The organism is Bacillus sp. FSL R5-0820, from assembly GCF_038593385.1.
In the GTDB taxonomy this organism is placed as follows: domain Bacteria; phylum Bacillota; class Bacilli; order Bacillales; family Bacillaceae; genus Bacillus; species Bacillus altitudinis.
In genome coordinates this window covers 130344-186735 of the sequence record NZ_CP151991.1, presented here as the reverse complement: position 1 = coordinate 186735, position 56392 = coordinate 130344, and the positions used below count along the sequence as shown (strand labels likewise).

The 56392-nt window shown below is 43.2% G+C and carries 67 protein-coding genes, 7 tRNA genes, 3 rRNA genes and 1 pseudogene (2 of these 78 only partly in view); 9 read left to right on the top strand and 69 right to left on the bottom strand.

Features of this window, described 5'->3' with window-relative positions; genetic code table 11:
* From NST15_RS01080 to NST15_RS01035, 10 genes are all read right to left on the bottom strand, one after another.
* Positions 1–113, bottom strand: the start of a protein-coding gene (locus NST15_RS01080) for a YbbR-like domain-containing protein (protein ID WP_250026966.1). It extends 1294 nt beyond the left edge of the window; 113 of the gene's 1407 nt are visible here — the first part of the coding sequence; the start codon lies at positions 111–113; its stop codon lies beyond the left edge, outside the window.
* Positions 106–927 (bottom strand): diadenylate cyclase CdaA, encoded by an 822-nt coding sequence (gene cdaA, locus NST15_RS01075; protein ID WP_008344027.1) that lies wholly within the window; start codon positions 925–927, stop codon positions 106–108. Before cdaA ends, NST15_RS01080 begins: the two co-directional genes overlap by 8 nt.
* A gap of 204 nt (positions 928–1131) precedes the next feature.
* Positions 1132–1758 (bottom strand): anti-sigma-W factor RsiW, encoded by a 627-nt coding sequence (gene rsiW / locus NST15_RS01070; RefSeq protein WP_008344028.1) that lies wholly within the window; start codon positions 1756–1758, stop codon positions 1132–1134.
* A 14-nt stretch (positions 1759–1772) separates the two neighbouring features.
* The gene (gene sigW, locus NST15_RS01065; protein WP_007498553.1) at positions 1773–2336 is read right to left on the bottom strand and encodes an RNA polymerase sigma factor SigW; all 564 of its coding nucleotides are present in this window, start codon (positions 2334–2336) and stop codon (positions 1773–1775) included.
* Positions 2337–2521: 185 nt separating this feature from the next.
* A complete protein-coding gene (gene rocF, locus NST15_RS01060) occupies positions 2522–3433 on the bottom strand; it encodes an arginase (RefSeq protein ID WP_342498760.1) in 912 nt (303 codons plus the stop codon).
* Between the two features lie 137 nt (positions 3434–3570).
* A tRNA-Gln gene (locus NST15_RS01055) sits at positions 3571–3642 on the bottom strand.
* Positions 3643–3646: 4 nt separating this feature from the next.
* Positions 3647–3731, bottom strand: a tRNA-Tyr gene (locus NST15_RS01050).
* Positions 3732–3759: 28 nt separating this feature from the next.
* A tRNA-Thr gene (locus tag NST15_RS01045) sits at positions 3760–3832 on the bottom strand.
* A 3-nt stretch (positions 3833–3835) separates the two neighbouring features.
* Positions 3836–3911 (bottom strand) — tRNA-Val (locus NST15_RS01040).
* A gap of 6 nt (positions 3912–3917) precedes the next feature.
* Positions 3918–3992 (bottom strand) — tRNA-Glu (locus tag NST15_RS01035).
* 220 nt (positions 3993–4212) lie between these two features.
* On the opposite strand from NST15_RS01035, the gene murQ reads away from it, so the two are divergent.
* From murQ to NST15_RS01005, 6 genes are read left to right on the top strand one after another with little or no spacing between them, the layout of a single operon-like run.
* Complete coding sequence (gene murQ, locus NST15_RS01030; RefSeq protein ID WP_007498556.1) at positions 4213–5124, top strand: N-acetylmuramic acid 6-phosphate etherase; 912 nt, start codon at positions 4213–4215, stop codon at positions 5122–5124.
* 12 nt (positions 5125–5136) lie between these two features.
* On the top strand, positions 5137–6006 hold the full coding sequence (locus tag NST15_RS01025; protein ID WP_272511932.1) for a MurR/RpiR family transcriptional regulator: 870 nt from the start codon (positions 5137–5139) through the stop codon (positions 6004–6006).
* Entirely contained in the window at positions 6003–7382 is a 1380-nt protein-coding gene (locus tag NST15_RS01020) for a PTS transporter subunit EIIC (protein WP_008344031.1), read from the top strand. The genes NST15_RS01025 and NST15_RS01020 overlap by 4 nt, the downstream gene beginning before the upstream one ends.
* A gap of 12 nt (positions 7383–7394) precedes the next feature.
* On the top strand, positions 7395–8750 hold the full coding sequence (gene pbp4b / locus NST15_RS01015; RefSeq protein ID WP_019744082.1) for a penicillin binding protein PBP4B: 1356 nt from the start codon (positions 7395–7397) through the stop codon (positions 8748–8750).
* 13 nt (positions 8751–8763) lie between these two features.
* Complete coding sequence (locus NST15_RS01010) at positions 8764–10683, top strand: glycoside hydrolase family 3 protein (RefSeq protein WP_342498759.1); 1920 nt, start codon at positions 8764–8766, stop codon at positions 10681–10683.
* Positions 10684–10694: 11 nt separating this feature from the next.
* Positions 10695–11942 carry a DUF1343 domain-containing protein gene (locus NST15_RS01005; protein ID WP_342498758.1) on the top strand — a complete coding sequence of 416 codons (1248 nt, stop codon included), beginning with the start codon at positions 10695–10697 and terminating at the stop codon, positions 11940–11942.
* Between the two features lie 39 nt (positions 11943–11981).
* Here the strand turns inward: NST15_RS01005 and NST15_RS01000 are convergent, their stop codons facing one another.
* The 7 genes from NST15_RS01000 to NST15_RS00970 form a co-directional block, all read right to left on the bottom strand.
* Entirely contained in the window at positions 11982–12947 is a 966-nt protein-coding gene (locus NST15_RS01000) for a bile acid:sodium symporter family protein (protein ID WP_317328468.1), read from the bottom strand.
* A gap of 60 nt (positions 12948–13007) precedes the next feature.
* Positions 13008–14447 (bottom strand): SulP family inorganic anion transporter, encoded by a 1440-nt coding sequence (locus tag NST15_RS00995; protein ID WP_342498757.1) that lies wholly within the window; start codon positions 14445–14447, stop codon positions 13008–13010.
* A 365-nt stretch (positions 14448–14812) separates the two neighbouring features.
* Positions 14813–14885, bottom strand: a tRNA-Thr gene (locus NST15_RS00990).
* 1 nt (position 14886) lies between these two features.
* A tRNA-Asn gene (locus NST15_RS00985) sits at positions 14887–14961 on the bottom strand.
* A gap of 43 nt (positions 14962–15004) precedes the next feature.
* Positions 15005–15120: ribosomal RNA gene (gene rrf, locus NST15_RS00980) — 5S ribosomal RNA — on the bottom strand.
* Positions 15121–15181: 61 nt separating this feature from the next.
* Positions 15182–18112, bottom strand: a 23S ribosomal RNA gene (locus NST15_RS00975).
* Between the two features lie 181 nt (positions 18113–18293).
* A 16S ribosomal RNA gene (locus tag NST15_RS00970) occupies positions 18294–19842 on the bottom strand.
* The 16S, 23S and 5S rRNA genes sit together here with 2 tRNA genes alongside, the layout of an rRNA operon.
* A 375-nt stretch (positions 19843–20217) precedes the next feature.
* Between NST15_RS00970 and pdaB the strand changes: the two genes are divergently transcribed.
* Positions 20218–20982 carry a polysaccharide deacetylase family sporulation protein PdaB gene (gene pdaB, locus NST15_RS00965; RefSeq protein WP_017366469.1) on the top strand — a complete coding sequence of 255 codons (765 nt, stop codon included), beginning with the start codon at positions 20218–20220 and terminating at the stop codon, positions 20980–20982.
* Here pdaB and NST15_RS00960 read toward each other — a convergent pair.
* Positions 20975–21577 (bottom strand): KinB-signaling pathway activation protein, encoded by a 603-nt coding sequence (locus tag NST15_RS00960; RefSeq protein ID WP_008345196.1) that lies wholly within the window; start codon positions 21575–21577, stop codon positions 20975–20977. The two genes, pdaB and NST15_RS00960, sit on opposite strands and share 8 nt — an antisense overlap.
* A gap of 90 nt (positions 21578–21667) precedes the next feature.
* Between NST15_RS00960 and gerD the strand changes: the two genes are divergently transcribed.
* The gene (gerD, locus tag NST15_RS00955) at positions 21668–22246 is read left to right on the top strand and encodes a spore germination lipoprotein GerD (RefSeq protein ID WP_017359176.1); all 579 of its coding nucleotides are present in this window, start codon (positions 21668–21670) and stop codon (positions 22244–22246) included.
* A 38-nt stretch (positions 22247–22284) separates the two neighbouring features.
* Here the strand turns inward: gerD and NST15_RS00950 are convergent, their stop codons facing one another.
* The 3 genes from NST15_RS00950 to NST15_RS00940 all read right to left on the bottom strand — a co-directional run bounded on the left by NST15_RS00950 (position 22285) and on the right by NST15_RS00940 (position 24662).
* Positions 22285–23343: an Mrp/NBP35 family ATP-binding protein gene (locus NST15_RS00950; protein ID WP_017366467.1), complete on the bottom strand. Its 1059-nt coding sequence runs from the start codon at positions 23341–23343 to the stop codon at positions 22285–22287.
* A gap of 103 nt (positions 23344–23446) precedes the next feature.
* Complete coding sequence (gene cwlD / locus NST15_RS00945; protein ID WP_017359175.1) at positions 23447–24160, bottom strand: N-acetylmuramoyl-L-alanine amidase CwlD; 714 nt, start codon at positions 24158–24160, stop codon at positions 23447–23449.
* Between the two features lie 58 nt (positions 24161–24218).
* Complete coding sequence (locus NST15_RS00940; RefSeq protein ID WP_058214432.1) at positions 24219–24662, bottom strand: YbaK family protein; 444 nt, start codon at positions 24660–24662, stop codon at positions 24219–24221.
* A 145-nt stretch (positions 24663–24807) separates the two neighbouring features.
* On the opposite strand from NST15_RS00940, the gene NST15_RS00935 reads away from it, so the two are divergent.
* Positions 24808–25377, top strand: a complete 570-nt coding sequence (locus NST15_RS00935; protein ID WP_058214433.1) for a DUF4825 domain-containing protein — start codon at positions 24808–24810, stop codon at positions 25375–25377.
* A 36-nt stretch (positions 25378–25413) separates the two neighbouring features.
* Here the strand turns inward: NST15_RS00935 and NST15_RS00930 are convergent, their stop codons facing one another.
* The 48 genes and pseudogenes from NST15_RS00930 to rpoC form a co-directional block, all read right to left on the bottom strand.
* A complete protein-coding gene (locus tag NST15_RS00930) occupies positions 25414–26328 on the bottom strand; it encodes a serine hydrolase (protein WP_227820701.1) in 915 nt (304 codons plus the stop codon).
* 194 nt (positions 26329–26522) lie between these two features.
* On the bottom strand, positions 26523–26996 hold the full coding sequence (locus tag NST15_RS00925; RefSeq protein ID WP_083495532.1) for a GNAT family N-acetyltransferase: 474 nt from the start codon (positions 26994–26996) through the stop codon (positions 26523–26525).
* 36 nt (positions 26997–27032) lie between these two features.
* On the bottom strand, positions 27033–27779 hold the full coding sequence (locus tag NST15_RS00920; RefSeq protein ID WP_058214434.1) for an amidohydrolase family protein: 747 nt from the start codon (positions 27777–27779) through the stop codon (positions 27033–27035).
* Between the two features lie 97 nt (positions 27780–27876).
* Complete coding sequence (locus NST15_RS00915; RefSeq protein WP_058214435.1) at positions 27877–28401, bottom strand: GNAT family protein; 525 nt, start codon at positions 28399–28401, stop codon at positions 27877–27879.
* Between the two features lie 176 nt (positions 28402–28577).
* A complete protein-coding gene (gene rpsI / locus NST15_RS00910; protein ID WP_007496354.1) occupies positions 28578–28970 on the bottom strand; it encodes a 30S ribosomal protein S9 in 393 nt (130 codons plus the stop codon).
* Positions 28971–28990: 20 nt separating this feature from the next.
* Complete coding sequence (gene rplM / locus NST15_RS00905) at positions 28991–29428, bottom strand: 50S ribosomal protein L13 (protein ID WP_003217042.1); 438 nt, start codon at positions 29426–29428, stop codon at positions 28991–28993.
* 164 nt (positions 29429–29592) lie between these two features.
* A complete protein-coding gene (truA, locus tag NST15_RS00900; RefSeq protein ID WP_035389137.1) occupies positions 29593–30336 on the bottom strand; it encodes a tRNA pseudouridine(38-40) synthase TruA in 744 nt (247 codons plus the stop codon).
* Between the two features lie 11 nt (positions 30337–30347).
* Complete coding sequence (locus tag NST15_RS00895; protein ID WP_007496348.1) at positions 30348–31145, bottom strand: energy-coupling factor transporter transmembrane protein EcfT; 798 nt, start codon at positions 31143–31145, stop codon at positions 30348–30350.
* On the bottom strand, positions 31142–32011 hold the full coding sequence (locus NST15_RS00890) for an energy-coupling factor ABC transporter ATP-binding protein (protein ID WP_342498756.1): 870 nt from the start codon (positions 32009–32011) through the stop codon (positions 31142–31144). Before NST15_RS00890 ends, NST15_RS00895 begins: the two co-directional genes overlap by 4 nt.
* Positions 31987–32829 (bottom strand): energy-coupling factor ABC transporter ATP-binding protein, encoded by an 843-nt coding sequence (locus tag NST15_RS00885; RefSeq protein ID WP_008345218.1) that lies wholly within the window; start codon positions 32827–32829, stop codon positions 31987–31989. Before NST15_RS00885 ends, NST15_RS00890 begins: the two co-directional genes overlap by 25 nt.
* Before the next feature lie 124 nt (positions 32830–32953).
* Complete coding sequence (gene rplQ / locus NST15_RS00880) at positions 32954–33316, bottom strand: 50S ribosomal protein L17 (protein WP_003216944.1); 363 nt, start codon at positions 33314–33316, stop codon at positions 32954–32956.
* Between the two features lie 75 nt (positions 33317–33391).
* Positions 33392–34336, bottom strand: coding sequence for a DNA-directed RNA polymerase subunit alpha (locus tag NST15_RS00875; protein ID WP_003217009.1), 945 nt, complete (start codon positions 34334–34336; stop codon positions 33392–33394).
* A gap of 175 nt (positions 34337–34511) precedes the next feature.
* The gene (rpsK, locus tag NST15_RS00870) at positions 34512–34907 is read right to left on the bottom strand and encodes a 30S ribosomal protein S11 (RefSeq protein ID WP_003217231.1); all 396 of its coding nucleotides are present in this window, start codon (positions 34905–34907) and stop codon (positions 34512–34514) included.
* Between the two features lie 20 nt (positions 34908–34927).
* Complete coding sequence (rpsM, locus tag NST15_RS00865) at positions 34928–35293, bottom strand: 30S ribosomal protein S13 (RefSeq protein ID WP_003217023.1); 366 nt, start codon at positions 35291–35293, stop codon at positions 34928–34930.
* A 21-nt stretch (positions 35294–35314) separates the two neighbouring features.
* The gene (gene rpmJ, locus NST15_RS00860) at positions 35315–35428 is read right to left on the bottom strand and encodes a 50S ribosomal protein L36 (RefSeq protein WP_003156543.1); all 114 of its coding nucleotides are present in this window, start codon (positions 35426–35428) and stop codon (positions 35315–35317) included.
* 31 nt (positions 35429–35459) lie between these two features.
* On the bottom strand, positions 35460–35678 hold the full coding sequence (gene infA, locus NST15_RS00855) for a translation initiation factor IF-1 (RefSeq protein ID WP_003217190.1): 219 nt from the start codon (positions 35676–35678) through the stop codon (positions 35460–35462).
* Positions 35656–35961: pseudogene (locus tag NST15_RS00850) on the bottom strand (RNA-binding protein). Before NST15_RS00850 ends, infA begins: the two are co-directional and overlap by 23 nt.
* Positions 35962–35988: 27 nt before the next feature.
* Positions 35989–36735, bottom strand: a complete 747-nt coding sequence (map, locus tag NST15_RS00845) for a type I methionyl aminopeptidase (RefSeq protein WP_007496338.1) — start codon at positions 36733–36735, stop codon at positions 35989–35991.
* On the bottom strand, positions 36732–37385 hold the full coding sequence (locus NST15_RS00840; protein ID WP_007496336.1) for an adenylate kinase: 654 nt from the start codon (positions 37383–37385) through the stop codon (positions 36732–36734). Before NST15_RS00840 ends, map begins: the two co-directional genes overlap by 4 nt.
* 55 nt (positions 37386–37440) lie before the next feature.
* Positions 37441–38733 (bottom strand): preprotein translocase subunit SecY, encoded by a 1293-nt coding sequence (gene secY, locus NST15_RS00835; protein WP_007496334.1) that lies wholly within the window; start codon positions 38731–38733, stop codon positions 37441–37443.
* Between the two features lies 1 nt (position 38734).
* Entirely contained in the window at positions 38735–39175 is a 441-nt protein-coding gene (gene rplO / locus NST15_RS00830; RefSeq protein ID WP_003216888.1) for a 50S ribosomal protein L15, read from the bottom strand.
* 30 nt (positions 39176–39205) lie between these two features.
* On the bottom strand, positions 39206–39388 hold the full coding sequence (rpmD, locus tag NST15_RS00825; RefSeq protein WP_003217067.1) for a 50S ribosomal protein L30: 183 nt from the start codon (positions 39386–39388) through the stop codon (positions 39206–39208).
* 13 nt (positions 39389–39401) lie between these two features.
* Positions 39402–39902, bottom strand: coding sequence for a 30S ribosomal protein S5 (gene rpsE / locus NST15_RS00820; RefSeq protein WP_007496332.1), 501 nt, complete (start codon positions 39900–39902; stop codon positions 39402–39404).
* A 24-nt stretch (positions 39903–39926) separates the two neighbouring features.
* Complete coding sequence (gene rplR / locus NST15_RS00815) at positions 39927–40289, bottom strand: 50S ribosomal protein L18 (RefSeq protein WP_003216951.1); 363 nt, start codon at positions 40287–40289, stop codon at positions 39927–39929.
* A gap of 32 nt (positions 40290–40321) precedes the next feature.
* Positions 40322–40858, bottom strand: coding sequence for a 50S ribosomal protein L6 (gene rplF / locus NST15_RS00810; RefSeq protein ID WP_008345395.1), 537 nt, complete (start codon positions 40856–40858; stop codon positions 40322–40324).
* Between the two features lie 31 nt (positions 40859–40889).
* The gene (gene rpsH / locus NST15_RS00805; RefSeq protein ID WP_007496327.1) at positions 40890–41288 is read right to left on the bottom strand and encodes a 30S ribosomal protein S8; all 399 of its coding nucleotides are present in this window, start codon (positions 41286–41288) and stop codon (positions 40890–40892) included.
* Positions 41289–41319: 31 nt separating this feature from the next.
* Positions 41320–41505 (bottom strand): 30S ribosomal protein S14, encoded by a 186-nt coding sequence (gene rpsN, locus NST15_RS00800; protein ID WP_008356542.1) that lies wholly within the window; start codon positions 41503–41505, stop codon positions 41320–41322.
* 22 nt (positions 41506–41527) lie between these two features.
* Positions 41528–42067: a 50S ribosomal protein L5 gene (rplE, locus tag NST15_RS00795; protein ID WP_003217159.1), complete on the bottom strand. Its 540-nt coding sequence runs from the start codon at positions 42065–42067 to the stop codon at positions 41528–41530.
* 25 nt (positions 42068–42092) lie between these two features.
* Positions 42093–42404 (bottom strand): 50S ribosomal protein L24, encoded by a 312-nt coding sequence (rplX, locus tag NST15_RS00790; RefSeq protein WP_007496325.1) that lies wholly within the window; start codon positions 42402–42404, stop codon positions 42093–42095.
* Positions 42405–42439: 35 nt separating this feature from the next.
* Positions 42440–42808, bottom strand: a complete 369-nt coding sequence (gene rplN, locus NST15_RS00785) for a 50S ribosomal protein L14 (protein ID WP_003216882.1) — start codon at positions 42806–42808, stop codon at positions 42440–42442.
* 39 nt (positions 42809–42847) lie between these two features.
* On the bottom strand, positions 42848–43111 hold the full coding sequence (gene rpsQ / locus NST15_RS00780; RefSeq protein WP_003216906.1) for a 30S ribosomal protein S17: 264 nt from the start codon (positions 43109–43111) through the stop codon (positions 42848–42850).
* 25 nt (positions 43112–43136) lie between these two features.
* Positions 43137–43337, bottom strand: a complete 201-nt coding sequence (gene rpmC / locus NST15_RS00775) for a 50S ribosomal protein L29 (protein ID WP_003217155.1) — start codon at positions 43335–43337, stop codon at positions 43137–43139.
* Entirely contained in the window at positions 43327–43761 is a 435-nt protein-coding gene (gene rplP, locus NST15_RS00770; protein ID WP_003225801.1) for a 50S ribosomal protein L16, read from the bottom strand. Before rplP ends, rpmC begins: the two co-directional genes overlap by 11 nt.
* A gap of 1 nt (position 43762) precedes the next feature.
* Complete coding sequence (gene rpsC, locus NST15_RS00765; protein ID WP_003217241.1) at positions 43763–44419, bottom strand: 30S ribosomal protein S3; 657 nt, start codon at positions 44417–44419, stop codon at positions 43763–43765.
* A 3-nt stretch (positions 44420–44422) separates the two neighbouring features.
* On the bottom strand, positions 44423–44764 hold the full coding sequence (rplV, locus tag NST15_RS00760) for a 50S ribosomal protein L22 (RefSeq protein ID WP_007496316.1): 342 nt from the start codon (positions 44762–44764) through the stop codon (positions 44423–44425).
* A 17-nt stretch (positions 44765–44781) separates the two neighbouring features.
* The gene (gene rpsS / locus NST15_RS00755; protein WP_003216920.1) at positions 44782–45060 is read right to left on the bottom strand and encodes a 30S ribosomal protein S19; all 279 of its coding nucleotides are present in this window, start codon (positions 45058–45060) and stop codon (positions 44782–44784) included.
* A 57-nt stretch (positions 45061–45117) separates the two neighbouring features.
* Positions 45118–45951: a 50S ribosomal protein L2 gene (gene rplB / locus NST15_RS00750; RefSeq protein WP_007496314.1), complete on the bottom strand. Its 834-nt coding sequence runs from the start codon at positions 45949–45951 to the stop codon at positions 45118–45120.
* A 28-nt stretch (positions 45952–45979) separates the two neighbouring features.
* Positions 45980–46267 (bottom strand): 50S ribosomal protein L23, encoded by a 288-nt coding sequence (rplW, locus tag NST15_RS00745; RefSeq protein WP_003217016.1) that lies wholly within the window; start codon positions 46265–46267, stop codon positions 45980–45982.
* Positions 46267–46890, bottom strand: a complete 624-nt coding sequence (gene rplD, locus NST15_RS00740) for a 50S ribosomal protein L4 (protein WP_007496312.1) — start codon at positions 46888–46890, stop codon at positions 46267–46269. Before rplD ends, rplW begins: the two co-directional genes overlap by 1 nt.
* 27 nt (positions 46891–46917) lie before the next feature.
* The gene (rplC, locus tag NST15_RS00735) at positions 46918–47547 is read right to left on the bottom strand and encodes a 50S ribosomal protein L3 (RefSeq protein WP_007496311.1); all 630 of its coding nucleotides are present in this window, start codon (positions 47545–47547) and stop codon (positions 46918–46920) included.
* Between the two features lie 37 nt (positions 47548–47584).
* Positions 47585–47893 (bottom strand): 30S ribosomal protein S10, encoded by a 309-nt coding sequence (rpsJ, locus tag NST15_RS00730; protein ID WP_003156464.1) that lies wholly within the window; start codon positions 47891–47893, stop codon positions 47585–47587.
* A 218-nt stretch (positions 47894–48111) separates the two neighbouring features.
* Positions 48112–49071 (bottom strand): alpha/beta hydrolase, encoded by a 960-nt coding sequence (locus NST15_RS00725; RefSeq protein WP_017359165.1) that lies wholly within the window; start codon positions 49069–49071, stop codon positions 48112–48114.
* A 108-nt stretch (positions 49072–49179) separates the two neighbouring features.
* Positions 49180–50370, bottom strand: coding sequence for an elongation factor Tu (gene tuf / locus NST15_RS00720; protein ID WP_007496302.1), 1191 nt, complete (start codon positions 50368–50370; stop codon positions 49180–49182).
* A 117-nt stretch (positions 50371–50487) separates the two neighbouring features.
* The gene (gene fusA, locus NST15_RS00715; protein ID WP_007496301.1) at positions 50488–52566 is read right to left on the bottom strand and encodes an elongation factor G; all 2079 of its coding nucleotides are present in this window, start codon (positions 52564–52566) and stop codon (positions 50488–50490) included.
* Positions 52567–52620: 54 nt separating this feature from the next.
* Positions 52621–53091 carry a 30S ribosomal protein S7 gene (rpsG, locus tag NST15_RS00710; RefSeq protein WP_003216884.1) on the bottom strand — a complete coding sequence of 157 codons (471 nt, stop codon included), beginning with the start codon at positions 53089–53091 and terminating at the stop codon, positions 52621–52623.
* A 121-nt stretch (positions 53092–53212) separates the two neighbouring features.
* Complete coding sequence (gene rpsL, locus NST15_RS00705; protein WP_003216962.1) at positions 53213–53632, bottom strand: 30S ribosomal protein S12; 420 nt, start codon at positions 53630–53632, stop codon at positions 53213–53215.
* 113 nt (positions 53633–53745) lie between these two features.
* The gene (locus NST15_RS00700; RefSeq protein WP_008345416.1) at positions 53746–53994 is read right to left on the bottom strand and encodes a 50S ribosomal protein L7ae-like protein; all 249 of its coding nucleotides are present in this window, start codon (positions 53992–53994) and stop codon (positions 53746–53748) included.
* A gap of 146 nt (positions 53995–54140) precedes the next feature.
* Positions 54141–56392: the 3' portion of a DNA-directed RNA polymerase subunit beta' gene (rpoC, locus tag NST15_RS00695; RefSeq protein WP_035703898.1), read on the bottom strand. Its footprint extends 1348 nt past the window's final position; only the last 2252 of its 3600 coding nucleotides appear in the window; its start codon lies off the right edge, out of view — the gene reads right to left on this strand; the stop codon is at positions 54141–54143.

The following is a 56392-nucleotide window of genomic DNA, read 5'->3' as shown; positions in this document are numbered from 1 at the left end:
CCGATTTTTTTCGGCGTGGGCGCTTGCGCTGAATTGACTGCACCATACAGCAATAAAGCGAAGACCAATGCAAGAAACTTAACGGCCCAGCGATTATTCAAAATCTTATCCATTTTTCTTGCCCCTCCAATACCATTTGGTCGAGGAAGCATCTTTGCTGTTCTTACTAAACTCAGCAATCAGCATTTCTTCAAGCGCTTCTTCTGTCAATTCTCGATGGAGATCACCATTTCTTGCGACACTAATGCCGCCTGTCTCCTCGGAGACGATGACGGTTAAACTGTCCGTTACTTCACTAATACCAACTGCCGCGCGGTGACGTGTACCGAGCTCCTTAGAGATAAAAGGACTTTCAGACAGCGGTAAATAACACGCTGCAGCTGCAATCTCATCACGCTTCATAATCACAGCGCCGTCATGAAGCGGTGTATTCGGAATGAAGATATTAATCAGCAGCTCAGAACTGACCTTTGCATTTAAAGGAATTCCGGTCTCTATGTAATCATTCATCCCAGTATCGCGCTCAATCGTTAACAGCGCGCCTATTCTTCGTTTTGCCATATAGTTAATTGCTTTTGTAATTGCCTCGATCGTTTTCTGCTGCTGTTCCTCTACAGGTGTTCCGCTTCTAGAGAAGAAACGGCCGCGCCCAAGCTGCTCAAGCGCTCTCCTTAGCTCTGGCTGAAAAATAATAATGATCGCAAGGAACCCCCACGTAATCGCTTGATCCATCAGCCATTGAAGTGTGTTAAGACCGAGATACGCACTTCCCATCCTGACGAGAACAATGACGACAATTCCCTTTAAAAGCTGAACCGCTTTTGTTCCGCGGATGACCATCATTAATTTATATATCACATACCAAACAACGAGAATATCAACAGCATTACCGAGGTACTGCAAAAAAGGAATATCCCCTAAAGCCATTTCCTCGTCCTCCAGAATTTTCAGTTATTCTTCGTTCGATTCATTTTTTATAAAAAAAAGAGCCTATGTGTAAGTACATAGCGTGGCTATTATACCACATTTTGTTTCAGCAAGGAAAATAGTTGCCATATCTGGCTGGCATTCAAGTCTGTCCATCAATAGAAAAAGAGCAGTCCCTTAGAGACTGCTCTCAAACTGTTTGATTTACTTTTGCTCCTCTGGTCCAATGACCCGCATCACGTCTTGTGCTGTAGACTTCATTTTGTACCAAACCCAATCAAACACTTCATTAATTTCATTGATTTGACCAGTGACTTGTCCGGCAGAAGCAGTCAGCTGTTCTCCATTGACGACTGTTACGTTTCCATCAACCTTGCCTTCTACAATCAGCTTGCCATTTTTCACAGTGACATCACCTTTGACGGTTTCCCCTTTAGGTACCGTCACTGTATCATTTTCAACCACGAGATTCGGCTGCTTTGACACACTGAAATTATGATCCGTATTCCAGCTAGTAAACAGACTGCCTCCCATCAATATGACAAAGAGGGCAGCGGCGACCATTAGCGGATGAGCTTTGATCCATCTTTGAATCGACACACGCTTTTTCTCCTTTGGAAGACCTGCCATCACCTTTGCAGTGAAATCAGATGGTGCTTCTATATGAGATGTACTCTGCACGAGCGCGATGGATTTCTCAATTTGTTGAAAATGAGTACGGCATTCCTCACACGATTGCAGATGGCTCTTTAATTCTTTTTCATCTTCGGGCTCAATGTCCCCGTCTAAATACTGATGCATAAGCAGGACGATTTTTTCCTGACAGCTCATCAAAATCACCTCACTCAAAGGTCTCTCAACTGTTTCCGGAGAGCCTCTCTACCCCTGTGTATTCTCGTTTTCACCGTACCAACTGGTATATTCAGAATCTCACTAATTTCTTTTAACGAGAGTTCATCAATATACTTTAATACGATGACCGAGCGATATTTATCGGGTAATCTTAAAATTTTTTGCTGAATGGTGCTCGATAATTCAAGCGACACCACCTCGTCCTCTGGCAAAATGCCGTCAGCCGCAATTTGAGAATACATATTCAGTCCTTCTGTCCCTGCCACCTCTGCATCTAAATAATAATCCGGCTTTTTTTTACGAATACGGTCGATGGTCAGGTTGGTTGCAATGCGGTACAGCCACGTGGAAAACTTACGATTCACATCAAAGCTCTCAATATTCACATAGGCACGAATAAACGCCTCCTGCGCAATATCTTCTGCTTCATGTGCATTCCCAAGCATACGGTAGCACAGCTGATAAATTTTGTCTTTATACAGGTCTACGATGTCTGCAAATGCGTTCTGGTCGCCTTTTTTCACTTGCTTAATTCTCTTTTTAATCATTGTTTCCATAGTATATTCAACCTCTGCCTTCACCGGTCTTTATGTATACGAACCTCGTTCCAAAAGGTTTCATTCTCCTCTAAAAAATAGTGTAACAAATTTTTGACAGCATGTTACGCTTATCAGCCGGTAAAAACCTTAACATATCCTTAAATTTCCCCAAAATTAAAAAAAGAACGGGAACAAGTCCCGCTCTATAATAGCTTTTCACCCATTAAAGAACCAATTAATGCAACTGCCGTTTCTGCTGTTTTATTTTTCTCATCTAATACCGGATTCACCTCAACAAACTCAGCAGATGTCAAAATACCTGCTTCCTCTAAAAGCTCCATTGCAAGATGACTCTCCCTATAACTGATGCCGCCTGCAACCGGCGTTCCCACGCCAGGGCACTCCGCTGGATCTAGGCCATCTAAATCAAGCGACAAATGAACACCATCTGTTCTTTCTTTTAAATACGCAATGGCTTCCTCCATTACTCTCGTCATTCCTAAACGATCTATTTCATGCATCGTATACACTTTAATGCCTTTTTCTCTAATTAATGCCCGCTCTCCTTCATCTAAAGAACGAGCACCAATCAAGATCACATTCTCCGGCTTTACTTTAGGCGCATAACCGCCAATATTCGTTAGATCAGCATGCCCAAGGCCGAGACTGACAGCAAGTGGCATCCCATGAATATTTCCAGAAGGAGAAGTTTCCTCTGTATTTAAATCACCGTGCGCATCATACCAAATGACACCCAAATTTTTATAATGCTTGGCTACACCGGCTAGTGTACCAATTGCAATGCTATGATCCCCGCCTAAAATCAGCGGAAACGAACCTGACTGCACAATACTGCTAACCTTTTCAGCAAGAAGCTGGTTTGCGCCAGCATTCTCCGTTAAGTTTTTCAGTTTTTCACTTGTATAGAGACCTTTCTCATCATCTCTTTGCTCAACGGGAATATCCCCTAGATCCTCGACATCAAATGAAAGCGATTCCAATTTTTCTTTTACACCAGCACAGCGAATGGCACTCGGCCCCATATCGACGCCCCTTCTCATTTGACCGAGATCCATCGGCACCCCAACAATCGTGACCTTCTTTTGATCTCCCATATGTACATCCCCTTTCCGTTCATGCTTATATTTTACTTTCTCGGTGCCTTCTGACTCAACTCAACAATATTTTGAATAGTTATACATTCCAATCGTCAAAATAAAAAAAAGACACCTTTTTAAAAAAGGTGTCTTAACTGGGCTAGCTGGATTCGAACCAACGCATGACGGAGTCAAAGTCCGTTGCCTTACCGCTTGGCTATAGCCCAAAAATGGTGGAGGGGGGCGGATTCGAACCGCCGAACCCGGAGGGAGCGGATTTACAGTCCGCCGCGTTTAGCCACTTCGCTACCCCTCCACATATGGAATTGATAAAAGAAAAACAGTGCCGGCAAGAGGACTTGAACCCCCAACCTACTGATTACAAGTCAGTTGCTCTACCAGTTGAGCTACACCGGCATATGGTGGAGGATGACGGGCTCGAACCGCCGACCCTCTGCTTGTAAGGCAGATGCTCTCCCAGCTGAGCTAATCCTCCACATGATGGTGACCCGTACGGGATTCGAACCCGTGTTACCGCCGTGAAAGGGCGGTGTCTTAACCGCTTGACCAACGGGCCAGTTTGTCAAGTTTACTGTTTCCGTGAAGCTGACAAAAGTTATTATATACAGGTTGTCCCCCTTTTGTAAAGGGGATTTTTATTTTTTTTATTTTCTAACTATTCAACCCTCCTCAGCACAACATTTCGACTGAAATATAATTTCAGTATTTAAATATAATATTGAAATTTCATATCATACTCAATATACTGAAAATGAAGAAATAAGGAGGTATGTCACATGCAGCCATCTCAACTGCGTTCTTTGACAACAGAATCAAGAAACCCTAACACCATGGGAATTTCACAAGCAAGCCCGCTAGAAATGCTCCAAATGATAAATGAGGAAGATATGAAGGTCGCTCAAGCCGTCAACCGTGTCCTTCCAGACGTAAAGACAGCAAGTGACTTTGCCTTTGAATCCATCTCGAATGGAGGCAGACTCATTTATCTAGGCGCTGGAACAAGCGGCAGAATTGGGGTAATGGATGCGGTCGAATGTCCACCTACCTATAGCATTTCACCTGATGTCATCGTAGGCATCATGGCCGGTGGCGACTCTGCCTTTTCACATGCAGCAGAAGATGTGGAAGACAGTGAAGAAGCTGGTCAAAAAGATTTAGAACACATCCACCTGACATCAAAAGATACGGTTGTCGGCATTGCGGCGAGCGGCAGAACACCCTATATCATTGGCGCTTTAAACTATGCTAGAACCATTGGAGCAAAAACAGTAGCCCTCAGCTGCAATGAACAAGCAGAGATTAGCGAACTAGCAGACTGCGCCATTGAAGTCGTCGTAGGACCAGAAGCCATCACTGGGTCAACACGAATGAAAGCCGCATCCGCTCATAAAATGATTTTAAATATGCTTTCCACCTCTGTCATGATCAGACAAGGCAAAGTATATGAAAACCTGATGGTAGATGTAAAAGTAAGCAATCATAAACTAAAAGAACGCGCCATCACCATCATTCAGCATGTGACCAATGCTTCCTACGAACAAGCCGTAAAAGCACTTGAAGCAGCCGATTTAGAAGTTAAAACAGCCATCGTCATGCTCCAAACCAAAACAGATAAAAAGACAGCCAAAGACCTGCTCAACAAAGCAGATGGTCACATCGACAAAGCCATCTTACGTCATCAATCTTAAAGGAGGAAACTCATGTCAGCAGGCGGACTCACCCTACTACACACAATGAAATCAAAGCTTCCCCAATCTGAAAAAATCATTGCAGACTATATCCTTGCCCATCCTGACAAAGTCATTAAAAGCACAGTGCATGAAATCAGTCAGGCTGCCGGTGCAAGCAGCTCTGCCGTCATCCGCCTCTGTAAGTCTCTCGGGCTGGATGGCTATCACGATTTGAAAATGCGGATCGCTGGAGACTTAATGCACACTGATAAACAAGGCTACCGGGATATCGAACAAGATGAACCACTTCAATCCATTATTCAAAAGACAGCAGGAAACACCATTCAATCGATCAAAGATACAGCCTCTATTTTAAATGTAGAAGCTTTAGAAAAAGCTGTTCAACTGCTGCAGAATGCAAACCAAATCCATTTTATCGGTGTGGGTGCATCTGGCATCGTCGCAGCTGATGCCCAGCAGAAATTTCTCAGAATCAATTATGCAGCCACTGCCTTCACTGACATGCACATCGCATCTACGGTCATCGCAAATGCTGGAAAGAATGACATTGTGTTCGGTATATCCTTCTCAGGAGAAACATTAGACATCATCCAAGCCCTTCAGCTCGCCAAAGAAAATGAAGTAAAAACCATTGCTTTAACGCACCCAGGTCATACAAGCGTTTCTGCATTGTGTGATGTTCATCTATCAACGTCCGGTTCCAATGAAGCACCTTTTCGCAGTGCTGCCACTTCCTCTAGAATGGCACAGCTCTATTTAATCGATGTCTTGTTCCTCAGTTTAGCCTCCCGTCAATATGAACAGACAGCACAATATATTGACAAAACAAGGCATGCCATCCGCTCCATGAAACGAAAAACAAAGGGGGATTCAACATGAGTCATCAAAAAAAATATCAGCAGTTGGCGAAAGAAATCCTTTCACTCTGTGGTGGTTCTGAAAACATCTCTTCCCACACACATTGTATGACACGTCTCCGAATTACACCCATTGATCGTGAAAAAGTGCAAACCACCGCGATCAAAGAACTCGATGGCGTCATTGGCGTCGTCGAAGCGGAAACACTGCAAATCATTTTAGGCACAGGTGTTGTCAACCAAGTATCAAGTGCGTTTGAACAGCTGCTCAATGCCTCAGGTTCATATGACTTAAACAACGAAGCACAGAAAAACAAACAAGCCATTTCACAAAAGAACCGCACACCATTCAAGCTGTTCTTACGGCGGATCGCCAGCATTTTCATTCCCATTATTCCAGCACTCGTTGCATCGGGTCTTATAACGGGTATTACAAAAGCGGTCGTGCAAGCAGGCTGGCTCGATGAAAAATCTCAAGCTGCGATTATCCTAACCGTTATAGGCTCAGGCTTGTTTGCTTATCTCGGTATATTAGTAGGAACAAACGCCGCAAAAGAATTTGGTGGCTCTCCTGCATTAGGCGCATTAGCAGGTATTCTCATCATTAACCCAGCTGCCGCTGATATTATGTTATTTGGCACTAATATTCTACCAGGCAGAGGCGGACTCATCGGTGTTCTTCTTGCAGCTATTTTTATGGCACTTGTTGAGACACGGATCAGACGCTTCGTCCCGCAATCACTCGATATCATCGTCACACCAACCATCACACTACTCATTACAGGCATTTTCACGTACGTTATCTTCATGCCAGTCGGCGGATTTATATCTGATGCCATCACCTCTGGACTTACTTATCTATTAAACATTGGCGGTATTTTTGCAGGATTTGTTCTTGGTGCGACCTTCCTTCCTCTTGTTGTAACTGGACTTCACCAAGGCCTAACACCTATTCATATGGAACTGATTAATTCAATTGGAGATGACCCGCTTCTGCCAATCCTCGCTATGGGAGGCGCAGGACAGGTCGGTGCTGCCTTTGCCATTTATATGAAAACAAAAAAGAAAAAGCTGAAAAGAGCCATTGCAGGCGGACTTCCTTCAGGAATGCTTGGAATTGGAGAACCGCTCATTTTCGGTGTCACACTCCCGCTCGGAAGACCCTTCCTCACTGCTTGTCTCGGCGCTGGAATCGGCGGAGCATTTCAAGCCTATTTCCAAATCGCCACTAAAGCAATCGGGGTATCAGGTCTCCCATTAACCTTTATCGTTCACACACATCAAATGCTACTTTACTTAATAGGACTCTTCATTGCATATGTCGCTGGATTTATCTTCACATACTTATTTGGATTTCATGATGATATGGCTGTTGAATTCGAGGAAAATAAGCAATAGGAGGTCTAGCTCTTGAAGAAATATTTTCTCATCATCACAAGTCTGTTCATGCTCCTTGGGTTACCAGTACAAACATTTGCAACTAGCTCCCATCCTGTATCGTCTTTGTCTAAAACAGCACCTGAAGAATATCCCGTCTTAAAAAAAGCAAAACGACCGGAACAAGTAGGTTTTTCTTCTAGGCAGCTTAGGAAGGTTGATCACATGATTCAAAACGATATCAAAGCAGGATTTCCAGGGGCAGCACTCATCATTATCAAGGATGGTCAGATCGTCCATCAAAAAGCCTATGGCTACAGACAAAAATATAAAGGGACAACAGAACTCAAATTCTATAAGAAAATGAAAAAGAACACACTGTTCGATTTGGCATCCAATACAAAAATGTATGCCACCAACTATGCCCTGCAAAAGCTAGTATATGAACAAAAACTAGATGTAAATGAAAAAATACAAACCATCCTGCCTGACTTTCAAGATGAACCAGATGCAAAGGTAACCGGCAAAGATCAGCTTCGAGTCAAGGATCTTCTCACCCATTCTGCCGGACTTCCTTCCAGTGTTTTATTTTATAGCAAAGAGCAAGCGGGCTCTTTTTTCTCCCAAGATAGACAAACAACCATGAAATGGCTGCCAAAGGTGCCCCTGCAATACAAGCCAGGGACTCAGCATATTTATAGTGATATTGATTACATGCTGTTAGGCATGATCATCGAGAAAAAAACCGGTATGCCACTTGATCAATATGTAGAGTCGACGATTTATCGACCGCTTGGTCTCAAACATACCATGTTCAATCCGCTGAAAAAGGGATTCAAGCCAAAGCATTTTGCAGCAACCGAGCGTCTAGGCAATACAAGAGATGGTGTCATTGATTTTGAAAACATTCGCAGGTATACCTTACTAGGTGAAGTCCACGATGAGAAAGCCTATTACTCAATGGCAGGTGTCTCCGGACATGCCGGACTTTTCTCTAATACATCAGATATGGCCGTACTGCTTCAGCTGATGCTCAATAAAGGAGGCTATGGGAAAACAACCATCTTTGACCAAGCTTCTATCGATCTCTTTACGGAATCATCAGACACGAACCCAACTTACGGGCTAGGCTGGCGGAAAAACGGCAATACTGACATGGAATGGATGTTTGGGAAGTACGCAAGTAAAGAAGCGTATGGACACACAGGCTGGACCGGAACGATGACATTGATTGATCCAAAACACAATCTAGGCGTCGTCTTGCTGACAAATAAAAAACATTCACCCGTCATTTCACCTGAAGTCAACCCAAATCAATTTGAAGGTGACCTTTTCCCAACTGGTACTTATGGAAGCATCATGACCGCAATCTACGAATCTTTTAAGTAAAAGGAGGAATTCGATGTTAAAAGCTCTGTTCCCCGCTGCACTCGTTTTGGCCCTGCTCACCTCTTCCATTCCAACGGAAAAGGTGAGCTCTGCCCCTCTCCCAACTGCCAAACAAATGGTTCAAGACATGTCCTTGGATGAAAAAATTGGCCAAATGCTCATGCCAGACTTTCGCAATTGGCAAGCAGAAGGTGAATCCGCTCCTACAGGCTTCACAAAAATGAATAAAGAAGTCTCTCACCTTGTAGAGAAATATCATTTAGGCGGTGTCATCTTATTTGCAGAAAATGTCGTTGATACGGAACAAACCGTCAAACTCACACATGAATTTCAACAAGCATCATCCAACATTCCTTTACTCATTTCCATTGATCAAGAAGGCGGAATCGTCACAAGACTACAAAAGGGAACACATTTCCCAGGAAATATGTCGATTGGTGCCTCTAGAAGTAAGAAAAATGCATATGACACAGGAAAAATCATCGGCAAAGAATTAAACGCTCTAGGTATCAATACAAACTTCTCTCCTGTTCTTGATGTGAATAATAACCCGAATAACCCCGTCATTGGTGTCCGTTCCTTTAGCTCTGACCCTGCACTAGTCACGCGACTTGGTCTTCAAACCATGAAAGGACTTCAAAAGGAAAAGACCATTTCCACATTAAAGCATTTCCCGGGACATGGTGATACAGCTGTTGATAGTCACTACGGACTTCCGCTTGTCGAACATGATCTAGATCGTCTTAAAAAGGTGGAGCTGTATCCATTTCAACAAGCAATCAACGCAGGGGCAGATATGGTCATGACCGCTCATGTTCAATTCCCAGCCATTGATGACACAACGTATAAAAGTAAAAAAGATGGCGAGGACATTATGGTTCCAGCAACCTTATCAAAAAAAGTCATCACAAACTTATTAAAAGAAGACATGGGCTTTCAAGGAGTGGTTGTCACAGACGCCCTCAATATGAAAGCGATTGCAGATAACTTCGGACAGGAAGAAGCTGTGGTAATGGCTATTAAAGCAGGCGTCGACATTGCCCTCATGCCAGCACCTGTCACGTCCTTAAAGACAGAAAAAAACCTAGAGAATGTGTTCAATGCTTTAAAAAGAGCAGTTCTCACAAACGAAATTCCGATATCTCAGATCAATCAATCTGTCGAAAAAATCCTTCAATTAAAGATTAAACGCGGCATCATTTCCGCCAATAAATCAGTAAGCCTTGAGAAGAAAATCAAAAAAGCCACACAGCTCGTTGGTCAAAAGTCGCACCGAAAAGCAGAACAAAAAATGGCACGTGAAGGAATCACTCTCCTTAAAAACAACGACAAAACCTTGCCTTTTAAGCCTAAAAAGAATGACAAAATCGTACTCATGGCACCATACGAAGATCAAACAAAAGCAATGTCCGTCACAATTGAATCACTAATCAAACAAAAAAAGATCAAACCTGTGCAAATCCAATCATACACATTTGCAGATAAGAGCTTCTCCAAAGAAACAGCCAAACTCATTCAAGATGCTGACTATGTCATTACAGGCTCTTACGTTGTCCAAAATGACCCGGCTGTGAATGATGGCGTCATTGATGACGGTGTACAGGATCCGAAAAAATGGGCAACGGCCTTCCCTCGTGCTGTCATGAAAGAAGCAGCAGCACAAAACAAAAAATTGGTCATCATGAGTCTTAGAAACCCATATGATGCTGCAAATTTCGAGGAAGCCGACGCCTTACTAGCTGTGTACGGTTTTAAAGGCTACTCAAATGGACAATTCAATCAACCGAATATTCCTGCGGGACTAGAAGTGATTTTTGGAGCGGCCTCACCTAAAGGGAAATTGCCCGTCGCTATCCCATCAGTCACTCATCCTAATCAAACCCTTTACCCATTTGGCTATGGACTCAATTTAAAAGGCAAACAGATCAAATAGGAGGGATTCTCTTGAAAAAGACAGCAAGCTTGATACTCGCTAGCATTCTCATGATCAGCACATTGACCGCCGCCTCCCCCGCAAATTCAGAACGAACAGATACAAAAGGAAAAAAAGCAACAGTCAAAACAGGTATCGAAACATTACTCTCAAGTAACCTCTCTTGGCTTAAAGGGAAAAAAGTAGGGCTTATTACGAATCCTACAGGCATTGATGCAAACATGAAAAGCAGTGTCGATCTGCTATTTGAACACCCCGATATTAAACTGACTGCCTTGTATGGACCTGAACATGGCGTCCGTGGTGATGCACAAGCAGGAGAAGGCGTCGAATCGTATACTGACGAAAAAACAGGCCTGCCTGTTTACTCTCTTTATGGAAAAACAAGAAAGCCAACTCCTGAAATGCTCAAAAATGTAGATGTCCTGCTATTTGATATTCAAGACGTTGGTGCTCGTTATTACACCTATATTTACACGATGGCGTATGCAATGGAAGCGGCTAAGGAAAACAACATTCCATTTGTTGTCTTAGATCGTCCAAACCCAATAGGCGGACTAAAAGTAGAAGGACCCGTATTAGAGCCAGAACACGCCTCTTTTGTAGGTCTCTATCCCATCCCATTAAGACATGGGATGACAACTGGAGAACTTGCATACATGTTTAACAAAGAGTTTCATATCAACGCTGATGTAAACGTGATCAAAATGAAACATTGGAAACGATCCATGACGTTCGATGACACGAAGCTACCGTTCGTCCTCCCTTCACCTAATATGCCGACCGTTGATAGTACCTTTGTTTACCCAGCAACAGGATTAATCGAAGGCACAAACGTTTCTGAAGGCAGAGGAACGACAAAACCGTTCGAACTCATTGGCGCTCCATATATCAATAGCAATGAGCTAGCAGATCATTTAAATGGGTTAAAACTAAAAGGCGTTCAATTTAGACCTGTCTCATTTACCCCTACCTTTTCAAAACATGCCGGGACTTTGTCTCACGGGGTACAGCTTTATGTCACAGACCGAAAATCATTCGAAGCAGTCAAAACAGGTCTATCCATTATCAAAGCAATACACGACTTGTATCCTAATGACTTTCAATTCCTACAAACAGGCAGCTTTGATAAACTCATCGGGAATAGCTGGATCAAAGAAGAAATCAATAAAGGCACTTCCATCAAACACATCATGAAACAATACCACCATGACCTGAAAACATTCGAAAAGAAACGGAAAAAATATCTCATCTATTAATCGTAAAAAAAGCCTCCACCTTAAAGGATGGAGGCTTTTTCATGATAAAGACTTAATCACAGCAGGTTCTTTCAGCTCAAAACGATTAAGTAAAAAGCCAAACAAGGCTGCAAGTACTTGCTGAAACAGCATGCCAATCACGACAGGGACAGCAACAGCAGGCGGGAAAAAGCTAATGGCAAGCACCGCACCCGCGCTAATGTTCCGCATACCGCCCGTATACACAATCGCCACAATTTCTCCTTGAGTACATTTCATCGCCTTCCCAATGAACCACGCAAAAGCATATCCACTCATTGCAATGAAAAACACAATGGCTGCTTTACTAAAAAACGCACCATCCAGTTCACGTAAATAGGGAGCAACAACAGAACTATTGATCGAGACCACAACAAACAAGCCTATTTTTGAAAAAGGAGACAAGGTCTGACTGATCTTTTTCGTTACCGCTGGCTTTGCATATTGATGTACGAGCATCCCTAATATAGATGGAAGCACCACCATACCAAACAGCCCCTTCATGATGGCCGCCATGTCCATATGGACCTGTGAACCGACGAGAAGTGACAGACTGGCAGGTACAATAAATGGCGACAGCAGTGTATCAATCAAAATAATGGATAACGTTAATCCCACATTCCCTTTATACATCGCTGCCCATATTAAACTAGAAACGCCTGTTGGAATCACCATGGCAAGTGTCAAACCGGTGATCGTCATGGAGTCACCCGCAAAGATCAGATGCCCCGCTGACCAAGCGTAAAGGGGCATCAACACATGCAAAATCAAAAACGTTAAAATTAAAGGCAATGGATGCATCACCGTATGCTTTAAAGCTGAAAAGGTAGCAGACAGACTTCCTGCAAATGTCATCACAGCAAACACCCATGGCACCAAAAAGGTCAAATCTTTTAAATACGCCGCCAATAATACACCAAGTAGCACGCTGACAGGCGTAATGAGCGGCATCATCCGGCCGAGCACCTGATTCAAACGGACAAGCATGCCGGCCACCTCCATCCTTCACTTTCTTCCTTGTTTTATTGTAACAAACAGAAAAGTCTTTTAAGATCCAATCACTTGTTTCACAAGCTTTTGACTAGACGTATCCATTCCAACTACGTCCACCTCTACACCAGCTGTACGATATTTTTCCTTCACACGTTCAATCGCAGCCACACCTGATTCGTCCCATATACGCGCTTCAGACAAATCAATCACAACCGTGTTCAGGTCGTTTCCATGATGGAAGGCTTGAATCAATTCAGTCACGGAAGCAAAGAAAATTTGACCCTTAATTCGATAAACCCATGTACCAGCTTGGCTTTCTGTAGAGGTAATATGCAGTTTTGATATTTTAGCCACAAAGAATACGGCACTAAGCAGCACCCCTGCAAAAACACCCTTGGATAAATCATGAGTGAACACCACCGTCACGACCGTGACAAGCATCACAAGAGAATCTGTTTTTGGGTTCTTTTTCAGCTGCTGGAATGAACTCCAATCAAAGGTACCAATAGAAACCATGATCATGACAGCCACAAGAGCAGCCATCGGAATTTGAACAACCACATCACCGAGCACAAAAATCAATACCATTAAAAATGCACCAGCCACAAAGGTAGAAAGCCGGCCTCGTCCCCCTGCCTTTGTATTAATCACAGATTGACCAATCATCGCACAGCCAGCCATACCGCCAAAAAATCCTGCCACCACATTGGCAATTCCTTGGCCTCTCGCTTCCTTATTTTTACGACTAGACGTTTCCGTCATATCATCTACAATCTGTGCTGTTAATAAAGATTCAAGTAAACCAACCATCGCAAGTGCTAAGGAATAAGGAAAAATGATAGCAAGTGTTTCCCAGTTAAACGGTACATTTGGGATAAGAAAAACTGGCAAAGAGCTAGGCAGCTCTCCCATGTCTCCAACCGTTCTGACATCAATATGCCCAAATACAGCAATCATCGTCATCACAATAATCGCAATGAGTGGAGAGGGAACAACTTTGATGACCATCGGTAATACATAAATGATGAACAAAGCGCCACCTGTCATGATATACATAGCCATGGATTCCCCAACGAAATGCGGCAGCTGTGCCATGAAGATCATAATTGCCAACGCATTGACAAAACCAACCATCACAGACCTCGGAATAAATTTCATCAGACGAGAAACACGACACATTCCAAACACAATTTGAATCAGGCCTGTTAAAATCGTAGCCGCAAACAAATACTGCAATCCATGATCGGCTACCAAATTAACCATAACCAGAGCCATAGCCCCTGTAGCAGCCGAAATCATACCTGGCCGTCCACCAACAAACGAAATGACAATGGCAATACAAAACGAAGCATACAACCCAATCTTTGGATCAACGCCCGCAATAATCGAAAACGCAATCGCCTCAGGAATCAAAGCCAAGGCCACTAAAATACCCGCCAACACATCCTGACGCACATGTCCAAACCATTCTTGCTTTACAAATAAATCTTTCAAACCATCTACTCCTTTTTATATACATACCGCACAAGGAAAAAGAAGGCGAATAAAACTCGGAGATACAGAAAGGAAAAAACAATAACCATTCAATTTCGGGGAAAAAGAGGAACGTACAGAGTCTTTTGTAAGAGAGGTAGTCATCACTTTAGTAAGGATAAAAGAAATACGCCGAAGAATCAAGAACAAATAGAAGGAGTATATAGAAAGCTAAGGCAAAGCTTCCACCAAAATCGCTCGATTCATTTTCTAGTTTAATAAGCCGAACCAAGATCAATAAACGTTAAGTATATATTTTAAAACAAACAAAAAAAGCCTTCTCATCAACGAGAAACCTTAACATTTACTATTATCATATAGAGGAAAGCTTCCAAGCGGGCTCGAACCGCTGACCTCTTCCTTACCATGGAAGTGCTCTACCTACTGAGCTATGGAAGCATGGCTCCGCAGGTAGGACTCGAACCTACGACCGATCGGTTAACAGCCGATAGCTCTACCACTGAGCTACTGCGGAATGGATAAAGTAACTTCTTCCATTGGAAGGATATAAACAAAAAGCTTGGCGGCGTCCTACTCTCACAGGGGGAAACCCCCAACTACCATCGGCGCTGAAGAGCTTAACTTCCGTGTTCGGTATGGGAACGGGTGTGACCTCTTCGCTATCGCCACCAAACCTGATGGAGAGAATGTTCTCTCAAAACTAGATAACAATGTTCATTTTTCACATTAGAATATAGGTTAAGTCCTCGATCTATTAGTATCTGTCAGCTCCACGTGTCACCACGCTTCCACCTCAGACCTATCAACCTGATCATCTTTCAGGGATCTTACTTCCTTGCGGAATGGGAAATCTCATCTTGAGGGGGGCTTCATGCTTAGATGCTTTCAGCACTTATCCCGTCCGCACATAGCTACCCAGCGATGCCCTTGGCAGAACAACTGGTACACCAGCGGTGCGTCCATCCCGGTCCTCTCGTACTAAGGACAGCTCCTCTCAAATTTCCTGCGCCCGCGACGGATAGGGACCGAACTGTCTCACGACGTTCTGAACCCAGCTCGCGTACCGCTTTAATGGGCGAACAGCCCAACCCTTGGGACCGACTACAGCCCCAGGATGCGATGAGCCGACATCGAGGTGCCAAACCTCCCCGTCGATGTGGACTCTTGGGGGAGATAAGCCTGTTATCCCCGGGGTAGCTTTTATCCGTTGAGCGATGGCCCTTCCATGCGGAACCACCGGATCACTAAGCCCGACTTTCGTCCCTGCTCGACTTGTAGGTCTCGCAGTCAAGCTCCCTTGTGCCTTTACACTCTGCGAATGATTTCCAACCATTCTGAGGGAACCTTTGGGCGCCTCCGTTACATTTTAGGAGGCGACCGCCCCAGTCAAACTGCCCACCTGACACTGTCTCCCTGCCCGATAAGGGCAGCGGGTTAGAAGGTCAATACAGCCAGGGTAGTATCCCACCGATGCCTCCACCGAAGCTAGCGCTCCGGTTTCCAAGGCTCCTACCTATCCTGTACAAGCTGTACCAACATTCAATATCAGGCTGCAGTAAAGCTCCACGGGGTCTTTCCGTCCTGTCGCGGGTAACCTGCATCTTCACAGGTACTATAATTTCACCGAGTCTCTCGTTGAGACAGTGCCCAGATCGTTGCGCCTTTCGTGCGGGTCGGAACTTACCCGACAAGGAATTTCGCTACCTTAGGACCGTTATAGTTACGGCCGCCGTTTACTGGGGCTTCAATTCGCACCTTCGCTTACGCTAAGCGCTCCTCTTAACCTTCCAGCACCGGGCAGGCGTCAGCCCCTATACTTCGCCTTACGGCTTCGCAGAGACCTGTGTTTTTGCTAAACAGTCGCCTGGGCCTATTCACTGCGGCTTCTCGGGGCTTTAACACCCTAAGAAGCACCCCTTCTCCCGAAGTTACGGGGTCATTTTGCCGAGTTCCTTAACGAGAGTTCTCTCGATCACCTTAGGATTCTCTCCTCGCCTACCTGTGTCGGTTTGCGGTACGGGCACCTCTCACCTCGCTAGAGGCTTTTCTTGGCAGTGTGGAATCAGGAACTTCGCTACTAAATTTCGCTCGCCATCACAGCTCAGCCTTCACGGGAAACGGATTTGCCTATTTCCCAGCCTAACTGCTTGGACGCGGATATCCAATACCGCGCTTACCCTATCCTCCTGCGTCCCCCCATTGCTCAAATGGTGAGGAGGTGGTACAGGAATATCAACCTGTTGTCCATCGCCTACGCCTTTCGGCCTCGGCTTAGGTCCCGACTAACCCTGAGCGGACGAGCCTTCCTCAGGAAACCTTAGGCATTCGGTGGACGGGATTCTCACCCGTCTTTCGCTACTCATACCGGCATTCTCACTTCTAAGCGCTCCACCAGTCCTTCCGGTCTGACTTCACTGCACTTAGAACGCTCTCCTACCACTGTTCGTAAGAACAGTCCGCAGCTTCGGTGATACGTTTAGCCCCGGTACATTTTCGGCGCAGAGTCACTCGACCAGTGAGCTATTACGCACTCTTTAAATGGTGGCTGCTTCTAAGCCAACATCCTGGTTGTCTAAGCAACTCCACATCCTTTTCCACTTAACGTATACTTTGGGACCTTAGCTGGCGGTCTGGGCTGTTTCCCTTTCGACTACGGATCTTATCACTCGCAGTCTGACTCCCAAGGATAAGTCATCGGCATTCGGAGTTTGACTGAATTCGGTAACCCGGTAGGGGCCCCTAGTCCAATCAGTGCTCTACCTCCGAGACTCTTACCTTGAGGCTAGCCCTAAAGCTATTTCGGAGAGAACCAGCTATCTCCAGGTTCGATTGGCATTTCACCCCTACCCACACCTCATCCCCGCACTTTTCAACGTGCGTGGGTTCGGGCCTCCATTCAGTGTTACCTGAACTTCACCCTGGACATGGGTAGATCACCTGGTTTCGGGTCTACGACCACGTACTCATGCGCCCTATTCAGACTCGCTTTCGCTGCGGCTCCGCATCTTCTGCTTAACCTTGCACGGGATCGTAACTCGCCGGTTCATTCTACAAAAGGCACGCCATCACCCGTTAACGGGCTCTGACTACTTGTAGGCACACGGTTTCAGGATCTATTTCACTCCCCTTCCGGGGTGCTTTTCACCTTTCCCTCACGGTACTGGTTCACTATCGGTCACTAGGGAGTATTTAGCCTTGGGAGATGGTCCTCCCGGATTCCGACGGAATTTCACGTGTTCCGCCGTACTCAGGATCCACTCTGGAGAGAACAACATTTCAGTTACAGGGCTGTTACCTTCTTTGGCGGGCCTTTCCAGACCTCTTCGCTTATATCGTTCCTTTGTAACTCCGTATAGAGTGTCCTACAACCCCAAGAGGCAAGCCTCTTGGTTTGGGCTGTTCCCGTTTCGCTCGCCGCTACTCAGGGAATCGCATTTGCTTTCTCTTCCTCCGGGTACTTAGATGTTTCAGTTCCCCGGGTATGCCTTCTCATACTCTATGTATTCAAGTATGGATACTACTCCATTACGAGCAGTGGGTTTCCCCATTCGGAAATCTCCGGATCAAAGCTTGCTTACAGCTCCCCGAAGCATATCGGTGTTCGTCCCGTCCTTCATCGGCTCCTAGTGCCAAGGCATCCACCGTGCGCCCTTTCTAACTTAACCATTTCTTACTTTAGAAAGAATCACTATGTGTGATGAACTTTGCATTGCATTCAATGTGAATGTATTACTTATTGTTATCTAGTTTTCAAAGAACAATCCTGTCTCGCTAGAGACATGTTTGAAGGAATGATCCTTCAAAACTAAACAAGACGAAAACGCACGCTGCTCCATATATCCTTAGAAAGGAGGTGATCCAGCCGCACCTTCCGATACGGCTACCTTGTTACGACTTCACCCCAATCATCTGCCCCACCTTCGGCGGCTGGCTCCATAAAGGTTACCTCACCGACTTCGGGTGTTGCAAACTCTCGTGGTGTGACGGGCGGTGTGTACAAGGCCCGGGAACGTATTCACCGCGGCATGCTGATCCGCGATTACTAGCGATTCCAGCTTCACGCAGTCGAGTTGCAGACTGCGATCCGAACTGAGAACAGATTTGTGGGATTGGCTAAACCTTGCGGTCTCGCAGCCCTTTGTTCTGTCCATTGTAGCACGTGTGTAGCCCAGGTCATAAGGGGCATGATGATTTGACGTCATCCCCACCTTCCTCCGGTTTGTCACCGGCAGTCACCTTAGAGTGCCCAACTGAATGCTGGCAACTAAGATCAAGGGTTGCGCTCGTTGCGGGACTTAACCCAACATCTCACGACACGAGCTGACGACAACCATGCACCACCTGTCACTCTGTCCCCGAAGGGAAAGCCCTATCTCTAGGGTTGTCAGAGGATGTCAAGACCTGGTAAGGTTCTTCGCGTTGCTTCGAATTAAACCACATGCTCCACCGCTTGTGCGGGCCCCCGTCAATTCCTTTGAGTTTCAGTCTTGCGACCGTACTCCCCAGGCGGAGTGCTTAATGCGTTAGCTGCAGCACTAAGGGGCGGAAACCCCCTAACACTTAGCACTCATCGTTTACGGCGTGGACTACCAGGGTATCTAATCCTGTTCGCTCCCCACGCTTTCGCTCCTCAGCGTCAGTTACAGACCAGAGAGTCGCCTTCGCCACTGGTGTTCCTCCACATCTCTACGCATTTCACCGCTACACGTGGAATTCCACTCTCCTCTTCTGCACTCAAGTTTCCCAGTTTCCAATGACCCTCCCCGGTTGAGCCGGGGGCTTTCACATCAGACTTAAGAAACCGCCTGCGAGCCCTTTACGCCCAATAATTCCGGACAACGCTTGCCACCTACGTATTACCGCGGCTGCTGGCACGTAGTTAGCCGTGGCTTTCTGGTTAGGTACCGTCAAGGTGCAAGCAGTTACTCTTGCACTTGTTCTTCCCTAACAACAGAGCTTTACGATCCGAAAACCTTCATCACTCACGCGGCGTTGCTCCGTCAGACTTTCGTCCATTGCGGAAGATTCCCTACTGCTGCCTCCCGTAGGAGTCTGGGCCGTGTCTCAGTCCCAGTGTGGCCGATCACCCTCTCAGGTCGGCTACGCATCGTCGCCTTGGTGAGCCGTTACCTCACCAACTAGCTAATGCGCCGCGGGTCCATCTGTAAGTGACAGCCGAAACCGTCTTTCATCCTTGAACCATGCGGTTCAAGGAACTATCCGGTATTAGCTCCGGTTTCCCGGAGTTATCCCAGTCTTACAGGCAGGTTACCCACGTGTTACTCACCCGTCCGCCGCTAACATCCGGGAGCAAGCTCCCTTCTGTCCGCTCGACTTGCATGTATTAGGCACGCCGCCAGCGTTCGTCCTGAGCCAGGATCAAACTCTCCGAAAAAGTACAAAACCGAAGTTTTGCTTTTCGCCAGTTTGACTGACTACCTATGATGTATCATAGGATTTTTTTATAAAAACTCGAATTAACAGGTACGTTTTGTCTTGTTTAGTTTTCAAAGATCATCTTCGCCGTTCTTAGCGGCTTTAATAATATAACATTTCGCTTCATCTTATGTCAACAACTTTTTTCAAGTTTATTTCCCGAAGCGTTTGTGTTTGTCACTGTGTGTCAGCGACGATTAATAATATATCACGAAAACATTCTGTTGGTCAACGCCTTTTCAGAACTTTTTTTAAAATAGTTTTATCGTGCATGTCAAACCCTTGTCCTGCATACAATCAAGTAACAATCTTGGACAAGGCAGGAGTGTTTGAATTGAGTCGATTATATGTGTTGCCTATTAAACGGCTGAAGCAAGTAGTCATTATTCTTGTAGCAGCCCTTGCAGCTGCAACCTTTTTTTATGTACAAAAGGCACCGCCGCTGTCGGTATTTAAAACAGAACAAGGACCCCGAGCGATTTATAAAGGAGAGACCTCATCAAAACATGCATCCCTTACGTTTAATATTGGCTGGGGAGACGAGAAGGCTGTTCCTATTTTAAATGTCCTCCGAGAGTACGATATAAAGAACGCCACTTTCTTTCTGTCTGCTTCTTGGGCTGAGCGTCACCCTGATATTGTGAAAAGGATTAAAGAGGACGGCCATCAAATTGGCAGCCTTGGCTATGCATATAAAAATTATAGCCAGCTGGAAGAAAACGAAATTAAGCGTGATCTTGTCCGTGCACAAAATACATTCCAAAAGCTTGGACTGGAAGACATTCAATTATTAAGACCGCCAACTGGGCAATTTAATGAAACGGTATTGAAAATTGCAACACAGTATGGCTATACCGTTGTCCATTACAGCATCAATTCTCAAGATTGGCTGAACCCGGGCGTCGACCAGATTGTTCATAATGTAAATGATCGAATGAAAAGCGGAGACATCATTCTCCTTCACGCCTCAGATTCAGCCACCCAAACCGCTCAAGCCTTACCAGCTATTTTAAAACACTTAAAAGATAAAAATTTAAGAAACGTCACGGTTGGCGAGCTTATCTCTAATACAAAAACAAAGTCAACTGAGGTTAAGTAGCTTTTGCTTTTGAAAACCGCGGCATAGCTAATAACTGAAACGCATTACAACCTAATAGCGGAAATAGCATTAAATATAGCCAGTCCTCTTCATTGACTCTAAGCGCCGGAAACCATTCTAACGACGTGATGACGACCATGAGAAACATTGCAGAAATAAATGTTTTCTTAGAGGACTGCTGCTGTTTAAAATAAGACACGATCAATGCAAACACACCGATAAAAACAGGCAGCCACAAGTATGGAAGAAATGATTCATTCTCCCCGAAAAACAAAAACCGCAGATAAGCCAAATCAAACAGCACGAAAATCACAAGAAATAACTGAATGGTATTCCATAAAGAATGCGACCTGAAAATCTCCAGCGCAAACCGGTGCACCGTCAAAAAGACAACAAACCCCATCTGACTGATTACACTAAAGATCATCCCCACACCAATAAACCAGAATAACACAGACGCAATCTCTAAAATCTCAAACGATACAAACAGCTTCTGATATTTCCCCCACTCCAGCGCAAAACCTACCACGCTTGTAATGACCGCTCCAACAGCCAGCACAGAGAAGAAAAAACGAACTAAATCCCGACTTTTCATTGAATTGACCCAACCCCTATTTTTGTTATGTATAAATTCACGTGAAACATTCATATTAAAAGTAAGACATGTAACGAAAGGAGCCATAGTATGTCAAAAGGCATCTTGCGTATAATGAGCTGTTTTCTTCTTTTATCTCTAACAGCTTGTGCTCCCAAAACCCAATCCTCATCTAATATGGACTATGACGAAACGAAAAAAATGGTCGTCGATATTTTGAAAACAGATGACGGTAAAAAGGCCATTCAACAGTTATTAAATGACGAGGCAATGAATGAAGCTTTGGTAATGGATGAACAAACTGTGAAAAAAACAATAGAGAAAACACTGACTTCTGATAAAGGCAAAGAGTTCTGGAAGAAGGTCTTTGAGGATTCTAAATTTGCCGAGACTTTCGCAAAATCCATGCAGCAACAGCATGAAAAGATGTTAAAACAATTGATGAAGGACCCTGACTATCAACAGATGATGATGGATATTCTCAAGGATCCTGAAATGGAAAAGAAATACGGTGAACTGGTCAAAAGCAAAGAGTTCAGAAAGCACTTAGAGAAAGTTATTACAGAAACATTAAGCAGCCCTCTCTATAAGAAGAAATTCGAAGATGAGCTAAAAAAAGCAGTCTCTGAAAGCAGCAATGATTCCGGTTCACAAGGAAACGGCAGTTAAACATCACCCGAGTGGCACAAGGTCCACTCGGGCTTTCATTATGCTTTCACTGCTAATTGTTCAATGACTTTATTAGCAATGTGTTGATACACTTCCCCTGTCGGATGACTCTCATCATAGACGGAAGGTGCAAAATCGTCCTCATTCCAATCAGGCTGTCTTAAAGGGATTTGACCAAGAACTGATACACGCAGCTCCTCCGCCAGCTTGTCCCCGCCGCCTTTTCCAAAGACATATTCCTTCTCACCTGTTTTTTTGCTTTCATAGTAACTCATATTCTCAACGACCCCTAGCACCTCGTGATCTGTTTGCAGTGCCATTGCGCCTGCTCTAGCAGCAACGAAAGCCGCTGTTGGATGCGGTGTCGTCACAATGATTTCTTTACAGCTCGGAAGCATCGTATGAATATCAAGTGCCACATCACCTGTTCCAGGCGGAAGGTCTAATAGTAAGTAATCTAATTCTCCCCACTCTACTTCGTGGAAGAAGTTATTTAGCATTTTACCAAGCATCGGTCCTCTCCAAATGACCGGTGCGTTTTCTTCAACAAAAAAGCCCATTGAAATCACTTTGACGCCAAAGCGTTCCACAGGAATAATCTTTTCCCCTTTAACTGTCGGTCTGACGGTGATTCCCATCATATCCGGTACGCTAAAGCCGTAAATATCAGCATCGATCAGTCCCACTTTTTTCCCTAGACGAGCCAGTGCCACAGCCAGGTTAACGGAAACAGTTGATTTCCCAACTCCGCCTTTTCCACTCGCAATCGCTAAGAACACAGGCGGATTTTTAGAGTTGAGCAAATTTTCTTCCTCATCCTGGGACGGCATAAACTTTTCAAGCGTTTCTTGAGGCAGTTCTTCAAAACGAAGTCCTACAGTGTTCGCGCCCGCTGCTTTTAAAGCTTGTACGATGTCTTGCTGCAGCTTCATCTGCTCAGCAGTGCCTGTCTTGGCAATCGCCACTTTTAAGCTCACATGTTCTTTTTCAGGCTTTAGGCTGATTTCCTTGATGGCATCCAGCTCACCAAGCGGTATATGAAGGAAAGGTTCGTCCATCTTCCCAACTAGTTTTCTCACATCATCTTGTCCGATCATAGCAGAACCTCACCCTTTATTGAATTCGTTTACAATCCAAGTATATCATACATATCCTTACAATGTCTGTCCTCTTTGCCTGCGATAAACAGGAAAAAGCCCCTTATTCAGGCGGCTCTTTTTGCTCTGTTAAATATCTGAGAATGCCTTTATAAATTGAAGCAGCAATTTGATCCTGATATTTAGGAGTCGCCAGCTGACCAGCCTCTTTTGGATTCGATAAAAATCCTATTTCGACAAGCGCTCCTGGCTTCGTGACATTTTGCATTAAATAAATCCCATTGATTCGCTTCGCCTTGCGATCTGTGTTTTCAAGGTTGTTGCGCAATTCATCTTGAATGAACTTCGCTGCTTTTTCATTCTCTTCATACTTTCCGTAAAAAAACGTCTGGGCCCCGCTCCATTTGTTCGATGGGATCGCATTTAAATGTATGCTTAAATAGAGATCCGCTTCAGACTCATTGATGACTTTCACACGGTTTCTCAAATCCTCCGCTTTCTTTCGGGCATAACCCTTTGTATTCTTTGATGATAAATCAGAGTCATCCTCCCGGGTCATGAGAACAAGCGCTCCCTGCTCCTGCAAATAGTCTCTTATCTTCATGGACACATCCAGTGCAATCTCTTTTTCGAGCAGCTCGCCGCCAACAGCACCGCCATCTGGACCGCCGTGACCCGGATCTAAATAGATGATCTTGCCGCTCAAAGGCAAGTTCCACGATTTCCACGAATCATCATTTAGAAACTGAAATCTGAATAAGAATAAGAGGACAATAAACCCGATTAAAAACCCTGTCCATTTCAGCTTTCTTTTCATCCCTGTCCCTCCCATACACCATTATTTTATAGATATGGGACAAGGGCTGGAAATATGCTTAGTGCAGGCGAAGCTTATGCCTTTTTTCTGATTCCCGAAAGCCTTCCTGCCACCACTTACTTAAAAATTCCTTCGCAAATGGATACAGACACGACATCTTACGCTCCATTTGGAACATATTCCCCCACGATTGCAAACACCCTGCTAGCTCCTCAACCAGTTCATCTTCTTCATGAACTGACCGCTTTTTTATATCATCGAATGATTCACCATACTTACTAGACTCACCATATCTCCCACCTGCTAAAAAAGCCTCAATGGCGAAATCAATACAGCCATCACTCATAATCCCAGCTGGATCATCTGCAAATGGGAACAGCTTCTTCGTGAATTTCTCTGAAGCGACCGTCACCTGTTGAAGAGACAATGTACGCAACAGCTTCTTTTCAAGCGTGACATCTCGTTTTGTTTTCAATTGATAAAATGAAAGAACTTCTGCCATGGACTGAACTCCTTTTTTTCTTTGTATTGTTCGTTGGTTTGAACAAAACATGCAGTTCAGTAAATGGAAATCAATGAGCTAACGGATTGGAAAATTGTGATAAAATGAACATATATATAGAAAGAATAGAAAAGGGGCAAAATTCATGAAGAAATGGATGTATATCCTATTGCTACTAACAGTCGTCTTGTCTGGTTGCAACAGTCAAGCAACCGAGCAAAAGAGCGACATAAAAGAAATAGAAGACATATCATTAAAACAGCTTTCCAAACACAAAAATTCTTATATTGGAGACAATGGAGCAGTCGGCGCTATTTTATCAGATCTTCCAGGTAACGTGATTCGCGAGTATGAAATCGTAGATGAAAAAGCGCTAAAAGTGACATACGGCGTGAAAGAAAATACCAATGATACAGAAGAACAGTTTGATTCATTTTGGTTTGATAAGAAGGATACGATTGAAAAAAACTACTTATATAATGCATTGGCACTTTTTATTCTTATCGATAACGTGGAGCAAGTGACACTCCAGATGAACGCTAAAGACGAGCCATCCGTCACGTTTAAAAGAAAACAGCTAGAAAAAAAGCTGCCTCACTCTTTTAAAGTGTACAAAGACGATACAGCGCTTTGGCAAAAGGAACTGGTTGATGGAGTTGTGAAGTCAAAAGATAAACGTCAAGATGTATACAAAGCGTTTCCCATCAAGAAATAATAAAAACAGAGGGCGTCACCCTCTGTTTTTTGATAATTATGTAGTAAAAGCTTGAATCAATCGTTGTCGAAAGTTTTGATCTGCTACTACGGTAAGTATAAATTCATCGAACACTTCCCCCATCCAGTGAGAATTCTCCGCTTTCAGGTCATTGATGAATAGAGAAATCGATATAGTTGATGTATCCGTTTTTCGATATAAAGCAGCAGTGACAACAAACAACGTCGATCCACCTTTATACCAAATATATTGATCTGTTTCCGTCTTCAATATTTCTCCCAGCACAATTTGGCTAAAAAGACGCTTTTCTTCTGTTGTTAACAGCTCATCCTGTAGACGTTTCATAAAATGTGCATATTGATTCGTTGTAGACCTTGTCATCTTTTGCGTCAGTAAAGATTGAATACGCAAGCTTAACAAGTTCTTTTTCATCAATTTTTCTTCTAACGCCTTTTTATGCTCCGGGTCATTCTTCATGATATGAAAAATCTCAAACATCAGAGATTTGTATTGTTCATCAGTTACATCGCTTATTTGCTTTAATGCATCCTGCTCATGATCAGATACATAGGCTGGCCACAACACCTTGGGTGTCAGCGGCATGAGTTTATCATGTTCTGTAAGACCTGCTTGTTTCATCTGATCATTGATCTTTTTTAGGTCGAGCAAGTCAATCAAATAATCAGTACAAGCATTCGAACTAAATTGCATCATCCCTTTGGAAACATCTAATAAAGTTGCATGCTCAGAAAAATCGTTGACCTCCAGCCAGTATGTGTGAGCACCGCCATCGGTTCTATCAATATAAAACCGCTCTATATCAGACAATGCCACTTTTTCATTTAGCTTGATGTCACCGCTGGATACAGCTTTAACAAAATGAAACAAAACCATTAATTTCATCGTACTTGCAAGTGGTGTTTTTTGATTACCATTCCATTCTAATACCACATCTTCATTTTCAATAATTGTTACTGATACGTTCTTTTAGTTTTTCCTGACAAATGTCAAAAGATCCTCTTTTGTTTTCTTCAAATGTTTCTCCTTTCCAAACCACTATAGATTCTCGCCTCCAATATAACAAAAATTTGAAACAAAGGCACAAAAAAGCAAAGGGTTGTGAATACCTTTGCTTCTTGGTGTGTTTATTTACGAAGAAGATGCAGTTTCATCCCATCATGCGTAGCTTCAAATCCCAACTTTTCGTAAAAACGGCGTGCTTCTGGCCTCTGTTTGTCTGTTGTCAGCTGAATCATATGACAACCGCGGTCACTTGCGCGTTGAATAGCCCGTTTGATCAACAATGTGCCAATTCCTCTTCCTCTATGAGTCATGGCTGTACGAACTCCTTCTATTGAAGCTCTCCATCCACCTTGATACGTTAGAAATGGAATCATTGTTAATTGGAGAACACCGACTACCTCTTCCCGATCACAAGCGACGATTAATTCATTATTGGGATCCGCTTCGATCGAATGAAAGGCATTGAGGTAGCTTTCTAATAATGGACGAGTGTAGCGTTCTCTCTTTTGGCCTAATTTGTCATCTGAAAGCATCAAAACGATGTTGTCGAGGTCTCCTTGGACGGCTTCTCTAAATGTCAATTGATTCAGATTCAATGAACACACCCCCTATAATGGAATGGAAACTTTTATTCATTCGCCAAAATACCAATTAACAGCGTTTTCATATAAAATTTTATCCGCTGCTTCCTCATCAAAAAGATGTTGAATCAATTCAATATCACCGTATTCAAATGGACGTTTCGCTCTTGTAGATGGAAGGTCTGTACCAAACATCAGTGCATCAGGATTCGTTTGATAAATTGATGTCAACGCATGTTCCACGTTTAAATCAACGCGTCCAAAACCTGTTGCTTTCACTCGAACCCCTTTTTCAACCAGCTTGAGCAAATGCGGCAAACCTTCTTCAGATAAGCCTAGATGATCAATGGAAACGGCCGGCAGCTGTTCAAGCGTTGATGAGATGTCAGGGAGATGCTTAGCGTCTATGTAAATCTCACTATGCCACCCAGCCAGCTCATACACCCTTCTCGCAAAATAATCGAGCTTCGAAATATCCTCCGAACCGCCCCGCTTCACATTAAAACGTAAAGCCTTCACCCCATGTTGATCCAAATGAACAATTTCATCATCAGTTGCCGTAAAAGGTAATTGAGTCACGCCGAAAAAAGCCGGACCCAGTTCATCTAGCGCTTTCAACAAATAGCCTTGATCAAAGCCTTGAAATGACCCTGAGACGATGGCTCCACCTAAAATCCCTAGATCAGCCGTCTCTCTCTTATAATCATCCACCACATAACTAGGCGGTGTATACCCTTGGTTTTCTCGAATGGGAAAATTAAAATCAATGATATGGAAATGTGCATCAAAGATCCTCATGCGCGCGCCCCTCTTCTGCTTATTTGACCTGATTATATCAATTAAAAAAGCCAGAGAATATTCGGGATGATGAATCACTTCATATTATGAAAACTTATTAATCCTTCTTTACAAACCATTCCTCTTGTAAGATGGCATAGTAAAACTCATCCCACCACTCATTTTCTTGTGGGATACACTGTTTAAAATATCCCTCTCTCCTCATCCCCATTTTCTCCATCACTCTCCATGACGGCACATTTTCAGGCTGACAAGTGGCAATGATTCGATGTAAATTCATTGTGTGAAAACCATAATGTAGGACAGCATACGCCGCTTCAGAAGCAAAGCCTTTGTTTTGATATGCAGAATTGAAGACCCAGCCAATTTCATATGTGTGCTCACCAAAGTAAGGATGAAACACGATATGCCCGATGCATGTATGATCTTCTTTTAATAGAACAGCAAAATTCTTGGCCGTCTTAAGACGATTATTTTTGACAAATTCCTGCGCCTCTTCTTTAGAAAAAACACCTTCTGGCATATACTTCATCACCGCTAGATCAGATGTATATGCATAGACATCCTGCCAATCATCCTCATTAAACGGTCGAATGAGACATCTTTCTGTTGTTAGATTCATAAATGCCATCCTCCTTTAACATCATTTTTTAAACAAAAACCTGACTATGATCATATTTTATATGTTTCCAGACAGAAAATAACACAAATAAAAAAGCACCAGCAGGATGCTGATGCTTTTCATATAGGGTTTGTCTGTACAAACCTTTGTAAAACGTCCATACAATATAAAATTGATTAACGTTTTGAGAACTGAGGTGCGCGACGTGCGCCTTTAAGACCGTATTTCTTACGCTCTTTCATACGAGAGTCACGAGTAAGAAGTCCAGCACGTTTAAGTGGTGTACGGTACTCAGGATCTACTTCTAGAAGAGCACGAGAGATACCGTGACGAATTGCTCCAGCTTGACCAGAGAATCCACCACCGTGAACATTTACAAGAACATCGTAGCTGTTAGCTGTTTCTGTGATGTTCAAAGGCTGTTTCACGTCTTCGATTAAAGCAGCGAATGGAATGTATTCAGTAATTTCACGATTATTAACGACGATACGGCCTTCACCTGGAACTAAGCGAACGCGCGCTACAGAACTTTTACGACGACCTGTACCGTAATATTGAACCTGTGCCAAATTGTTAACCTCCCTTATAATTAACCGCGAAGTTCGTAAACTTCAGGTTGTTGTGCTTGATGTGGATGCTCAGAACCACGGTACACATTTAATTTTTTGAACATTTGACGACCTAGTGGACCCTTTGGAAGCATACCTTTGATAGCAAGCTCCAACATTTTTTCAGGGTAGTTTGTACGCATCTCAAGAGCAGTTCTTTGTTTCAAACCACCTGGGTGCATCGTATGACGGTAGTAAATTTTGTCCGTCAATTTCTTACCAGTTAATTCGATTTTCTCAGCATTGATGATGATCACGTGATCACCTGTGTCAACGTGTGGTGTATAAGTTGGTTTGTGCTTACCGCGCAAAAGTGATGCTACTTCAGTAGAAAGACGACCTAGAGTCTTGCCTGCCGCATCAACCACTAGCCATTTGCGCTCAATTGTGCTTGCGTTCGCCATTGGTGTTGTACGCATGAGTTTCCCTCCTAAATAAATCAATGAATTTTCCTGAATCAAATGCTACGTTCTATTTCAAAACACAGATAAGTCTTCCGGGGCTTATTTGTGGGGTTGAAATACATACCATATGATATCTTATAACTTTCTGCTTCCTGTGTCAAGAACATGTTACACCTGGTTTAGTTGTCATAGAAAACTTCCCATAAATACAGTCCGTGACTGGGCGCAGTCTTGCCTGCCGCTTCGCGATTTCGGGCGGCAAGCATGGCTTTTATCTCCTCAGGGTGAAATTTACCAGAACCAATTTCAAGTAACGTGCCGGCTATAATTCGCACCATGTTGTATAAAAAGCCATTCCCTCTCACACGCATTTCAAGCCCGTCTGAGACGTTTTTCCACTCGAGGGCGTAAATCTCCCTCACCTTGTCCTGAACCTCTGTATTGGCCGCACAAAAGCTTGTGAAATCATGTGTGCCAATCAGGTGCCCAGCAGCTTCTCTCATTTTATCGACATCCAGCGGATAAGGATAGTGACAGGCATACTGTCTCGTAAACACATTTTGGTGCGTTTCCGTTGAGACCCTATAACGGTACTCCTTTGAAACGACACCAAATCTAGCATGAAATGACTCATCCACTTCCTCAGCCTTTAGAACACGAATGTCATCTGGCAGCAAGCTGTTGAGGGCAAAAGGCCATCTTTCCATCGGGATGGCAAGCGGGGTGTCAAAATGGATGACCTGCCCCTTTGCGTGAACGCCACTGTCTGTCCGGCCGGAAGCCACAATCGGAATCAGTTCGTCTTGTTTATGCATTCTAGCAAGGGCAGATTCAATCTCCGTCTGAATGGTTCGCTGTCCTGGTTGCACTTGATACCCTTTAAAATGTGTCCCATCGTATGATACGGTACATTTTACTTTCATCTAGGCATCACCTAATTTCTAAGCAGCACAAGGAGTGCTGTTAACAGGATGAATAGAAGCAGCGTGAACGTGTCTTTCATTCCCCAGACAAGCTGACGGTATTTCGTACGACCTTCTCCCCCACGGTAGCCTCTCGCTTCCATAGCGGTCGCCAATTCCTCCGCACGCTTAAACGCACTGACGAAAAGCGGGACAAGCAATGGAACAATCGCTTTTAAACGATCTTTCACGGGTCCGCTTGTAAAATCAACACCTCTTGCCATTTGTGCTTTCATGATTTTGTCTGTTTCTTCGAGTAAAGTCGGAATAAATCGAAGAGAGATAGACATCATAAGAGCAAGTTCATGAACAGGTAGCTTGATTTTACGGAAAGGATGCAGCAGCTTCTCCATACCGTCTGTCACTTCAATAGGTGTTGTGGTCAACGTCAGAAGTGTTGTCATCATGATGAGATAGACAAAACGGAGTGAAATGAAAATCCCCTGTTTTAGACCTTCTTCATAAATATTCAGAAAACCAAAGTGAAGGAGCAAAGCGCCATCCTTTGTCATGAAGATATGCAGAATAAAGGTAAACAGAACAATCCAAAGGATGGGTTTCATTCCTTTGAGAATAAAGTACAGCGGCACCTGAGACACCATCACCACAAGGATCGTAAAGACCCCTAAAAGCCCGTAAGTGATGTAGTTATTCGCAAAAAAGACAATAAAGACAAAAAAGAAAATTGATAACAGCTTTGTCCTTGGATCAAGACGATGGACAAAGGATGTACCTGGCACATATTTGCCGATAATCATACTATCCATCATGATGTCGTGTCCTCCTGATATAAAGCTGTTAAGGCTTCTGCCATTTCATCCATGGTCAGAAGCGGTCTTGGAAACGTCATCCCCAGCTTTTCTTCGACAGCCTGCTGGAATTTGATCGTTTCCGGGAGGTCCAGTCCGAAAGAAGACATGTCGGTACGATTGGCAAATAGCTCCCTCGGCGTACCTGTCGCCTTTACTGTTCCTTTGTGCATCACAATCATTTGATCCGCATAATGAGCGGCATCTTCCATACTGTGTGTCACAAGGATCGTCGTCAGGTTGGCTTTTTGATGAAGCTCATAGAACATGTCCATGATTTCTTTACGTCCGCGTGGATCTAATCCCGCAGTCGGCTCATCAAGCACAAGCACTTCTGGCTCCATCGCTAGAACACCTGCAATCGCCACACGTCTCATTTGTCCACCGCTTAATTCAAAGGGTGATCGAGATAACAAGGATTCAGGAAGGCCTACAAGCTTCAGCATCTCTTTAGCCTTGGCTTCCGCCTTTTCCTTTGGAACACCGAAATTCATCGGACCAAAACAGATATCCTTTAGAATCGTCTCCTCAAAGAGCTGATGTTCAGGAAACTGAAACACGATGCCGACCTTTTTTCGAAGGGGTTTCAGTTCCTTCTGCTTCTTATTGGCTTGTAATACCGTATCTCCAAGCGCAATGCTCCCTTTTGTTGGCTTGAGCAGTCCATTTAAGTGCTGCAGCAACGTCGACTTGCCGGAACCCGTATGACCAATGACAGCAACATAGCTGCCTTCTTTGATGGAAGCATTGACATCATACAAAGCGAGACGCTCAAACGGCGTTTTCATTTGATAACGATGCTCTAATTCTTTGATCGTAATGTCCATAGCTCTTTCACCAATCCTTCTTGTGTCAAATGGGCATTTGCAAGCGGCACACCTTGCTGCTTCAATTGCTTACTCAACCGGTAGGAAAATGGCAGATCAAGTCCAATCTGAACCAGCTGTTCATCTAGTTCAAATACTTCCTCTGGTGTTCCCTCGGCAAATTTCTTCCCGCCATTCATCACAATAACGCGGTCTGCCTTCGCAGCCTCGTCTAAATCATGTGTGATGGAAATGACCGTGACCGTTCCTTGTTCCTTCAGCAGTCTGACGGTTTCTAACACTTCTTCACGGCCAATCGGATCAAGCATTGATGTTGCTTCATCCAAGATCATGATGTCAGGGCTTGCGGCAAGTACACCAGCGATCGCTACTCTCTGCTTTTGCCCGCCTGATAGATGGTGCGGCTCTTGATCAAGAAACTCCTGCATATTGACCTGTTTGACAGCCCAATCTACACGCTCTATCATCAATTCCCGCTCAACCCCGTTATTTTCTAAACCAAAAGCCACATCATCACGAACCGTTGAGCCAACGAATTGGTTGTCTGGGTTTTGAAAGACCATGCCGACCTTTTTGCGAATATCCCAAACACTTTCTTCTTTCAGCTCAATCTCACCAACCTTGACCGTTCCTGCATCCGGTAAAATGAGCCCATTCAGTACACGGGCAAGTGTGGATTTACCTGAACCGTTGTGGCCAACAATGGCAAGCCATTCATTTTGATTCACATGCAATGACACTTGGTCTAAAGCGGGCTTGTCCGCATCTTTGTGATAACGAAATACAATGTCTTTTACGTCAATTAATGTCTTCTCCATCTCTACCGGACCTCCTCTCAGCTCAACCTCTACTTTGCCTATTGCTAAAAAGCCGTAGTATCTAAAAAAGGGCATAGATCCAGTTATGAACTGTCCCGCCCTTTCTTAGATACACGATATGTGATTAAACTAATTCAATGACAGCCATTGGTGCGCCATCGCCGCGACGAGGTCCAAGCTTCATGATACGAGTGTATCCACCTTGGCGATCTTCGTAGCGAGTTGCAACGTCAGCGAATAATTTTTGAAGTGCATCTTGGTTTGTTTCAGCGTTAGCTACTTCGTTACGAATGTAAGCTGCAGCTTGACGGCGAGCATGAAGATCTCCGCGTTTGCCAAGAGTGATCATTTTTTCAACTACAGAGCGAAGTTCTTTCGCACGTGTTTCAGTTGTTTCGATGCGTTCGTTGATGATCAAATCAGTCGTTAGGTCACGAAGCATTGCTTTACGTTGTGCACTAGTGCGTCCTAGCTTTCTGTATGCCATGTGATGTCCCCTCCTTAATTAGAGATGCTGTATGAATAAAAAACACACGAAAATCCTAGTTCACAATGAAACTAGTCAATCGTCTTTACGAAGACCCAGTCCAAGTTCTTCTAGTTTCGCTTTCACTTCTTCAAGAGATTTACGTCCAAGGTTACGAACTTTCATCATATCCTCTTCTGTCTTGTTAGCAAGCTCTTGAACAGTGTTAATACCCGCACGCTTCAAACAGTTGTAAGAACGAACAGAAAGATCAAGCTCTTCAATTGTCATTTCAAGCACTTTTTCTTTTTGGTCTTCTTCTTTTTCAACCATGATTTCTGCATGCTGAGCTTCGTCAGTTAACCCAACGAAAATATTTAGGTGTTCAGTTAAAATCTTAGAACCTAGAGCGATCGCTTCTTTCGGTCCTGTGCTTCCATCAGTCCATACATCTAGTGTTAATTTATCATAGTTTGTGATTTGCCCAACACGGGTGTTCTCCACTTGATAAGTTACACGAGATACAGGTGTATAGATTGAGTCGATCGGAATCACGCCGATAGGCTGATCGTCTCTTTTGTTTGCATCAGCAGGATTATACCCGCGACCTCTTTGTGCAGTCAAACGAACACGGAAGCTCGCATTTTTGCCAAGAGTTGCGATGTGAAGATCTGGATTTAAGATTTCAATATCGCTGTCGTGTGTAATATCAGCAGCTGTTACAGTTCCTTCATCTTGTACATCAATTTCAAGCGTCTTCTCTTCTTCAGAGTAGATTTTGAGTGCAAGCTTTTTAATGTTTAAGATAATCGTTGTAACATCTTCAACCACGCCTTCGATCGTTGAGAATTCGTGTAAGACACCATCTATCTGGATCGATGTTACAGCTGCACCAGGAAGTGAGGATAAAAGGATACGACGAAGGGAGTTCCCTAAAGTGGTACCATATCCACGCTCAAGTGGCTCTACGACAAACTTGCCATACTTGGCATCGTCGCTGATTTCAACCGTTTCGATTTTTGGTTTTTCAATTTCGATCATCTAATAAAACCCTCCTTCAAAACGTCGAAACCTCGAATAGAATCATATGAGATTCCATCCGAAATTCCTCATTGTTTAGTCCCGTATGTGCTCAGGCAACGAGTCGTGTATTCGTCTCATAAATAACTGTATCATAACCCATTATTGACAGGGACACAAAATCTATACAAACAAATTACACGCGGCGACGTTTTGGTGGACGGCATCCGTTATGAGGAACTGGAGTTACGTCTCTGATTGCAGTAACTTCAAGACCTGCAGCTTGAAGCGCACGAATTGCAGCTTCACGACCAGAACCAGGACCTTTAACAGTTACTTCAAGTGTTTTAAGACCATGTTCGATAGAACCTTTAGCAGCAGTTTCAGCAGCCATTTGTGCAGCGAAAGGAGTAGATTTACGAGAACCTCTGAATCCTAATGCACCAGCACTTGACCAAGAAATTGCGTTTCCATGAACATCAGTAATCGTTACAATCGTGTTGTTGAAAGTGGAACGGATATGAGCGATTCCAGCTTCAATATTCTTTTTCACGCGACGTTTACGCGTATTTTGTTTACGAGCAGCAGCCATTCTTTAACTACCTCCTTTACTTATTTTTTCTTGTTAGCTACAGTACGACGCGGACCTTTACGAGTGCGCGCGTTGTTTTTTGTGTTTTGTCCACGAACAGGAAGTCCTCTACGATGACGGATTCCGCGGTAGCTTCCGATTTCAATTAGACGCTTAATGTTAAGTGAAACTTCACGACGAAGGTCACCTTCTACTTTAAGTTTGTCAATGATATCACGGATTTTACCTAGTTCGTCTTCAGTTAGATCGCGAACGCGAGTGTCTTCAGAAACACCTGCTTCTTTAAGGACTTGTTGAGCCGTCGTACGACCAATTCCAAAAACATATGTTAAAGAAATGACAACACGCTTATCACGTGGAATATCTACACCAGCAATACGAGCCATGATTTGGGCACCTCCTTGTTATTAGCCTTGTTTTTGTTTATGTTTTGGGTTTTCACAGATCACCATTACTTTTCCTTTTCTGCGAATCACTTTACATTTTTCACAGATAGGTTTAACAGATGGTCTCACTTTCATGTGTTTCCAACCTCCTTCTTCCGGAGTTGCTTTATTTGTAACGGTACGTAATTCTACCACGAGTTAAGTCATATGGAGATAATTCTACCGTAACTTTGTCTCCAGGTAAAATGCGAATGAAGTGCATACGGATTTTTCCTGATACATGAGCCAAAACTGTATGACCATTCTCTAGTTCAACTTTGAACATTGCATTTGGCAAAGTTTCTGCTACAGTACCTTCCACTTCAATTACATCGTCTTTCGCCATTCAAGTGTTCTCCCTTCTTCAAATCAGTAACTTGCTCTCTGATAAATGTCCAAATGAGATGTTCTCAATTGTCCATCTATCACCCGACCTGTTTTGAATATACTGTTCTGAACTTCCGGAGATACGCAATCATAAAAGGTTAAATGATTGATATTTTTTCTTAGGAGAATGAATTTACGCTTTTCTCCGTCTGCGATTAGTACATGGCAGCCATCGAACACGCCGATGACAACTGTATACTGATCTTGTTCTTTCATTGGACTATACAGACAACCTGCCCGATTTGGGCCTGAAAGGCTTCAGTGAAGACCTAAATCTTAGTCAGTATATCAAAACCTGTATCTGTAATCGCAATCGTATGCTCAAAGTGAGCACACTTTTTCCCATCAACCGTTACAACCGTCCAGTTATCAGCCAGTGTTTTCACATATCGGCTGCCTGCGTTCACCATCGGTTCGATGGCCAACACCATTCCAGGTTTGAGCCGTGGGCCTTTGTTCGGCGGACCATAATGAGGAATTTGAGGGTCCTCATGAAGATCCTGTCCGACCCCATGTCCAACATATTCTCTAACAACTGAGAAATTCTCACCTTCAACATACGTTTGTATGGCATGGGAAATGTTTGACAGACGTTCACCTGGCTTTGCTTCCTGTAAGCCCTTATATAGAGATTCCTCTGTGACTTCCAGTAGTTTGCGGTCCTCATCACTGATTACCCCAACTGGATAAGTCCAAGCAGAGTCACCATGATAGCCATTTAACTTTGCGCCGATATCGATACTAATGATGTCTCCATCACGTAAAACCCGTTTACCAGGAATACCGTGAACGAGTTCTTCATTCACCGAAACGCAAATGCTCCCGCGAAAACCATTATACCCTTTAAAAGATGGGATTGCACCCTGCTTTGTAATAAAACGTTCGGCAATTTGATCCAATTCTTTTGTCGAAATACCTGGTTTTATGTGTTTCTTCAGCTCTTCATGAGTCAGTGCGACAATGCGTCCAGCTTCTCTCATAATCTCAAGCTCGCGAGGAGTTTTACAGATAATCATTTATTTAATCCCCCAAGCAGGTCCTTGATATCAGCGTAAACATCGTTAATGTGCTTCGCACCATCAATGTTTGCAAGATATCCTTTTTCTGAATAGAAATTCAGTAAAGGTTCAGTCTGCTTTAAGTTCACTTCAAGTCTTGTCGAAACGGTTTCTGCATTATCATCTGCACGTTGATAAAGCTCGCCTCCACACTTGTCACAAACATTTTCTTTCGCAGGTGGATTAAATACTAAATGATATGTTGCTCCGCAATCTTTGCAAATTCTTCGGCCAGTCAGACGCTCCATCAAAGCATCTTTATCGACTTTAATATTAATGACATAATCAATCGTTCTGCCAAGGTCCTTTAGAATGTCTTCTAAAGCTTCAGCCTGAGCGACAGTTCGCGGAAATCCGTCCAGAAGAAAACCTTGTTCACAATCATTCTTGCCAAGTCTTTCTCTAACAATACCGATTGTGACCTCATCAGGAACAAGCTCTCCTTTATCGATAAAGGATTTTGCTTCGAGTCCAAGTTGTGTCTCCTCTTTCATAGCAGCACGGAACATATCTCCTGTTGAGATATGAGGGATCCCATAATCATCAACAATTCGTTCTGCCTGAGTGCCTTTACCAGCACCCGGAAGCCCCATTAAGACTAAGTTCATTTCGGATTTCCCCTTCCTTACTTAGAGAGGTTGGGCAGGAGCCCAGCCCTCTGTTTTATTTCATAAATCCACGGTAGTTTCGTTTCACTAATTGGCTTTCAAGCTGCTTCATTGTTTCAAGTGCAACACCTACAACAATGAGAAGACTTGTGCCGCCAATTTGTGCAGCGGAAGGTAATCCAGCGAATTGAATGAAAAAGATAGGAAGTATTGAAATCACGGCTAAGAAAATGGCGCCCACAAACGTGAGTCGGTACAAAATGCTCGTAATTCTATCTTGAGTCATTTTCCCTGGACGAACTCCCGGGATATAGCCACCCTGCTTTTGCAGATTTTCAGCCATTTGTTCAGGGTTTACTTGGACAAAGGCATAAAAATATGTGAAAGCAACAATCAGTGCTACATAAATCGTCATACCGATTGGCTTAGTATAGTCAAAGTTGTTAGTTATCCAGGTTGTCACATTATTTGTTCCGAAGAACGATGCGATCGTCTGCGGAGTAATAATGAACGAAACGGCAAAGATGACTGGAATCACCCCTGCTGGATTCACTTTCAATGGAAGGTGCGTTGCTTGACTAGCAGACATTTGTGCACGGCCAGTTCCTTTTGAATATTGAATCGCAATCTTTCTCACTGCCATTTGAATGTAAATAACACCGATAACAATGACAAGAATAGCAATCACAATAAGGGCAATTTTTAGGATTTGCATGAACAGCTGTCCATCTCCACCTACAAATTGCTGAGCGTACACTTGCTTTAATGTTTGAGGGATACCTGCGATGATACCGGCAAAGATAATAATCGAAATACCGTTACCAACACCGTGAGCAGTAATCTGCTCTCCCAGCCACATTAAAAATGCTGTTCCCGCAGTGAGTACGACCGCAATTAAGAGATACGTTGAAACACCTGGGTTTTCAATCAGCATGCCTCCTGCCATATTGTTAAATCCATATGACATTCCTAACGCCTGGATAAATCCTAGAACAATTGTAAAATACCTTGTGAATTGTGCTAATTTTCGGCGGCCAACCTCTCCTTGCTTTGACCACTCAGTAAACTTCGGTACAACATCCATCTGCAAGAGCTGGATGATGATCGAAGCAGTGATATACGGCATAATCCCCATTGCAAGAATGGAGAATTGGAAAAGTGCCCCGCCCCCAAACGTGTTGAGGATTCCGAAAACACTCATTTGATCCTGTGCCTGGAGAACTTCGGCGTTCACATTAGGCACAGGGATGAAAGCACCTATACGAAAGACGACTAACATTAAAAGTGTAAATATAATCTTATTCCGTATATCTTTCACGCGCATAAAATTGGAGATTGTCTTAAACAAGTTAGATCACCTCGGCTGTACCGCCAGCAGCTTCAATCGCTTCTTTAGCAGAAGCAGAGAATTTATTGGCTTTTACAGTTAATTTTTTTTCTAATTTACCGTTGCCAAGAATTTTTACTCCTGCTTTTAACTTGCTTATTGCACCAGTCTCTAGAAGAAGTTCAGGAGTGACTTCCGTTCCTTCGTCAAAACTGTTTAATCTGTCTAAGTTGATTACCGCGTAATCTTTACGGTTGATGTTTGTAAAACCACGTTTTGGAAGGCGTTGGAATAAAGGCATTTGACCACCTTCGAATCCAGGGCGTACACCGCCGCCAGAACGAGCGTTTTGACCTTTATGACCTTTACCAGAAGTTTTACCGTTACCTGATCCAATACCACGACCAACACGGTTGCGTACTTTACGTGAACCTTCTGAAGGCTTCAATTCATGAAGTTTCATTTGGGCACCTCCTTATCGATTAAAAATGTTTTATTGTTCTTTAACAGAAACTAAATGAGACACCTTGTTAATCATGCCGCGGATCGCTGCATTGTCTTCATGTACGACTGTTTGGTTTGTTTTCTTTAGACCAAGAGTACGAACAGTGACACGCTGATCTTCTGGGCGACCGATTACACTGCGTTTGAGGGTAATTTCTAATTTATTTGCCATTATTGTTCCCTCCTTATCCTAACAGGTCTTCTACAGATTTTCCACGAAGCTTCGCTACATCTTCAGCACGTTTAAGTTCACTTAAACCTTGAAGTGTTGCGCGGATCATGTTGATCGGTGTATTAGAACCTAGAGATTTAGAAAGGATATCAGCTAGACCAGCAAGCTCAAGTACCGCACGCACTGGGCCTCCAGCGATAACTCCTGTACCTTCTGAAGCAGGCTTCAATAGAACGTTTCCTGCACCGAATCGACCGATGATTTCATGTGGAATTGTAGTTCCAACCATTGGTACTTCAATTAAATTCTTTTTCGCGTCTTCAACAGCTTTGCGGATCGCTTCTGGTACTTCTTGTGCTTTACCAGTACCGAATCCTACATGACCGTTTTTGTCACCGACAACAACTAAAGCTGCAAAACGGAAACGACGTCCACCTTTAACAACTTTCGCTACCCGGTTAACCGTAACTAAGCGTTCTTCTAACTCTAATTTGCTTGGGTCAATACGACTCATTCGGATGTGTCCCTCCTTCTTTTATTAAAATTTAAGTCCAGCCTCACGAGCAGCTTCAGCTAGAGCTTTTACACGTCCATGATATAAGTATCCTCCGCGGTCAAATACCACGTTAGAGATGCCTTTTTCAACAGCACGTTTTGCAACAAGTTCGCCAACTTTAGTAGCAGCTGCAGCGTCAGAACTATTCTCGATCTTTAACTCTTTATCAAGAGTAGAAGCACTTACAAGTGTTACACCGTTAACATCATCAATTACTTGAGCGTAGATGTTCTTGTTAGAACGGAAAACGTTAAGGCGAGGTCTTTCAGCAGTACCTGAAAGTTTCGCACGAACACGAGCGTGTCTTTTAAGACGAGTAGCGTTTTTGCTAGTTTTCGTAATCATCCGAGTCACTCCTTTCTTCACATTAAGCGATCTTACTTACCAGTTTTTCCTTCTTTACGGCGAACGAATTCACCTTCGTAACGAATTCCTTTACCTTTGTAAGGCTCTGGAGCACGGACAGCGCGGATGTTAGAAGCTAGAGCTCCTACACGCTCTTTATCGATACCTTTAACGATTACTTTCGTTTGAGATGGAACTTCTACTTCAACTCCAGCCTCAGGAACGATTTCAACTGGGTGAGAGTATCCAACGTTAAGAACAAGTTTGTTTCCAGATTTAGCTGCACGGTAACCGACACCGATTAGTTCTAAACCTCTTTCGAAACCTTTAGATACACCTTCAACCATGTTTGCAATTAAGCTACGTGTTGTACCATGTAATGCACGGTGTTCTTTATTTTCAGACGGACGGCTTACAGTTAAGACGTTGTCCTCAATTTTAATTTCCATATCAGGGTGAAATGCACGAGTTAGTTCACCTTTTGGTCCCTTTACTGTCACTGTGTTATCGTTGTTTGTCACAGTTACTCCTGAAGGGATCTCGATTAGCTTTTTACCTATACGAGACATACCAAGCACCTCCATTCATCTTAAACTTTTTTTACCATACGTAAGCAAGTACTTCTCCACCAGCTTGTTTAGCACGGGCTTCTTTGTCCGATAAAACACCTTGTGATGTAGAAATAATTGCGATTCCAAGTCCGTTAAGTACACGTGGTACTTCATTTGATTTCGCATATACGCGTAAACCAGGTTTACTGATTCTTTTAAGACCAGTGATAACACGTTCGTTGTTTTGGCCGTATTTAAGGAACAAACGGATAATTCCTTGTTTGCTGTCTTCGACGTACTCAACGTCACGGATAAAACCTTCACGCTTTAAGATTTCAGCAATTTCTCTTTTGATTTTTGAAGCCGGTACTTCTAGCTTCTCATGACGTACCATGTTCGCATTGCGAATACGAGTCAGCAAATCTGCAATCGGATCTGTCATAACCATTATTTAATAACCTCCTTCCCATTTATGGGGATTACCAGCTGGCTTTTTTAACGCCAGGAATTTGTCCTTTATATGCAAGTTCGCGGAAACAAATACGGCAAAGTTTAAACTTGCGAATTACTGAATGTGGACGTCCACAACGTTCGCAGCGCGTATACTCTTGAACTTTAAACTTTTGTTTGCGTTGTTGTTTCGCAATCATAGACTTTTTAGCCACGATTTCGCCTCCCTTTCATTGATTATTTCTGGAACGGCATACCTACTTGAGTTAATAACTCACGTGCTTCTTCATCCGTGTTGGCAGTCGTAACGATAACGATATCCATACCGCGGACTTTTGTTACTTTATCGTAATCAATTTCTGGGAAGATTAACTGTTCTTTAATACCAAGCGTGTAGTTTCCACGACCGTCGAAAGATTTCTTAGAAATCCCGCGGAAGTCACGTACACGTGGTAAAGATACAGAAATAAGTTTATCAAGGAAATCGTACATGCGCTCTCCGCGAAGTGTTACTTTCGCACCGATTGGCATTCCTTCACGTAGACGGAATCCAGCAATAGACTTCTTCGCACGAGTAACGACAGGTTTTTGACCAGCGATAAACGTTAATTCTTCAACAGCAGTATCGATTGCTTTAGCGTTTTGAACGGCGTCACCAACACCCATGTTGATCACGATTTTTTCGATTTTTGGCACTTGCATTACTGATTTGTATTCAAACTTAGAAACTAATGCAGGTGTAATTTCTTTTACATACTTTTCTTTAAGGCGGTTCATGAGAAAGACCTCCCTTCCTTATTTACTATTTATCTAGAACTTGCCCAGATTTTTTCGCTACACGGACTTTCTTTCCGTCCTCAACTTTATATCCAATACGTGTCACTTCACCCGTTTTAGGATCAAGCGGCATTACGTTTGATACGTGGATCGGCGCTTCTTGTTCAGAAATTCCGCCTTGAGGGTTAGCTTGGGTTGGTTTAGAGTGTTTTTTCACAAGGTTAATACCTTCTACTAAAACACGGTCCTTTTTAGGGAAAGCAGCAAGGATGACACCTTGTTTACCTTTATCTTTACCAGAGATAACCACTACTTTATCGCCCTTTTTAACATGCATTTAATCGCACCTCCTTGAGTCGCGGATTGTATTCATTAAAGTACTTCTGGTGCTAAAGAAACAATTTTCATATAGTTATTTTCACGAAGTTCACGTGCTACTGGTCCGAAGATACGAGTTCCACGTGGGCTCTTGTCGTCACGGATGATGACACATGCATTTTCATCAAAACTGATGTAAGATCCATCGTTTCTGCGAGCTCCGCTCTTAGTACGAACGATAACTGCTTTCACAACTTCACCTTTTTTGACAACGCCTCCTGGTGTTGCTTGTTTAACCGTACAAACAATGACATCACCGATGTTAGCCGTTTTACGTCCAGAGCCACCAAGAACTTTAATCGTTAGTACTTCGCGTGCGCCAGAGTTGTCAGCTACTTTTAAACGAGTCTCCTGTTGAATCATTAATGTTACCTCCCTTCGGAAAAAGAAATCCGAACTTTATTAGATAATAACAGCTTCTTCGACAACTTCAACTAGACGAAAGCGTTTAGTCGCAGATAATGGACGAGTTTCCATGACCTTTACGATGTCTCCGATTTTTGCTTGGTTGTTTTCATCATGTGCTTTGAACTTTTTAGAGTATCTTACACGTTTGCCATAAAGTGAATGCTTTTTGTATGTTTCAACTACAACAGTGATGGTTTTATCCATTTTGTCAGAAACAACACGACCTTGATACACTTTACGTTGGTTACGTTCGCTCATGTTTGCGGGGCCTCCCCTCTAATTATTATTTATTAGCAGCGATTTCTCTTTGACGAATCACAGTTTTCATGCGTGCGATTGATTTACGCACTTCACGAATGCGAGCAGTGTTTTCAAGCTGCCCAGTCGCTAATTGGAAACGAAGATTGAAAAGTTCTTCTTTAAGAGACTTTACTTTTTGTTCAATTTCAGCAGTGGTAAGGTCACGAATTTCATTAGCTTTCATTTGATTCACCACCAATTTCTTCACGTTTTACGAACTTCGTTTTAATTGGCAATTTGTGAGATGCAAGACGAAGAGCTTCACGAGCAACTTCTTCAGACACACCAGAAATTTCAAATAAAACTTTGCCCGGTTTTACTACAGCTACCCAGCCTTCTGGAGCACCTTTACCGGAACCCATGCGGACCTCTAGAGGTTTAGCTGTGTATGGCTTAGAAGGGAAAATTTTGATCCAAACTTTACCGCCACGTTTCATGTAACGAGTCATAGCAATACGAGCAGCTTCGATTTGACGGTTAGTGATCCAAGAAGCTTCAAGAGCTTGGATACCGAACTCACCGAAATGTACTTCAGTACCGCCTTTTGCACGACCACGCATTTTTCCACGATGTTCTCTGCGATACTTCACGCGTTTTGGCAATAACATATTATTTTCCTCCTTCCGCAGTATTCTTCTTAGTTGGAAGGACTTCTCCACGATAGATCCATACTTTTACGCCAAGCTTACCATAAGTAGTATCAGCTTCAGCAGTAGCATAATCGATGTCAGCACGAAGTGTGTGCAATGGAACAGTACCTTCACTGTAATATTCAGAACGAGCAATATCTGCACCGCCAAGACGACCAGAAACCATTGTTTTGATTCCTTGTGCTCCAGCACGCATTGTGCGTTGGATTGTTTGTTTTTGTGCACGACGGAATGAAATACGATTTTCAAGTTGACGAGCGATGTTTTCAGCAACTAGCTGAGCATCAAGATCTGCTCTCTTGATTTCAAGAATGTTGATGTGTACACGTTTGCCAGTTAGGCTGTTAAGAGCTTTACGAAGTGCTTCAACTTCAGATCCGCCTTTACCAATTACCATACCTGGTTTAGCCGTGTGGATTGTGATATTTACGCGGTTTGCAGCACGTTCGATTTCTACTTTAGAAACAGACGCGTCAGACAAACGCTTGCTGATGAATTCACGGATTTTCAAGTCTTCATGTAAGAAATCAGCGTAATCTTTTCCTGCGAACCATTTAGATTCCCAATCACGAATGACGCCAATACGAAGACCTACTGGATTTACCTTTTGACCCACGGATTATCCCTCCTTCTTTTCTGATACAACGATTGTAATGTGGCTAGTACGTTTGTTAATTGCGCTCGCACGACCCATAGCACGTGGACGGAATCTCTTAAGTGTTGGACCTTCGTCAACGAATGCTTGAGTAATCACTAGGCTGTTAGCGTCCAACTCGTAGTTGTGCTCAGCATTTGCGATAGCAGATTTTAATACTTTTTCAATAATTGGTGAAGCAGCCTTAGGTGTAAGGTTTAAGATAGAAACTGCTTCTCCTACTTGCTTACCTCGGATCAGGTCCATTACTAGACGTGCTTTACGAGGAGCAATACGGACTGTTCTTGCGACAGCTTTAGCTTGCATTTAAAAGCCTCCTCTCATTAGCGTCTTGTTTTTTTATCGTCACTAGCATGACCTTTGTAAGTACGGCTTGGTGCGAATTCGCCCAATTTGTGACCTACCATATCTTCAGAAATGAAAACAGGTACATGTTTGCGTCCGTCATAGACAGCGATTGTGTGACCGATGAATTGTGGGAAAATTGTAGAACGACGAGACCAAGTTTTTACGACTTGCTTTTTGTCAGTTTCATTCAATTTCTCGACTTTAGCCATCAAATGATCATCAACAAATGGTCCTTTTTTTAAGCTGCGAGCCATTGTGGAACCTCCCTTCGTGATTGAACTACGGTCCTAAATGAACCGTAGACAACCCCGTTACTTGTTTTTACGACGACGTACAATGAATTTATCAGACTTGTTGGTTTTCTTACGAGTCTTGAATCCAAGAGTCGGTTTACCCCATGGAGACATTGGTGATTTACGTCCGATTGGAGCGCGTCCTTCACCACCGCCGTGTGGGTGATCGTTAGGGTTCATTACAGAACCACGAACTGTTGGGCGTACGCCTTTCCAGCGAGAACGTCCAGCTTTACCGATGTTGATTAGTTCGTGTTGTTCGTTTCCAACTTGACCGATAGTCGCACGGCAAGCAGAAAGGATCATGCGTACTTCACCAGAGTTCAAACGTACAAGAACGTATTTACCTTCTTTACCTAGAACTTGAGCAGAAGTACCAGCAGAACGAACTAATTGTCCACCTTTACCTGGTTTTAATTCAATGTTATGCACAACTGTACCAACTGGGATGTTGATAAGTGGAAGAGCATTACCTGGTTTGATGTCAGCTTCTGGTCCAGAAGTAACTTCAGTACCAACTTGGATTCCTTTCGGAGCAAGAATGTAACGTTTCTCACCATCTGCATAGTTTACAAGAGCGATGTTCGCTGAACGGTTTGGATCATACTCGATTGTAGCAACGCGTCCAGGTATACCGTCTTTATCACGCTTAAAGTCGATGATACGGTATTGACGTTTGTGACCGCCACCTTGATGACGAACAGTCAATCTACCTTGGTTGTTACGTCCGCCTTTTCTGTGAAGCGGTGCAAGCAACGATTTTTCTGGTTTGTCAGTCGTGATTTCAGCAAAATCTGAAGTAGTCATGCCACGACGACCATTACTGGTTGGTTTATACTTTTTAATCGCCATTTTGAATTTCCCTCCTTCTTTTTAAGATTTACGCTTCAAAAATTTCGATTTCTTTGCTGTCAGCAGTTAATTTCACGATCGCTTTTCTGCGACGGCTAGTCATACCAGTGTAGCGTCCAACGCGTTTTGATTTACCTTTGTAGTTTTGAACGTTGACTTTCTCAACTTTCACTCCAAAGATTTCTTCAACAGCGTCTTTCACTTCTGTCTTGTTAGCTCTGACATCAACTTCGAACGTATACTTCTTCTCTGTCATTAGATCAGCAGAACGTTCAGTAATAATAGGGCGCTTTAGAACATCACGAGGATCTTTCATTATGCAAGTCCCTCCTCTACTTTTTCAACCGCTGCTTTAGTGATCAGAAGTTTGTCGTGGTTGACAACGTCAAGAACGTTGATACCGTTAGCTTCAACAACTGTTACTCCAGGGATGTTACGAGCAGATAAAGCAACTGTTTCGTTTGCATCCGCAGTGACGATCAACGCTTTCTTCTCAACAGATAACCCTTTAAGGATGCCTGCGAATTCTTTCGTTTTCACTGCATCAAGAGTAAGATCTTCAAGAACGATGATGTTGTTGTCGATTACTTTAGAAGACAATACTGACTTGATAGCCAAGCGGCGAACTTTTTTAGGTAATTTATAAGAATAGCTGCGTGGTGTTGGACCGAATACGATACCGCCTCCGCGCCATTGTGGTGAACGGATAGAACCTTGACGAGCACGACCTGTACCCTTCTGTCTCCAAGGTTTACGACCTCCGCCACGTACTTCAGAACGAGTTTTTACTTTGTGAGTTCCTTGACGTAAGGAAGCTCTTTGCATAAGAATAGCATCGAATACTACGCTTTCGTTTGGCTCAATTCCAAACACAGAAGCGTTTAATTCGATTTCACCGTTAGTAGAACCGTTTTGGTTAAATAATGCTACTTTTGGCATGACTTGTTTCCTCCTTTCCTAAGAGAGTTATTTAGTTTTAACTGCACTCTTTACAGTTACTAGAGATTTTTTAGCTCCTGGTACGTTACCTTTGATCAAAAGAAGATTGCGTTCTGCATCAACTTTAACGATCTCAAGATTTTGGACAGTGATTTGCTCTCCGCCCATACGTCCTGGAAGAAGTTTACCTTTGAATACTCGGTTTGGATCAACAGGTCCCATTGAACCAGGACGACGGTGGTAACGTGAACCGTGAGTCATTGGTCCGCGTGATTGTCCGTGGCGTTTGATAGCCCCTTGGAATCCTTTACCTTTTGATGTTCCTGTTACATCTACGATATCTCCATTTGCGAAAATATCAACTTTGACTTCCTGACCAACTTCATACGCATCTAACTCCACACCGCGTAATTCTTTTACGAAGCGCTTAGGAGCAGTTTCCGCTTTAGCAACGTGGCCTTTCTCTGGTTTGTTAGAAAGCTTCTCACGTTTGTCGTCAAAACCGATTTGGATTGCTTCATAGCCATCCGTGTCAGTAGTCTTCTTCTGAAGAACAACGTTAGCAGCAGCCTCAACAACAGTTACAGGGATAAGATCACCGTTTTCTGCGAATACTTGCGTCATACCAATTTTTCTACCTAAGATTCCTTTGGTCATTCGTCACACCTCCTATAATATGTGTTTTCTATTTGAATTAAAGTTTGATTTCGATATCTACACCGGATGGTAAATCTAAACGCATAAGTGCATCAACTGTTTGCGGAGTTGGATTCACAATGTCGATTAGACGTTTGTGAGTACGCATCTCGAATTGCTCACGAGAATCTTTGTACTTATGCACCGCACGAAGGATTGTGTAAACTGATTTTTCAGTTGGAAGCGGGATTGGACCAGATACACTAGCACCAGAACGCTTAGCCGTTTCAACAATCTTCTCAGCAGATTGATCAAGAATTCTATGATCATATGCTTTTAAACGAATACGAATTTTTTGTTTTGCCATTATTTTCCCTCCTTTTCGCCTACTTACGTTAGACAGTTCTCCGTGAGAAAAACCTGATCACCTTGCCATGGCAAAGCGGCCGGGTGTGTCAGCAACCTCTCACTTCATCGCAGTCAAAGACCAACATGCACTATTGTACCAAATTGGCCTGAGTGTTGCAATAATAAATCGGATAAATTTATGATTTGCACACTTTTCATATTATACAGGGGTTCAGCCTATAAATCAAGCTTTCCCTGAAGATGATGTGTAGCTGTCTTCCTGACGATACGAATAAATTCTTCTGGCTCTTCAATATGCGGAGAATGCGCAGATTCTTTAAAAGTAAACCACTCTTTTATTGGTGCTGTAAGTTGATCAACATATGGTTTTGAAACAGCAGCTGGTGTAATCATGTCATGTTCACCGATGATAAAGTAGCAGGGTATTAATATAGAAGAAACTCGGTATTGAATGCTTTCGTTCATCAGCTCGTCCCACAGCAAATCCTGGCTATACTTCTGTCCCATAAGGAATTTCCACTTATCTTTTAGCTGATAATGCTTACTAACAAGAAATGCATACAGCATTTGAAAAAGTGGCTTCCACCTATGCGTGAGCCCTACTTTTGCGAACTCTTTGTATAGAGAGAACAAAGCATGAGCAGAGGTGCGTTTCCAAGGGGGTGGTGTCAGCAATCTTAGACATCTACTGAAGAAATGCTTGCCTTGATATTTTTTTAGAAGAAGTTCGTACGATACAATATCCTCTTTTAATACATCAACCACCTGACTAATTCCATAATAGGCATGATACAAATCTGGTCGTTTATGTACAGCTTGTATCGCAATTAATGATCCCCATGAATAACCCGCAATGTATATTTTCGTTTGATCATTATAAGAAAGCAGTTTTTCTGTAAGCTCAATCGTATCCTCTACGAATTGCCCAATGGTCATAGAAGACTCAGGAATGTTTTTTTGATAAGACAGTCCTGCACCGCGCTGGTCCCAATGAACAACAGTGAAGTCTTGATCAAGTTCCTTATGAAAGGAATCGATATAACTCATTTGAGCTGACCCTGGGCCACCGTGTAAAAATAATAAAACAGGTTTTATTTTTTTCGCTTGATCTTCTTTTATCATAATCCATTGATCAAGCCCGCCAATCAGCCACTTTTTCAACATTGTCTTCGCCATTCCAGTGATCCTCTCGGTTCCATTTAGATTCTATAGCTTATAGTAGCCGTTATGCACTGGAAAAGCAAAAAAAGAGACCCTTTTGCAAGGAGTCTCTTTTAACTGTTATTACTTAATGATAGTAGAAACGACGCCAGAACCTACAGTACGTCCACCCTCACGGATAGAGAAACGAGTTCCTTCTTCGATAGCGATAGTAGAGATAAGTTCAACTTCCATCTCAGTGTTATCGCCAGGCATTACCATTTCAGTACCTTCTGGAAGATGTACGATACCAGTTACGTCAGTTGTACGGAAGTAGAACTGCGGACGGTAGTTAGTGAAGAATGGAGTATGACGTCCACCCTCTTCTTTAGAAAGTACATAAACTTCAGCTTTGAAACGGCTATGTGGAGTGATTGTACCTGGTTTAGCAAGTACTTGACCACGTTGGATATCTTCACGAGATACACCACGAAGTAGTGCACCGATGTTGTCACCAGCTTCAGCATAGTCAAGAAGTTTACGGAACATTTCAACACCTGTAACAGTTGTTTTACCGTTTTCTTCTTGAAGACCGATGATTTCAACTTCGTCACCGACTTTAACTTGTCCACGCTCAACACGACCAGTAGCAACTGTTCCACGACCAGTGATTGAGAATACGTCCTCAACTGGCATCATGAATGGCTTCTCAGTGTCACGCTCTGGAGTTGGGATGTACTCATCAACCGCATCCATAAGTTCGAAGATTTTTGCTTCGTAATCAGCATCACCTTCAAGAGCTTTAAGAGCAGAACCTTTGATAACTGGTACATCGTCACCAGGGAAGTCATAGTCAGAAAGAAGGTCACGAACTTCCATTTCAACAAGTTCAAGTAACTCTTCATCGTCAACCATGTCACATTTGTTAAGGAATACTACGATGTAAGGAACACCTACGTTACGAGAAAGTAGGATGTGCTCACGTGTTTGTGGCATTGGACCATCAGCAGCAGATACTACTAAGATCGCGCCGTCCATTTGAGCAGCACCAGTGATCATGTTTTTAACATAGTCAGCGTGTCCTGGGCAGTCTACGTGTGCATAGTGACGAGTTTCAGTTTCATACTCAACGTGTGCAGTTGAGATTGTGATTCCACGCTCGCGCTCTTCTGGAGCACCATCGATTTGGTCATAAGCCATAGCTGTACCTTTACCAGATTTCTTATGAAGAACTGTTGAGATAGCAGCAGTTAGAGTTGTTTTACCATGGTCAACGTGTCCAATTGTACCAATGTTAGCATGCGATTTGGAACGGTCGAATTTTTCTTTAGCCATTCTAAAAATCCTCCTTAAAGGTTCATTGTATTTGGTATGAGTGATAGAAAGTGAAGAGTTACCTCTCACTTTCTGATCTTCAATAGTAGTTATACTTTAGTTTAAAGGCAAAATCAATTATTCACCTTTATTTTTTTTGATGATTTCTTCACTGATGCTCTTAGGCACTTCTTCGTAGTGATCCATGTGCATAGTGAAAGTACCGCGTCCTTGTGTGTTAGAACGGAGTGCAGTTGCATATCCGAACATTTCAGAAAGTGGAACCATAGCGCGAACAACTTGAGCGTTACCGCGAGCTTCCATACCTTCTACACGTCCACGACGAGATGTGATATCACCCATGATGTCTCCCATGTATTCTTCTGGGATAACGACTTCTACTTTCATCATTGGCTCAAGTAGAACTGGGTTACATTTGCTGACAGCATTTTTCAATGCCATAGATGCAGCAATTTTAAACGCCATTTCGTTAGAGTCAACATCGTGGTAAGATCCATCGAATAATTTTGCTTTGATGTCGATTAATGGGAATCCAGCTAATACACCATTTTCTAGTGAATCTTCAAGACCTGCTTGAATTGCTGGAATGTATTCACGTGGAACAACCCCACCGACGATTGCATTTGTGAATTCGAAGCCTGCGCCTTCTTCGTTTGGTTCGAATTCGATCCAAACGTGTCCGAACTGACCGCGTCCACCAGACTGACGTACGAATTTACCTTCAACTTTTGCACTAGAACGGAATGTTTCACGGTACGCAACTTGAGGAGCTCCTACGTTAGCTTCAACCTTGAACTCACGCTTCATACGGTCAACAATGATATCAAGGTGAAGCTCACCCATACCAGAGATGATCGTTTGACCAGTTTCAGTGTTTGTTTGTGTACGGAATGTTGGATCCTCTTCAGCTAGTTTAGCTAAAGCGATACCCATTTTATCTTGGTCAGCCTTAGATTTAGGCTCGATTGCTACATCGATAACTGGCTCTGGGAATTCCATAGACTCAAGGATAACAAGATTTTTCTCGTCACAAAGAGTATCACCAGTAGATGTATCTTTAAGACCAACAGCTGCTGCGATATCCCCTGCATATACCGTAGAGATTTCCTCACGGCTGTTTGCGTGCATTTGAAGGATACGTCCAACACGTTCACGCTTGTTCTTAGAAGAGTTCTTCACGTAAGAACCAGAATCAAGTGTTCCAGAGTATACGCGGAAGAAAGTTAGTTTCCCAACATAAGGGTCAGTCATAACTTTAAATGCAAGAGCTGCGAATGGTGCGTCATCAGTAGACTCACGTACAACCTCTTCATTTGTATCTGGCAATGTACCTTTGATTGCAGCAACATCAGTTGGTGCAGGAAGGTAGTCAAGCACAGCGTCAAGTACAAGCTGAACACCTTTGTTTTTGAAAGCAGAACCAACAAGAACTGGGTAGAATTCAACATTCAAAGTTCCTTTACGGATTGCAGCTTTCAATTCAGGAATTGTGATTTCTTCACCCTCAAGGTATTTTTCCATAAGCTCTTCATCAAGCTCAGCGACAGCTTCAATTAAGCTGCTGCGAAGCTCTTCAGCTTTGTCTTTATACTCAGCAGGGATTTCTTGTGCATCAGAGCGAGTTCCAAGGTCATCTTCGTAGAAGTATGCTACGTTTTCTACAAGGTCGATGATTCCTTCGAATTGATCTTCAGCGCCGATCGGCAATTGAATTGCATGAGCGTTCGCTTGAAGACGATCTCTTAATGTGCTTACAGAGTAAAGGAAGTCCGCACCGGTTTTATCCATTTTGTTAACGAATACGATACGAGGTACTCCGTAAGTTGTTGCTTGGCGCCAAACTGTTTCAGTTTGAGGCTCTACACCTGATTGTGCATCAAGAACAGCAACCGCACCATCAAGTACACGCAAAGAACGTTCAACTTCAACAGTGAAGTCTACGTGTCCTGGTGTATCAATGATGTTTACACGGTAACCTTTCCATTGTGCTGTAGTAGCAGCAGAAGTGATTGTAATACCACGTTCTTGCTCCTGCTCCATCCAGTCCATTTGTGAAGCTCCTTCGTGAGTTTCACCAATTTTATGGATACGACCAGTGTAGTACAAGATACGCTCAGTCGTTGTCGTTTTACCGGCATCGATGTGAGCCATGATACCAATATTACGAGTTTTGTCTAAGGAGAACTCTCTTGCCATTGGGTAATTTCTCCTTCCTTATTAGGGAATAGTTTTTTTAGTTTGGTATAAATCCTACCAGCGGTAGTGAGCGAATGCTTTGTTCGCTTCTGCCATTTTGTGTGTATCTTCACGTTTCTTAACAGCAGCACCAGTGTTGTTAGCTGCGTCAAGGATTTCGTTAGCAAGACGCTCTTCCATCGTTTTTTCTCCACGAAGACGAGCATAGTTTACTAACCAGCGAAGACCTAAAGTCGTACGACGGTCTGGGCGAACTTCTACAGGAACTTGGTAGTTAGCTCCACCTACACGACGTGCTTTAACTTCAAGAACTGGCATGATGTTTTTCAAGGCTTGTTCGAAAACCTCCATCGCTTCATTACCAGTACGTTCTTTGATGATATCAAATGACTTGTAGAGAATAGTTTGTGACTTTCCTCTTTTACCGTCGATCATCATTTTGTTGATCAAACGAGATACAAGTTTAGAATTGTAAATTGGATCTGGCAAAACGTCTCTTTTTGCTACAGGACCTTTACGTGGCATCTGAATAGCCTCCCTTCTCTTTTAAAAGGATTTCTATCTGTCTTTCATCTCAATTTCATTGTCAGCTGCCTGACTCCACTGATCTGAACTCGACTTCTAAAAACCCTTATGTTTGTTTATATTATTTGCTTTGTTTAGGGCGTTTTGTTCCGTATTTAGAACGTCCTTGCATACGACCGTCAACTCCGGCAGTATCAAGCGCACCACGAACGATGTGGTAACGTACACCCGGTAAGTCTTTTACACGTCCGCCACGGATAAGTACTACACTGTGCTCTTGTAGGTTATGTCCGATACCAGGAATGTAAGCTGTTACCTCAATCAGGTTAGACAAACGTACACGAGCATATTTACGTAGTGCTGAGTTTGGTTTTTTCGGTGTCATTGTACCGACACGAGTACAAACCCCGCGCTTCTGTGGAGATGTTACGTTAGTGTGCTCTTTTTTGAAACTGTTGTATCCTTTGTTAAGTGCAGGAGACTTTGAGTTTTCAACTTTACTCACGCGTCCTTTGCGTATTAGCTGATTAATTGTAGGCATGTTGTTATTCCTCCCTTCATTACTTTTTTTATAACCCACATACCCAGGTGGTTCATCAAAAGGCAAAAAACAATGCTTTTGCATTTTAAGCATGCAAAAACAAAACAAGTACGCTATAACATAATGGCAACAGCTGCTGCCCCAACTTCAATTCCGCAGGCCTTGCCGAGCTTTTTCATGGAATCTACCACTAAAATGTCTACACCCTTCTCTTGCGCTAGTTTCATTACACTAGCGGTTAAAGCAGGATCAGCATCTTTCGCTACGACGATTTCCTTCACTGAATCTCGTTTCAGAGCTTTTACTGTTTGCTTCGTACCAATAATAATGGATTGAGCCTGTGATACTTTATCATAAGACATCGAATATCCTCCAAAGTAACAGGTTTTATTTTGAGCACCTTGGTTATATTATCATCATGGCAGAAGGATGTCAATATCGTTTGACAGATTATCTTGACATCCTTCACCATTTTTTGATGATTTTTATAGAAATCTTAAGAGAAAGATTACTCTACAGGAACCATATCGTCAGACGGCTGCACTTGTGAAACCGGCTTAACTTTACGGTAGTTTGGCATTCCAGTTCCAGCAGGAACAAGTTTACCGATGATGACATTCTCTTTCAAGCCAAGCAGTTCATCACGTTTTCCTTTGATCGCCGCATCTGTTAGGACACGAGTCGTTTCTTGGAAGGATGCTGCAGACAAGAATGAGTCTGTTTCAAGCGATGCTTTTGTAATACCAAGAAGAACTGGACGGCCTGTTGCAGGACGTTTGCCTTCGAATAGTACTTTTTTGTTCGCTTCTGTGAATTGGTGTACATCAAGAAGTGTGCCTGGTAATACATCTGTATCCCCCGCATCAGCGACACGCACTTTACGAAGCATTTGGCGAACCATTACTTCTACGTGCTTATCTCCGATTTCTACCCCTTGCATACGGTATACTTTTTGTACTTCATGAAGCAGATATTCTTGAACAGCTGTCATGTCAGTCACTTTAAGAAGTTCTTTCGGATCGATTGAACCTTCTGTCAGTACTTGACCACGAGTGACTTTGTCACCTTCAACAACTTTCAGACGTGCATTGTAAGGAGCTGTGTAAGAGCGAGTTTCAACTTCGCCTTGAACCACAATTTCCTGCTGCTTGTCACGAACATCGTTAATTTCAGCAACGACACCATCAATTTCAGAAATGGTTGCCTGCCCTTTCGGATTACGCGCTTCAAATAACTCTTGGATACGAGGTAAACCTTGAGTGATATCGTCTCCTGCTACCCCACCGGTGTGGAACGTACGCATTGTAAGCTGTGTTCCTGGCTCACCGATCGATTGTGCAGCGATGATTCCAACTGCTTCACCGACTTCAACGTCAGTACCAGTTGCAAGGTTACGGCCGTAGCATCGTTTACATACACCATGAGGCGTGTTACATGTAAATGCAGAACGGATCCATACTTCCTCGATTCCTGCTTCAACCACTTCAAGTGCTTTATCTTCATCAATTAGTTCGTTTTCGCCAACAATGACTTCGCCCGTTTCAGGATGAATAATTGGTTTTCTTGCAAAACGTCCGATAAGACGTTCTTCAAGTTTCTCAATAATTTCATTTCCTTCTTTAATGGACTTCGCCAAGATTCCACGGTCTGTACCGCAATCTGTTTCACGGATGATAACATCCTGTGCAACGTCAACGAGACGACGCGTGAGGTAACCTGAGTCAGCTGTTTTAAGAGCTGTATCGGCAAGACCTTTACGCGCTCCGTGAGTGGAAATAAAGTATTCCAATACTGTTAAACCTTCACGGAAACTAGATTTAATCGGAAGTTCAATGATACGTCCAGCCGGGTTGGCCATCAGACCACGCATACCAGCCAGCTGAGTGAAGTTAGATGCGTTACCACGCGCTCCAGAGTCACTCATCATGTAGATAGGGTTGACTTCATCAAGGGACTTCATCAGTTTACCTTGGATGACATCTTTAGAAGAACTCCAGATCGAAATGACTCTCTCATAACGCTCTTCTTCAGTAATCAAACCACGTCTGAATTGCTTCATGACGTTATCTACTTTTGCTTGTGCTTCTTCGAGGATCTTCTGTTTATCATCTAATACGACGATATCAGACACCCCAACCGTAATACCCGCTTTAGTAGAGTATTTGAAACCAAGATTTTTCATGCGGTCAAGCATTTTAGATGTCTCAGTGATATGGAATCTCTTAAAGATTTCCGCAATGATTTTACCTAAAATACCTTTTTTGAACGGCGCATTGATTTCTTGTTTCTCGATCGCAGCTTTGACATCTTCACCTTTTTCAAGGAAGAAGCGGTCAGGCGTTTTTTCTTCAATATTGCTCTTAGTCGGTTCATTCATGTATGGGAATGATTCCGGTAAGATTTCGTTAAAGATTAGTTTTCCAACTGTTGTAATCAACAATTTAGAACGCTGTTCATCAGTGAATGTCACATTCTTCAACGAGTTAGCTGCAACAGCTACACGTGTATGAAGATGCACATACCCATTTTGATAAGCTAGAAGGGCTTCATTCGTATCTTTGAAGACCATACCTTCTCCGATAGCACCTTTACGCTCAAGTGTAAGGTAGTAGTTACCTAGCACCATATCCTGAGATGGCGTAACAACAGGTTTTCCATCTTTCGGGTTCAAAATGTTTTGAGCAGCAAGCATTAAGATACGAGCTTCAGCTTGAGCTTCAGCAGATAATGGTACGTGAACCGCCATTTGGTCACCATCAA

Excerpts from the sequence above, each read along its gene's own strand:
- NST15_RS01000 (WP_317328468.1), bottom strand. The coding sequence starts at position 12,947 with ATGCTTGTCCGTTTGAATCAGGTGCTCGGCCGGATGATGCCGCTCATT.
- NST15_RS00940 (WP_058214432.1), bottom strand. The coding sequence starts at position 24,662 with ATGGCAGAAGTTCTTTCATTTTATCAATTGAAAACAAAACGAGATGTC.
- rplV (WP_007496316.1), bottom strand. The coding sequence starts at position 44,764 with ATGCAAGCTAAAGCTGTCGCAAGAACAGTCCGTATTGCTCCTCGTAAA.
- truA (WP_035389137.1), bottom strand. The coding sequence starts at position 30,336 with ATGAAAGTAAAATGTACCGTATCATACGATGGGACACATTTTAAAGGG.
- rpsJ (WP_003156464.1), bottom strand. The coding sequence starts at position 47,893 with ATGGCAAAACAAAAAATTCGTATTCGTTTAAAAGCATATGATCATAGA.
- NST15_RS00875 (WP_003217009.1), bottom strand. The coding sequence starts at position 34,336 with ATGATCGAAATTGAAAAACCAAAAATCGAAACGGTTGAAATCAGCGAC.
- rplO (WP_003216888.1), bottom strand. The coding sequence starts at position 39,175 with ATGAAACTTCATGAATTGAAGCCTTCAGAAGGTTCACGTAAAGTACGC.
- rpmJ (WP_003156543.1), bottom strand. The coding sequence starts at position 35,428 with ATGAAAGTGAGACCATCTGTTAAACCTATCTGTGAAAAATGTAAAGTG.
- rplM (WP_003217042.1), bottom strand. The coding sequence starts at position 29,428 with ATGCGTACAACACCAATGGCGAACGCAAGCACAATTGAGCGCAAATGG.
- rocF (WP_342498760.1), bottom strand. The coding sequence starts at position 3,433 with ATGGGAGATCAAAAGAAGGTCACGATTGTTGGGGTGCCGATGGATCTC.
- fusA (WP_007496301.1), bottom strand. The coding sequence starts at position 52,566 with ATGGCAAGAGAGTTCTCCTTAGACAAAACTCGTAATATTGGTATCATG.
- rpsH (WP_007496327.1), bottom strand. The coding sequence starts at position 41,288 with ATGGTTATGACAGATCCGATTGCAGATTTGCTGACTCGTATTCGCAAT.
- NST15_RS00725 (WP_017359165.1), bottom strand. The coding sequence starts at position 49,071 with ATGGCGAAGACAATGTTGAAAAAGTGGCTGATTGGCGGGCTTGATCAA.
- rplD (WP_007496312.1), bottom strand. The coding sequence starts at position 46,890 with ATGCCAAAAGTAGCATTATTTAACCAAAACGGTTCTACTAACGGTGAA.
- NST15_RS01010 (WP_342498759.1), top strand. The coding sequence starts at position 8,764 with ATGTTAAAAGCTCTGTTCCCCGCTGCACTCGTTTTGGCCCTGCTCACC.
- NST15_RS00890 (WP_342498756.1), bottom strand. The coding sequence starts at position 32,011 with ATGGACATTACGATCAAAGAATTAGAGCATCGTTATCAAATGAAAACG.
- rpsS (WP_003216920.1), bottom strand. The coding sequence starts at position 45,060 with ATGGCTCGCAGCTTAAAAAAAGGACCATTTGTTGATGATCATTTGATG.
- NST15_RS01020 (WP_008344031.1), top strand. The coding sequence starts at position 6,003 with ATGAGTCATCAAAAAAAATATCAGCAGTTGGCGAAAGAAATCCTTTCA.
- rplX (WP_007496325.1), bottom strand. The coding sequence starts at position 42,404 with ATGCATGTTAAAAAGGGCGATAAAGTAGTGGTTATCTCTGGTAAAGAT.
- NST15_RS00950 (WP_017366467.1), bottom strand. The coding sequence starts at position 23,343 with ATGATCGGACAAGATGATGTGAGAAAACTAGTTGGGAAGATGGACGAA.
- NST15_RS00840 (WP_007496336.1), bottom strand. The coding sequence starts at position 37,385 with ATGAACTTAGTCTTAATGGGGCTTCCGGGTGCTGGTAAAGGCACTCAG.
- rsiW (WP_008344028.1), bottom strand. The coding sequence starts at position 1,758 with ATGAGCTGTCAGGAAAAAATCGTCCTGCTTATGCATCAGTATTTAGAC.
- NST15_RS00935 (WP_058214433.1), top strand. The coding sequence starts at position 24,808 with ATGAAGAAATGGATGTATATCCTATTGCTACTAACAGTCGTCTTGTCT.
- rplN (WP_003216882.1), bottom strand. The coding sequence starts at position 42,808 with ATGATTCAACAGGAGACTCGTTTAAAAGTAGCTGACAACTCTGGCGCA.
- murQ (WP_007498556.1), top strand. The coding sequence starts at position 4,213 with ATGCAGCCATCTCAACTGCGTTCTTTGACAACAGAATCAAGAAACCCT.
- rplE (WP_003217159.1), bottom strand. The coding sequence starts at position 42,067 with ATGAACCGCCTTAAAGAAAAGTATGTAAAAGAAATTACACCTGCATTA.
- NST15_RS00885 (WP_008345218.1), bottom strand. The coding sequence starts at position 32,829 with ATGGAGAAGACATTAATTGACGTAAAAGACATTGTATTTCGTTATCAC.
- rplC (WP_007496311.1), bottom strand. The coding sequence starts at position 47,547 with ATGACCAAAGGAATCTTAGGTAGAAAAATTGGTATGACGCAAGTATTC.
- cdaA (WP_008344027.1), bottom strand. The coding sequence starts at position 927 with ATGGCTTTAGGGGATATTCCTTTTTTGCAGTACCTCGGTAATGCTGTT.
- rpsG (WP_003216884.1), bottom strand. The coding sequence starts at position 53,091 with ATGCCACGTAAAGGTCCTGTAGCAAAAAGAGACGTTTTGCCAGATCCA.
- NST15_RS00960 (WP_008345196.1), bottom strand. The coding sequence starts at position 21,577 with ATGAAAAGTCGGGATTTAGTTCGTTTTTTCTTCTCTGTGCTGGCTGTT.
- infA (WP_003217190.1), bottom strand. The coding sequence starts at position 35,678 with ATGGCGAAAGACGATGTAATTGAAGTGGAAGGTACTGTAGCAGAAACT.
- gerD (WP_017359176.1), top strand. The coding sequence starts at position 21,668 with ATGTCAAAAGGCATCTTGCGTATAATGAGCTGTTTTCTTCTTTTATCT.
- map (WP_007496338.1), bottom strand. The coding sequence starts at position 36,735 with ATGATTATCTGTAAAACTCCTCGCGAGCTTGAGATTATGAGAGAAGCT.
- rpsQ (WP_003216906.1), bottom strand. The coding sequence starts at position 43,111 with ATGAGCGAACGTAACCAACGTAAAGTGTATCAAGGTCGTGTTGTTTCT.
- cwlD (WP_017359175.1), bottom strand. The coding sequence starts at position 24,160 with ATGAAAAGAAAGCTGAAATGGACAGGGTTTTTAATCGGGTTTATTGTC.
- NST15_RS01025 (WP_272511932.1), top strand. The coding sequence starts at position 5,137 with ATGTCAGCAGGCGGACTCACCCTACTACACACAATGAAATCAAAGCTT.
- NST15_RS00895 (WP_007496348.1), bottom strand. The coding sequence starts at position 31,145 with ATGATGGATAGTATGATTATCGGCAAATATGTGCCAGGTACATCCTTT.
- rplF (WP_008345395.1), bottom strand. The coding sequence starts at position 40,858 with ATGTCTCGTATAGGTAAAAAGCTAATCGAGATCCCTTCAGGAGTAACT.
- NST15_RS00915 (WP_058214435.1), bottom strand. The coding sequence starts at position 28,401 with ATGAATCTAACAACAGAAAGATGTCTCATTCGACCGTTTAATGAGGAT.
- rpmC (WP_003217155.1), bottom strand. The coding sequence starts at position 43,337 with ATGAAAGCTAATGAAATTCGTGACCTTACCACTGCTGAAATTGAACAA.
- rpsL (WP_003216962.1), bottom strand. The coding sequence starts at position 53,632 with ATGCCTACAATTAATCAGCTAATACGCAAAGGACGCGTGAGTAAAGTT.
- rplP (WP_003225801.1), bottom strand. The coding sequence starts at position 43,761 with ATGTTATTGCCAAAACGCGTGAAGTATCGCAGAGAACATCGTGGAAAA.
- NST15_RS00920 (WP_058214434.1), bottom strand. The coding sequence starts at position 27,779 with ATGAGGATCTTTGATGCACATTTCCATATCATTGATTTTAATTTTCCC.
- NST15_RS00700 (WP_008345416.1), bottom strand. The coding sequence starts at position 53,994 with ATGTCTTATGATAAAGTATCACAGGCTCAATCCATTATTATTGGTACG.
- rplW (WP_003217016.1), bottom strand. The coding sequence starts at position 46,267 with ATGAAAGATCCTCGTGATGTTCTAAAGCGCCCTATTATTACTGAACGT.
- tuf (WP_007496302.1), bottom strand. The coding sequence starts at position 50,370 with ATGGCTAAAGAAAAATTCGACCGTTCCAAATCGCATGCTAACATTGGT.
- rplB (WP_007496314.1), bottom strand. The coding sequence starts at position 45,951 with ATGGCGATTAAAAAGTATAAACCAACCAGTAATGGTCGTCGTGGCATG.
- rplR (WP_003216951.1), bottom strand. The coding sequence starts at position 40,289 with ATGATTACGAAAACTAGCAAAAACGCTACTCGTCTTAAAAGACACGCT.
- rplQ (WP_003216944.1), bottom strand. The coding sequence starts at position 33,316 with ATGGCATACAGAAAGCTAGGACGCACTAGTGCACAACGTAAAGCAATG.
- rpmD (WP_003217067.1), bottom strand. The coding sequence starts at position 39,388 with ATGGCAAATAAATTAGAAATTACCCTCAAACGCAGTGTAATCGGTCGC.
- rpsM (WP_003217023.1), bottom strand. The coding sequence starts at position 35,293 with ATGGCTCGTATTGCTGGTGTAGATATTCCACGTGATAAGCGTGTTGTC.
- rpsE (WP_007496332.1), bottom strand. The coding sequence starts at position 39,902 with ATGAGTCGTATTGACCCAAGCAAATTAGAGTTAGAAGAACGCTTAGTT.
- sigW (WP_007498553.1), bottom strand. The coding sequence starts at position 2,336 with ATGGAAACAATGATTAAAAAGAGAATTAAGCAAGTGAAAAAAGGCGAC.
- rpsK (WP_003217231.1), bottom strand. The coding sequence starts at position 34,907 with ATGGCTGCTGCTCGTAAACAAAATACGCGTAAACGTCGCGTGAAAAAG.